The organism is Arthrobacter sp. 2RAF22 (assembly GCF_052115325.1).
In the GTDB taxonomy this organism is placed as follows: domain Bacteria; phylum Actinomycetota; class Actinomycetes; order Actinomycetales; family Micrococcaceae; genus Arthrobacter.
This window is the reverse complement of sequence record NZ_JBFRGL010000004.1, coordinates 1-57,671: the sequence shown is the minus strand read 5'-3', so window position 1 is coordinate 57,671 and position 57,671 is coordinate 1. Positions and strand designations below refer to the sequence as shown.

Below are 57,671 nucleotides of genomic sequence, written 5' to 3'. Positions count from 1 at the left end.
CGAGGCGATGGTTCCTGCCTCGCCGACTCCCTTGGCCCCCAACTGGTTGGTGGTGGACGGCGTCTCCGTGCGCGCCGTTGTGAAGTGCGGCAGGTCGGGCGCGCCGGGCACGAGGTAGTCCACGAACGAGCCCGTGACCAGGGTCCCGGCGTCGTCGTGCACGGCCTCCTCATAAAGGGCCTGAGCGATTCCCTGCGCCAGGCCGCCGTGGACCTGGCCCTCCACAATCAGCGGATTGACCACCACCCCGACGTCGTCCACGCAAACGTACTTGCGGATGCTGACCTGCCCGGTCTCGGTGTCCACTTCCATGGCGGCCAGATGGGTGCCGTGCGGGAAGGAGAAGCTCTGCGGGTCGAAGGTGGCATCCGAATCCAGATTGGGCTCAAACCCTTCCGGCAGGTTGTGCGCCGAGAAGGCGGCGAAGGCGACTTCACCGAAGGCAGTGGACTGATCAGTGCCCTTGACGCTGAACTTGCCGTCCGTGAACTCGATGTCCTCCTCGCTGGCCTCCATCATGTGCGCTGCCAGGACCTTAGCCTTCTCGATCACCTTGTCCGCAGCGGCCAGCACCGCCATACCACCGACGGTCAGCGAGCGGGAGCCGTAGGTGTCCAGGCCCCGCTGGGAGACCTGTGTATCACCATGCAGCACTTCGACATTTTCGAACGGCACGCCGAGCCTGTCCGCCACGAGCTGGCTCCACGCGGTTTCGTGACCCTGGCCGTGGGGGGAAGTGCCCGTGACTACCTCGACGTTGCCGGTGGGCAGCACCCGCACCTGGGCGTGCTCCCAGCCGCCGGCCGCGTAACTGAGCGCGCCAAGCACCCGGGATGGAGCCAGGCCGCACATTTCGGTGAACGTGGAGATGCCGATGCCGAGTTGGACGGGATCGTTGGCTTCGCGGCGCCTGGCCTGCTCTGCCCGGAGTTCGTCGTAGCCAAAGAGTTCCAGGGCCTTCGCCGTGGCCGCCTCGTAGTTGCCGCTGTCGTATTCGAGTCCGGTGACAGTGGTGAAGGGGAATTCCTCGTGGGTGATCCAGTTCTTCTTCCGCAGTTCGAGGGGATCCATGCCCAGTTCGACGGCGAGCTCATCCATCAAGCGCTCGATCGCAAAAGTGGCTTCCGGCCGGCCTGCGCCCCGGTAAGCGCCCGTCCACGCCTTGTTGGTGAAGAGGTTGTTGCATTCCAGTCGGTACGCCGGGAATTTGTAGATGGCGTTGTACATGAACGCGCCCAGGATCGGGATGCCCGAGCCGATAATGCCGAGGTAGGCGCCCATGTCCGCCAGCAGCTGGATGTCCAGCCCGGTGACAATCCCGTCCTTCGTCGCCGCGAGCTTCACCTTCTGCACTTGGGCCCGGCCGTGATGCCCGGACTGAAGCGACTCGCTGCGGGTTTCGGTGTATTTGCACGGCTTGCCGACCCGCCGGGCTGCCATGAGGGTGATGAATTCTTCCGGGATCACCGTCAGTTTTCCGCCAAAACCGCCGCCCACGTCGGGGGCGATCACACGCAGCTTGCTTTCCGGGAGGCCGAGCGTCAATGCCAGGATCAGCCGCAGGATATGGGGTATCTGCGTGGACGACCACATGGTGATCTGCTCACTCGTCGGATCCACCACGATCGAGCGCGGTTCCATGAAGGCCGGGATGAGGCGTTGCTGGTAAAAGGTGCGTTCGATGAGGACTTCGGCGTTCTCCAACGCCTCGGCGATCGGCTTGCCTGTGCCTGCTTCGCCCGAGTCAAACACCCACGTCGCCGAGAGATTGGAATCCAAGCTGGAGTGGGCCAGCACCTTGTCGGTGAATGCTTCCTCCAGATCCAGGACCACCGGAAGTTGGTCGTAGCTGACGTCCACGAGTTCGACGGCGTCCCGCGCCGCTGCGGCGCTGCGGGCAACGATGCAGGCAACTACCTCGCCGGCAAAGGCCACCTCGTCGACGGCGATCGACGGGAACGCGGGCGCCTTCTGCTCGGCGGTGACGGGCCAGACGTTGGGCAGGCTGCCCTGTTCCGCGGCCAGATCGGCTCCGGTGAACACGGCGACGACGCCGGGTGAGGACTTCGCGGCTGAGGTGTCGATCGAGGTGATCCTGGCGTGGGCGAACGGACTGCGGACCATGGCCAAATGGAGCATGCCGGGCAACGTCATGTTGTCCGTGTACCTGGAGCGCCCCGTGATGAGGTGCGCGTCTTCTTTGCGGAGGCGGGGCCTGCCGATTTCGGCGATGGTCATGCCACACCTGCCGTTTCTGATTCGTCGCTGTCCGCGGAAACCGTACCGTCAGCGGCTGCCTGTACCGCGGCAACTATGTTCTGGTACCCGGTGCACCGGCAAAGGTTTCCTTCGAGGCCGTCCCGGATTTCCTGTTCGGTGGGGTGCGGATTTTCGGTGAGGAGGGATGCCGATTGCATGATCATGCCGGGCGTGCAGAAGCCGCATTGCAGCGCGTGGCATTGGTGGAAGGCTTGCTGCAGCGGGGCGAGCTTGCCGTCCCGGGCCAGGCCTTCGATGGTGGTGACGCTGTGGCCGTCTGCCTGAACCGCGAACATGGTGCAGGATTTGACGCTGACTCCGTTCAGATGGACGGTGCAGGCGCCGCAGTTGGTAGTGTCGCAGCCGATCAATGTGCCGGTCTTGCCAAGCCGTTCGCGCAGGTACTGGACCAGCAGCAATCGTGGCTCGACATCGTCTGTGTAGCTCACATCATCGACTTCGACGGTGATCGTCTTGGAACTCGCCATTGGGATCTCCTGTCGCGTTGGACGACGGGCACGACTGCCCGGCATCCAGTCCTGATGTGACACAGGTTACTCCTCGGAAGGGGCGAGCGCCCTAGCCCGGCTTGAGTTCGTACCCCGCATCCTCGTGGTCCGCTTCAACCGTGGGTTCGTGGTGGATCCGAGCCTCCATGGTGCTCAATCTTCCGCCGCCGCCACCCCAGTGCAAGGCAATGATTTCGGCGGCGATGGAGACGGCCGTTTCCTCCGGGGTGCGGGATCCCAGGTCCAGGCCGATCGGGCTGGAGAGCCTGGCCAATTCGGCCTCGCTCAGGCCGGCTTCGCGCAGCCGTTCCAATCGGTCGTGGTGCGTGCGCCGGGATCCCATCGCGCCCACGTAGGCCACGTTGTGGCGCAGTGCCAACTCAAGGAGCGGCACGTCGAATTTCGGATCATGTGTGAGCACACAGATCACGGTGCGCTCGTCCACTTGGCCGGCAGCGATCTGCGCCTGCAGGTAGCGGTGCGGCCATTCCACCACCACCTCGTCCGCCTGCGGGAACCGGGCAGCCGTCGCGAAAACCGCGCGTGCGTCGCAGACCGTGACCCGGTAGCCCAGGAAGGTGCCTTGCTTGGCGACGGCGGCGGCGAAGTCGATCGCGCCGAACACCAGCATCCGCGGCTGCGGGGCGAAACTGAGGGCGAACACGCGCATGCCCTCGCCGCGCCGCTGCCCGTCCGGTCCGTACATGAGCGTGGCGTTGCGGCCCGCGGCCAGCAGGCCCTGGACGTCATCGGATACCGCATGGTCGGCACGCTCGCTGCCGAGGGAACCCACGAACCCCTCCGGGCGGACCACCAGGTGGCGGCCCAGCCACGCCGGATCGGGGTGTTCGATCACGGTGACGATGGCAACCGGCCGGCCCGCACCGACGTCGTCCGCTACCTGGGCCAGTTCCGGGAAGTTCTCAGTGGAGACCGGCTCCACAAAAATGTCCAGGATCCCGCCGCAGGTGAGGCCGACCTCGAACGCGGCGTCGTCACTGATGCCGTAGCGCTGCAGCACCGGCTTGCCGGACTCGACCACCTTGGTGGCCAGTTCGTAAAGCGCTCCTTCGACGCACCCGCCGGACACCGAGCCCACCGCACTGCCGTCGGCGTCGACCATCATGGCGGCACCGGCCGGCCGCGGTGCGGAGCGGAAGGTGCGCACCACCGTTCCGAGTCCTACTGTGTGGCCAGCCGCCATGGCGGCGACCAGATCGTCCAAGACCTCACGCATTGGCAACCACGTCCAACAACTCCTCGAAACTCTGCATTGAGTGCCCCCCTATAAAGAAGTCAACGTGCGGCAGCACCGCCCTGATTCCCCGTTGCAGCGGCTCGTACCCCGCCTTGCCGCGGTGCGGATTGGACCAAATGATCCGCCTCGCCAGGTGGTGCAGCCGCTCGGCTTGGCGTCCCAGCAGTGCGGGGTCGCCGCGCTCCCAGCCGTCGCTGGCAATCACGACGACGGCGCCGCGCACCATCACGCGCTGCCCCCACCGGTCGTTGAACGCCCGCAGCACTTCTCCGAGCCGGGTACCGCCGGACCAGTCGGGGACTGTGCGGCCGGCGAGGGCCAAGGCATTGTCCGGGTCTGGCACCCTCAGTGCGGCAGTCACGCGGGTCAGGCGGGTGCCCAGCGTGAACACCTCCACTTGGCGCGGGGCGGCTTCCACTACCCGGTGGGCCAAGCGAAGCAGGCTGTCCGCGTACGGTGCCATGGAGCCCGAAACGTCGATCAGCCAGACCACCCGGCGGTTTTTGCGGGGAGCCCGGGCGCGGCGCAGCGGCCCCGGTTCCCCGCCGCGGCGCAGCTGGTCGCGCAGGGTCCGCACCCGGTCCACGTCGCCGTGCCGGTCGAGGTGCTTGCGCCGGGTCTGCCGGGTGGGCAGGCGCACCGGCAGCTCCTCGAACATCCGGTGCAGCAAGGCCCGTTCCTCGTCGTCCAATACGGCCACATCGCGGTGCCGAAGCAACTCCCGGCGGCTGGCGAGTGCCCGCAACTGTTCCCTCCTACCTTCCGGGCCGCCGTCGTCGTCATCCAAAGTGGCAGCGCTCACGGACGTCGCGGAGTTTTCCAGGCGTTGGGCGGCGGAGTGTTCCACGGCAAACCAGGCCTCAAACGTCCGCTGGTAGGCGGGCAAGTCCTCCGGCGAGGCGCATAGCGTCGCGCGGCCGGCCCAGAACACGTCCGAACGGCGGTCCAACTTGAGCCTGCCGACGGCGTCGACGAAGCTGAGCGAGCGGTCCGCGGTCACTTTCACGCCGGCCGCACGCACGGCTGCAGCGAAGGCAAGGAGGATCTCTTCGGCGCTGTGTTCGGGGCTTTGTCCTGCCGTTGGCATGGGCTCAGCCGAGCATCCGGGCCAGGGCAGCCGAGACGCGCTCGGTGTCCTCGCGGTACTTGCACAGCGCGCCGATGCTGGCCGCGGCCGAAGCCAGGTCAAGCTCGGCCCGGCCGAGCTGGTGCAGCGCGCGGGCCCAGTCCAGGGTCTCGGCGACGCCGGGAGGCTTCAGTACGTCGTCGGTGACCCGGATCTGCTGGACCGCGCGCACCACCTGCTCGGCCAGGAGCGCGGGTACCTGGGGGAGCCGGGTGCGCACAATCTCCACTTCTCGGGCCAGCCCGGGGTGGTCGATCCAGTGGTAGAGGCAGCGGCGTTTGAGCGCATCGTGCAGGTCGCGGGTCCGGTTGGAGGTGAGCACCACGATCGGCGGGGTTTCAGCTTTGACCGTGCCGAACTCGGGGATGGAGACCTGATAAGTGGAGAGCACCTCCAGCAGGAACGCCTCGAACTCGTCGTCGGCCCGGTCGATTTCGTCGATCAGGAGCACCGCCGGGCTTTGCTGCAGCGCTTTGAGGATGGGACGCGCCAGCAGGAACCGTTTGTCGTAAAGCGAACTTTCCAGTTCGGCCACGCTCAGCCGCGCGTCCATTCCCGCTCCGCCGCTGGCCTCCACGCTGCGCAGATGCAGGATCTGGGCGGTGAAGTCCCAGTCATACAACGCCTGCGAGGCATCGATTCCCTCATAGCACTGCAATCGGATCAGCGGCAGCCCGAACCCTTCCGCTAGGGCCTCCGCGAGGGAGGTCTTGCCCGTGCCCGGTTCGCCCTCCAGAAGCAGCGGCCGTTCCATGCTCAGGGCGAGGTAGCCAATGGTGGCCAGGCCCTCGTCGGCGAGGTAGCCGGTGGCGGCCAGCATTTCGGCCAGCGCTGTGGCGGAGCTGATCGACGTCTGCGTCATGGCACCAGCATAGGGTCACCGGCAGGGCTCCGGTCTGGTGGGCTACCCGCCGATGTACGACATCTCGATCTTGTGTGTCGCTGCGGGGTCTTGAGGCGTGTGCGAACTGCGCAGTTCCGAGTAGCGGTCCGCGCGGCCGCCCCACAAGGCGGACAACGCCGTCGAAAGCTCGACGTCGGACGCCCCGCCTCTCAGGAGTGCCCTCAAGTCCGTGCCCGCCGTGGCGAAGAGGCACGTGAACAGCTTCCCGTCGGCGGAGAGCCGGGCCCGCGTGCAGCCGCGGCAGAAGGCTTGGGTCACGCTGGAAATGACCCCGATTTCGCCGCTGCCGTCCGCGTAGCGCCAGCGACCCGAGGTCTCGCCGGGGTAGTTCGGCGCCACGCGCTCCAGCGGAAGCACCGCGCCGATGCGGGCCAGGATCTCGGCTGAGGGCACCACCTCATCCATTTTCCAGCCGTTGGACGCACCCACGTCCATGTACTCGATGAACCGCAGAATGAACCCGGACCCTTTGAAGTGGCGAGCCATGGGAAGAATGTCCTGATCGTTCGTCCCCCGCTTGACCACCATGTTGATCTTCACGGGCCCGAGACCCGCGGCCTGGGCAACGTCTGCGGCATGCAGGACCTTCGCCACGGGATAGCCGACGTCGTTCATGGCCTGGAAGGTCTCCTCCCGGAGGGAGTCCAGCGAGACCGTCACCCGGTTGAGCCCCGCATCCTTGAGGGCTTGCGCCTTCTGCGCCAGGACCGAGCCGTTCGTGGTCATCGCCAGGTCCGGTGCCAGCCCGTCGGGAGTGCGCAAGCGGGCCAGCATCCGGACCAGTTCCTCGATGTCCTTCCGCAACAGGGGTTCACCGCCGGTCAGCCGGATCTTCCGCACACCGTGTCCCACCGCGATCGACGCCAGCCTGGTGATTTCCTCAAACGTCAGCAGCTGGTCCCGGGGCATGAAAACGAAATCCCGCCCGAAGATTTCCTTGGGCATGCAGTAGACGCACCGGAAATTGCACCGGTCCGTGACGGAAATCCGCAGGTCCCGCAGGGGCCGGTGGAAGGTGTCGGTGATGGAATTGGCGTCCATGCAGCGCCCTCTCAACGCGGTAGTAGTGCCAACCGCTTGTGCCTCTCCCAGAGTATGCCCGGTCCCGGGCGCCCACAATGGAGGCGGGTGAGACGAAAGGGATACTTGGTTCCGTATCTAGCCGCTGCGGCCGCCGTCGGCGTCTTCTTTGGGGGCCAGCCAGTAGGCCGAGCCGTCGGGCGTGCGGCTCACGATGCCGGAGTCCACGAGATACCGCCTGAGCATTGGGACATCGTTGGTGAGCCCGGTCAGGCGTTCGTTGAGCTCTTGTTCCGCCACCCGCTCGCTGGCGTCGAGGACGCGCGTGGCTACCCAGGCCAGAACCTTGAGTCGGTCTGCCTCCCGCGCGGGATAGCGATCGATGCGGCCGTCCGCAGTCAAGAAGCGCTCGACGCCGGACGGGCTGGGTGCCGACGAGAGGCCCGCCAATGCGTCGCGGAAGGCATGCTCACGGATGCGGTAGCGGACGCTACCCTCGGTCTCGGCCGTCTCGACCAGCCCTGCCTGGTCAAGGAGCGTGAGCGCCCGTTCGAGTTTTGCCGGCGAGAGCGAGCTGCCCGGGGTTCCGCCAACGATGATCTCAGCGAAGACTCTCCGGGCTTGAGCGCTTGCCAGCGCCGCGAGGAGGCGCCGCGCATCCGGCGTCCTCGATGAGTCGCTGCCCATGAGCTCAGCATAGGCACAAATGGGCGCGCCGTCCTGACCTTCTTTCGTTTCGGAAAGCGCTTACGACACGGCGAGTCGCGTCATGTCGAGGCTTTTGCGCGGCAAAGAAGGTCAGGACGGACAGGCCACGTTCGACTTAGGCGGCCGGTATGTCTTCGAAGGCGACTTGGTCGAGCAGGATATGGCCCCAACTTCCCGTGCCGTTATCGACCACTTGGATCTGGGCGCTCTGGCCAACGAGGTCGGAGACGTTCCACGACGTCCAGGCGAGGCGTTCGCTGTTCTGGCCCGTCGCGGTGCGGACCACCTGTCCGTTGACCACAAGATTCACCGTGGTCTGATTGTCCGGCTCACCTCCAACCGCGTTCGGCACGCTGCTGAACACGATCTGGTCCACCATGATGTGGCCCCAGGATCCGCTTGCGTGGTCGATGACCTGGATTTGCGCCTTCTGCCCCACGAGCGTGTGGACGTCCCAGTTCACGTTCGACATCGTCGATGAATTCTGGCCTGTTGCCGTTCGCACTACCTGCCCGTTGACGAGGAGGTTCACCGCCGCGGCGCCGGACTGGCCCCAGGGGTGGTTTCCTCCACCGATGAGGAAGTCGATGTAGTCCCGCGTGATCGTGAACGTCGGTGACGTGATCGCGCCCGTGGAGGCATCACCTCCCCCGACGTACGTATCGAGGACCTTGGAGCCGAGCTGGTTGGGGAGGGATTCCGCCGTCGGGCCCTGGCCAATGTAACTGCCCGACGCCGTCCACCCGGCACCCCACGTCGCGCCCTCGAAGTCGGCGAAGACGTCCGACGGCCGCGGGTTGTTCCCGCCTCCTGCGAGGAAGTTGACGTACGAGTGGCCGATGGTGAACGACGGCGAGGTCAGCATTCCGGTCGCTGCGTCACCACCGTTGAAACTGTTGGCGAGCTTGTTCCCCAGGTAGCCCGTGACGGGCTGCTGATTGGTGAGAGCCCCGCTGGCGGGCCCTGAACCGAAGGCCGCTCCCGCCGTCGTCCATGAACCATAGGTGCTGCCCTCGAAGTCCGCGTACGGCGCCGCGGGGTTCGCCTGTTCGGTGATGTTGGCGAATTCCGTGATCGAGAGGTTGGCGAAGTTTGCGCTGCCGCCGATCGTGTAGAGGGAGATCCCCGTGTCCGACGACGTGAAGAAGGCCTGATTAGAGAGTACGACCCGGCCGTCGTCGGCGAAGACCTCCACGCTGCCATGGTCCACGAGGATCCGGAGGTGCACGGCCGTCGTGCCCGAGGCGAGCGGCGCCTGGGACTGCTGGTACGTGCCGAAGGAATACGGCACTTGGTCCTGCGCAGAGCGATCGACGTAGAGGTTGCCCCCGTAGGCACCGATGTTCGTGTGCCGGCTGCCGTCCTTGTTCTCGCCGACGGAGATGCCGACGTTGTTGAGTGTGGTCCAGCTGACGTCCGCATCGAGCTCGTAGGCCGAGCCGTGGTAGTCGAGGGTTGTCCGTCCATTGACCGTGGCGTTGGCGGGTTTCACGGTTTTGGTGGCGTAGTTGGCCAGATTCGGGGTCGGCTGGGATAGGAGGCTGTAGATGCCGCTGCCCTCGGACTTGAGGCTGAGCTGGCGCACCACGGACATCTGGCCGTTGTAGTTGTCGGTGGAGTCCGTCGGCACGGTGTGCGGCGCGTAGTGCCAGTTGTTCATCCAGCCGATCGCGTAACGGGAAGCGTCGGGATTCGCGGCGTCCGGCCAGGTCACCGAGGCATACCAGTCCGAGCCCCAGTCGAGCCACTGCGGGTCCGTCTGGTCCGCGACGAACGCCGAGCCGTTCCACGTTCCGGTCCAGTACGCGTAGGTGTCCGGCTTGCCGCTGTAGTCGCCCTGCATGCTCCCGGCCATGACCCAATGCCACGAACCGTCGTTGGCCTTCATCTGGAAGATGTCCGGGCACTCAACGCCGCCGATGTTCGGGGTGGTGTAGCTGAAGTCGGTTTGGTGCGTCCACGTCTTAAGATCCGGCGAGGTGTAGAAGGTGATCTTTTGCTGGCGGCCGATCGCGGCTACCCAGCTCGAGTGTGCCGCGTCCCAAACGATCTTCGGGTCGCGGAACCAGTCCGAGGCGTCCGGGTTGGCAATGACCGGTGCGCCGTACTGCGTGAAGGTTGTCCCGCCGTCGGTCGAGTACCAGAGGTATTGCGATTGCTGGAACGGGTCGCCGTCGGTGGGCTGCGTGGCGAGCGCGACGACGGCGCCGGCCCCGAAGCCCGCGGTGTTGTTGGTATCGATCACCGAGGAGCCGGTCCAGACAGGGAAATTGCTTTGGAGGGGGAGGGCGTCGCCTTGGTCGTTGAACACCACAGTGTCCGACGACGTCGCATGTCGCCATCCGCCGGGGCCGTTGTCCTGGTTGCTGTGGAGGTAATACAGGTTGTACTTGCCGTTGAGATAGATGGGCCGCTGAGGGTCGCTCAGCCATCCTGACGGGGGAGTCATGTGGTAGACGGCCCGCATTGGCGGTGGGGTCGCGCTGCCGACGGCTCCTGCGCCGGGGATGTCCCCGGTAACTATGGTTGTGGTGAAAAACATCGTGAGCGCTGCCAAGAGGGCGAGTATGCTCGCCCTCTTCGACAGCCTCCTTGCTGAGTGGGCCATAAGATCTCCGGGTCTCGGTCAGGACTACTCGACCGCCGATGGCTCTGCGTCGAGCCTCTGCACACGGCGTTGTTGAGCAGGCGGGGGAGCTTGGGTGGAGCTAAGGATTTTTGATTAAACGCTTAATCACGGCAACAATAGCTGGCACTTGACTCGTGATCAAGCGTTTAAGTGGATTATTTTAGCTGGTTGCCCGGAGGGCGAGGCGGCGCATGAGGGCGCGCCGGATCCGCTGGGCTGGCTGTTCAATGGCCACGCAGCTCAAGAAACCAAGCGGCCAGACCGCCACGAGAGCGAACGCAGCAAACCCGAGCGCGGGAACGTGGGATGGAATGTGGGCGGCTGCGAGGAGCTGCTGGACGGGCCATCCGTAGATGTAGATCCCGTAGGAGATGTCGTAGCGGGACCCGATGGGGGACGCGCTGACGATTGAACCGATCGACAGGACGAGATAGGCAAACGGTAGCGGGGCGAGGGCTGTGCCGTAGCCCGTGGCGAGGGCGCCCCACACGGCCAGTGCGGCGAGGAGGCTCGGCGCCGCACCGACGCGGACCTTGTGTCTCTGGGTGGCAAGGAGGGATCCGGCCATGAAGACCGCGAGCAGCGGGAGGACGAATTCGGTGCGATTCGGCCCGAAGCTGCCTGCGAGCAGCTTTCCGAAGACTGCTCCCGTGGATGCGGCAAATAGCAGGAATATTGCAGTGGCCGCGCCTCGCCTGCTCTCCGGAATCCTGCGGAGCAGGAATACAATCGCGGCGATGATAACGTAGCAGAGCCCCTCCCAGGTGAGGGTCCATAGGGGGCCGTTCCAGTCAAAGCGGTCGTTGTTGCCCCAGAGGGACGTCCCGATGGCGGGCGTGTCCATGACGCCGATGCTGAGTGCCAGCGCCGCGCCGAGGAAGGCCAAGGCTCCGCGCGGGTCGTAGGTCCCGTGTGTCAGGAGGGCGCCAAGCGGTGCTGCCAGGAAGGCAACAGTAAGCGCCGCGACCACGAGGGCCGGATAGATGCGGGCGAGCCGTGCTGCGGCATACTCCAGCACGGTGTCCGAGCGTTCGGCGCTGACGGTGATGAGATAGCCGGAGATGGCGAAGAAGCCCATGACGCCAGCGGTCCCGAGCTTGATCCCGTAAAGCGAGGGTTCGGGGCCGTAGCCACCCAGCCACCAGGAATGGGAGACGATCACGGCTGCCGCGAAGACCAAGCGCAGGGCGTTCAGCGAGTTTCGCCCGGAGCCCAGGGCATTACCCAGGGTGCGGGCGCCGAGTATGGCCCGGCCCGGACGGTCCACGGCTGTCGTTGGGGTCTTCATGGGCTGGTCATCTCTTTTGGGCTCAGAGGCTGTTCGGGTGACCTTCTTTGGGTGTGACCCGGATAACAACCCTGACTGAATCTACACGAGTAGATCCGAGGAGGGCAAGCGACTTCTTTCTCAACCAACCAGCCGCACCTCGCCTTGGCCGAGCTGACCAGCTGGAAAGAGACGGCCACGGCCGTAGCCGGACACGGCAGCGCCGACCTCGAGCGGCTTGACGATGACGAGACCGTGGAGCGGCCGTAACACCGTACCCATCTGGTTCTGCCTTCACGAGCGCACGGTCTTTCAGCCGAAGCTCACCCGCGACGGACAGCCACCCTCAGTCAGCCCGTCGATAGTGCAATGCGACCGCGCCGTTGCTGAGCGGCTCCGCCGAGATCAGGTCGAGGCGTCGCGTGCTAGGCAGTCCGCCCTGGTACAGGGTGGGACCGTGGCCGGCAATCCTGGGATGGACAAGGAACTTGTACTCGTCGATCAGATCCAGTTGGTCCAGCGCTGTTGCAAGTTTGCCGCTGCCGACGAGCACCCCGCCGGGAGTCGCATCCTTGAGATCCTGCACCGCCGTTTGGAGGTCGCCTACGAGGTGGTGGCTGTTGGTCCACGGGAAGTCGCTTCGCGTCGACGACACAACGTACTTCGGCTTGGCCTCCAGCTTGAGCGCCCACTCGCGCATCGCAGGCGGCGCGTCCTCCTCGCCGCGGGCGACCGCTGGCCAGTAGCTCTCCATCATCTCGTAGGTGGTGCGACCCCAGAGCATTGCGCCGCCGTCGTCCATGAGGCGGGTGAAGTAGGCGTGCGTCTCGTCGTCGGCGATCCCTTCCCGATGGTCGACGCAACCATCCAGGGTGACGTTGATGCTGAAGGTAAGGAGACCCATGCGACGATTCTAGGCCGCCCACTTGCCGATGTCTCAACTATCACTGCGTTGCCAGGGAGGCTGCTTTCGTCGGAATCGCTGTCGGAATCGCTAGGGTTCGCTCGGGTAGTCATCGTCTTCCTGGCGCCGTGGGATTCACGAAGGCGATCAGTTCCCTGCTCGACGAGTTGCGGCGGCTCAGTCGGCGAAATCTGGACCACCACGCCCCGTGAAAGCAGAAAACCCCTGGCTGACCAGGGGTTTTCTTTGGCGGCCCTTGTGACGCTAGGTTGAAATTATGAACTATGGACACGAATCGCGAAGTTAGTAGATAGCAGCACTCAGCCCTGAACCAAATCCGGTCCATTAGTCGGGTCCTATCTGATGGTTTACCTAGATGCGTTGGGCGGTCCATCAGATGCGTCAGGCCATCTCGACGTTATAGTGATACAAATTCGTCTTCGAGCGCAGCCGGTTCCCACGACTCGCAAATAAACTGTTGCCGTCCGTGGAGTTCTATGCCTCTAAGGACGACGAAAGAGAGCCCATTCAACTTAGCGAGTCCGATCATGACCTTTAGGGTGGGTTGCTCCAAGCCTCGGACGCACGAAGCTTCACCGTCCTTGAACCAGAGAGCCTGGTATCGCTCTGCTTCAGGTCGAGACCAAAACAAGGGGACAGTCTTGCCCTCGCCATCTGGAAATTGGTTTGCCAATTCTGGTGTCCAGGGCAGAAGCAACCACGACCCAGTCACTTTTCCGTTTTTGGCTTCCATGACCGTCCAGAACGGCTGACCAGATGCAGATTCGTCCGGGAGCATCGGCGCGAGGAATCGGTTGGCGACGGCCTGGCCAAAATGGGGGAGTTCGTCAAGCGTCATATGTCGAACTCCGTGGTCGTCAAGGTACTTGAGAGCGCCAGACTGGAAACCGCTTGCAGAGATGAAAAGACCAATCGTGCTGGGCATGTCCCTGACCTTTCCGCAGAAGGCGATCACGTCGTCCCGGCCGACCGGTCGTTTGTGGTCCTTACACTCAATGGCAACTCGGTGCTTGTTTCCTGCGATCTCATACTCGAAGAAGACATCAATGTTGTACAAGTTGCCGAAATTATCAGGAACCTGAGCCTGCTTCGTAACGGTAATATTCCTAGCGTGTCTGCTCAAGAGTGAGTCGTACACGTAACTCACGTAAGACTCCAGGAAGTCACCTGGACCCGCAGACTTACCATTCTCACGCCTGTACCACTCGTAAAAGTCACGCTTCAGCTTCGCCACGTTCCACATGCCTCTAGCCTATAAAGGACGCGCCGCATGGGGGACCAGCAGGTCCTCATCGCGGTGCTGAGAGGCCTCCACGATAGCGAGGAGGGCACGGAAGGCCGCCGTGGCGAGGGTCCGCTTGTCGTAGATGCCTTCGTGCTCGTCTGCGTAGTCCAGGGCGGCGGCCCACGCGGGACACTCCATGTCCATCGACGGTCACCTATACGAACTTCTAGCCAGTTCTAGGAAAGATACCTAGAACCCCCTATTACTCCGTATAGGTTCTCATAAGTCCATTTCCGGGTGGCCCGCCCCGTCGGTCGGCTCAGCTACGGCCGCGGCGCCCGGCACGTTCGGCGAATGCATCCAAGGCCGCCAGCATTTCAGGCGCCCGCCAGAACCGGCCTTTCTTGTATTTATCGACGCCGACGACGATCCCCGCTTCCTCCAGGGCATCCAGGGCGCGCTTCTGACGCATGTAGTCGAGGCCGAGCTTGGACCCCAGAACCGCGGCGTTGACAACTGGCTGGCTGGCCAGAAGATCCAGGACCGGCCATACGGCTGAGTCACGGCGTGCTGTGATCCTGTCAGCCCAACCCTCGGTAATGGCGACGACGTCGTTGGCGAGCGTCGTGCCGTTCTCAATGGCCCGGAACGCCGCTTCGGAGGTCACGGTGATGATGAGCTCCGGGTCTCCGGCCCGGAAAGCAGTGAGGGCAGCGTGATAGGCGCCGACGTTGGCGAGCAGCCCGGCGGAGACGGGGACAGTGACATGCGAGGCCACACCCCGGTGCTTGAGCATGGCGTGCAGCAAGGCTCTTCCGGTACGTCCGTTGCCGTCGGTGAACGGGTGGATGGTCTCGAACTGTGCGTGCGCGATGGCGGCCTGGATGATCACCGGGATGTCCCAGCGCCGGGTGTAGTCCATGACGTCGGTCATCAGCGCCGGGACACGGCTGTGGTGCGGCGGGACGAATTCCGCGCCGATCGGACTGTACTGGCTGGTGCCGATCCAAACCTGTTGGTCGCGCCAGTGTCCGGCGACGTCGGCGTCGCGGGTGCCGTCCATCAGGGCTCTGTGCATGTCCAGGACGCTCTCGGGCGTCAGGTGGTCGGCGGCGGCCAGCGCCGTCTCCATTGCCCGGACATTGCGGACGACCAAGGTGGCGTTGGCCTTGTCTTCTACACCGAGCTCGGCCTCACCCAGGCTGCGGGCGCTGGCGGTCAGGTTCTCGATCTGCGAGGAGGCGACTGACTCACTGCGCAGCATCAGGGACACGAACGGGCGCAGGTGCTTGCCGTAGCGTTCGTCGAACCGGCTGATCTCCTGGGCGGCTTCCTCGGCCAGCGCCGCGACCCTTGGAGAGGGGAGGTAGGTCGATTTTGCGATAGTCGAAGGGATCAACGCCTCATAGGGCTGCCCGGCCATCCCGGACAGATAGTTGCTGGTGCGGAAGGCGTCCTGGGTTCCGGTCCACTCGTAGCGTTCATACTCGGCCGCCGGCCAACCAGATGTACCGCCCAGGGTGACATGCCCGTAGATGCCTGTACCGTCCGCTTGCCCCGGCTGCTTCATGATCGCCTAACTGTAAGAATATCCCTTGGATTCTTACATTTATACTCCTAAGCGTAAGAACATGCCATGGCTTATCTCATTTAGCCAGCAAGGGCCACAGCACCATGTCAGCCTCTGGCCACCTCGATACGCGGAAGCCATTGCTCCGCGAGATCCCGTCTGTGGTAGCGGAAGAGAGATTGAACGGTGGAACCCACGTCATGGCGAGTTCATCGGTTAGCGCCGACGGGAGCGCTTTCCGGGGGACGGGGCCGACGCCCTGGCTTCCTTGGAACCGAGCTGGTAAAAGATCTGCCTCGGCAGCGACGCAAACATTCCTAACACGGACAGGTGAGTTGTGCTCGTCAACTGGCGCGGTTGGCCATCTTCTGTATCCACTCGGGGACTCTGCACGTTGCGTAACAGCCAAGGGCATCGCGTAGCCGAGGTGGGAGGTGACTCTTCCTCGAAACATGCACCAAAAATGCACCACGAAGGCCCCGGGAATGCAGAAAACCCCCGGAATTCCGGGGGTTTTCATTGGCGGTGACGGTGGGATTTGAAACCTTTTCAGCCCCAATGAGGGCATGAAAAATCCCTAGAATTCAAGGATTTTGGTTACCTCAAATCACCCGTTTTTACATCGGATGTGCCCAAAATGTGCCCAAAAAGTGCCCACGGCCCTCCTGCGGACTTCCTGCGGGCTAGCCGCTACCTGAAAGGGTCGGGCTCTGGTTCCATCCACCATTCGCCCGTCTTTTGGTTCCGTGCCTGTAACCATTCCACGAGGGCCCCTATGTCGTCCTCGTGCAGCATGATTCGCATCCGGCCACGCCGCCGCACCGCTTCATCGTGCCTGCTCGTCTTCGCCCCACTCCTCATACCCCAGCGGTGCCTCGTTCAGCTCGTCTCGACGTGCTCGCCAGTCCGGCAGGAATCGGTCCATAAGAGCCACGAACTTCTCGCCGTGGCCACGCTCCAGCAGGTGCATCAACTCGTGGACGACAACGTACTCCAGACACCGCGGAGCCTTCTTCACCAACTCGGGGTTGAGCCAGATCGTCCGTGACGTGGTGATGCAGGTGCCCCACTTGGTCTTCATCCGGCGCACGACGAACTTGACAGCCTCGACCCCGAGGATTGGCTGCCACTTCTCCAGCAGCGCGGGCACGACGGCCTTCAATTCACGCCGGTACCAACGATCCAGTGCTCCGAACCGCCCGGCGGCGTCAGTTCCGGGTGGAGTGATCACCCAGAGCGTGTTGCCCTTGATCTCGACACCGTACGCACCGCTCGACTTGGAGACGTCCAGGAGATACCGCTGCCCCCATACGAAGTGCGTCTCCCCCGAGACCATCCTGCGTTCAGTCTGCCTGTCCGCGTTCTGGAGCTGCTCCCGCTTACGCTTGATCCACGACAGCCGCTGCACGACCGCGAGCCGGATAGCGTCTTCAGTGGTCCGCTGCGGTGCGGCGACCCGCACCCTGCCCACCGGCGGGTAAACCGAGATGTGCAGGTTCTTGATGTTTTTGTACACGACGTCGACGCCAAGGCCCGCAACGGTGAGGTAGGCGTTAACGGTACTCATCGTTGTTCTTCAACAGTTCGATGAACTCCGCAAGTGAATCCTCTTCGACGCCTGGGAGTTCGTTGCGCAGCTCACGAGCGAGCGCGCGTTCCTTCATCCTGCCGGCACCGGCGTCGGCCCATCCGTGTTCCTTGCTCGCTTGGATTCGGTGATGCAGTGCTTCGTGGTCGACGGCCAGATCTGCTGGATGCCAGACAAAGTCCAGGATCGCCCGACGCGCTGGTGTGTTCGCCCATTCCGGGTAGGTCCTGCCGTCTGCTGCCTCCCGGGTGCCGACCTTCTTCGTCAGCTCGACAAGTTTGCGGAGGTAGTCCGCGTAGTCCTCGGCGTCTTCCTTCTGCTTCTCGATGAGTGCGTCGAGGAGTTCTGACATGTGCTCGTAGTAGCGCGGGTTCATTGCGTGCTCGTCGACGATGGTCTTGCGGACGTTGTTGATGATCGTCTCAGCCGTGGCTGCGCTGCTGCCCTTAATTCCAGGTGGCAGTGTGTCGATTGCGTCGGGCCCGCGCTCGACGATCAGCTGGACGAGGGTCTTCTCCAGGTCGGCGACCTGTTCGACGGGTTTGGCGTTGATGTAGGTATCGAGCAGTTGGCGCATCCCGGCCTCGTACTGCTTCATGTCGATGTTCTCGCCGGCTCCGGCCTCGACCTCGCTCTTGACGGCGGCGTAGTGGGCGACCTCGTCCTTGATCGACGCGATCTCAGCGGCTGTGTAGCCGGCGGCTTCCATGTCGCAGGCGACGGCTCCGAAGGCGCGAACGAGGGTGGCAACGGACTTGTAGAGCAGGACCCGTCTGGGTTCGTTGTCCTTGATCTGGTCGGCATCGCCGGGCGTGGACGCAACGAAGTAGTGCTGGTATTCGAGCGTGCCTTTGGGCGGGGCGACCGGCTCGCACAGGGCACGGACGGCGTCGAGAGCTTCCTCGAGATCTTTGCGGTCCTGCTCGTTGCGGTCGCTGATCAGTCCGTCGACGTCATCGGCCTCGTATTCGCCGAAGGCTTCGGCGGTGTAGTCGGTCACGGTCTTGTCGAGCGATTTGAACAGGTCACGGTAGTCGACGATGTACCCGTAGGTCTTGTCGTCGCCGTCGAGACGGTTGACGCGGCAGATTGCTTGGAAGAGGCCGTGGTCGCGCATTCTCTTGTCGATGTACAGGTACGTCGCACTCGGCGCGTCGAAACCGGTCAGGAGTTTGTCGACCACGATGAGCAGCCGCATCTGGCCGGGCTCGTTGACGAACTTCTTCTTGGCATCGGTCTCGAACTCTTCGACCCGGCTGATGGCCTTGTCAGGGTGCTCGCCGAAGTAGTCGCCGAGCATCTGCCGGTAAATCTCGTACTTGCGGAGCTCTTCCGTGTCGCCCTCGCCCGCGTCTTCCTTGGAGATCGCGGTCGGGTTGGGCTTGTAGCTGGTGACGATCGCGACCTTGCCCCTGAAGCCGCTCTTCACGAAGGCCTCGTAGAAGGTGCAGGCCTGATAGACCGAGTCGCTCACCAACATGGCGTTGCCCCGGCCGCTGATCAACCGCGGCTGGGTCTCCATGTCCATGAGGATGTCCTGGACGATCTGCGCCGAGCGGGGTGCAGAGGAGAAGACCTTCTGGATCGTGCCCCACTTCTGCTTCAGCCGCGCCTTCGACAGGTCGGTGAGGTTGCGGGTCTTGGCGTCGAACCACTTGTCGACCGCCGTGGATCCCTGGAGCTCCTGCTCGACCTTGCGCGCCTCGTACTTCAGGTCGAGTACGACACCGTCACGGACGGCCTCGTCGAACTTGTAAGTGTGGATGAACGACCCAAACGTCTCGATGCTGGTCTTCTTGTCGCTCTTCAGCAACGGCGTGCCGGTGAATCCGATGAACATCGCCCCCGGCAGCAGGTCTTTCATGATGCGGTGCATCTTGCCACTCTGCGTGCGGTGGGCCTCGTCGACGAACACGAAGATGTTGCCCTTGGCCCTGAAACTCTCAGGGATCTTCGTCTTGAGTTCCTTCGCGAAGTCCTCGGCGTCCTTGTCCCGGGCCTCTTCGTCGGTGCCGCGGAACTTGTGCACCAGAGAGCACATGAGCCGCGGGTTCGAGGTGTTGAGCATCGCGAGCATGTCCGCGCCCGACTGGGTGCGGACGATCTTCTCCCCGACCCCGGAGAAGCCGCCCTCGATCTGCTCGTCCAGCTCAGTGCGGTCGGTGATCACAAGGACGCGGGCATCATGCTGGGTCTCCAGGATCCACTTGGCCAGCCACACCATCGTCAGGCTCTTGCCCGACCCCTGGGTGTGCCAGATGATGCCGCCCTCACGCTTCGCGACGCGAGCCTGAGAGGCCTTGACGCCGAAGTACTGGTTGTGGCGCGGGGACTTCTTCACGCCGACGTCGTAGACGATGAAGTCGTGGATGATCTCGAGGAAGCGCTCTTTGGAGCACATCTGGGTGATCGCGAGGTCAAGGTCAGCGTTCTCGCCTTCCTCCTTCCACCGCAGCCAGTACTTCTCCGCGGTCTCGATCACTCCGTAGTGCAGACCCTCCACATCGTTGCCCGCGAACAGCAGCTGGACGGTCGTGAAGAACGGACGGACGAAGTCGTGGCGCTGGTTGCCGATGTTCTGGCGGATGCCGCTGGCGACGCTCACCGTCGAGCGCTTCAACTCCACCACACCGAGGGCGATCCCGTTCACGTAGAGGACGAGGTCGGGTCGCTTCGTGTGCTGGCCCTTGACCGTGACTTCTTCGGCCACGACGAAATCGTTCTTTGCCGGATTGGTCCAGTCGATCAGGTGGACTGACTGGGTGGCCTGGTCGACGTCGGTCTTGACCTTCGCGCCGTATCTGAGCAGCTCATAGACCTTGCGGTTCTGGTCGTACAACGAAGAGCTGCCGCCGAACGCTGCAGCGGTCAGGAGCTCATGTACCGCTCGAGAGACCAGAGCCTCGTCGTACCCACGACCGAGCAGGTAAGCGCGGAGCTTGGCTTCATCGACGTTGCGGTTGTCCCGATCCTTCAGGTTCCCGCCATAGGTGTAGTCCAGCTTGTCTTGGAAGAGCTTGACCACCCGCTCCTGGGTCTCGCGCTCCTTCTGCCCGACCGTGCTCATGCTTCCTCCTTCACAGGCAGGCGGGTCCGGCCAGTCAACAGCTCCTGCATAATCCCAACCTTCACCCCACGAGCAGACTCCAGACGACGTTCCAAGGCAACGATTTCAACGTCAGCATCCGTCAAGATTCGGGAAATCGCTGCTTGCTCTTCGAGGGTGGGCGGAACCAAAAGTTCAAGGGTAACCAGATCTCGCTGATAGAGGTGGGTGATCGTCGAGCCCGCGCTGAGACCAGCAACGAACTCTTCGAATACGCGAGACCGCAGCATCCAGTAAATAAAACCTGAATCGTAGGCATCACGCTTCGGGCGCAGAACGAATACGCCGCTGTTCAGCGTTGACGGGCCCGGCATCGAATCAACAATTGCCACTTTCCCAATGGTGCCATCCTTGGTTATGAGGACATCACCATTAACGAGTTGAATGTTTTTGTCCTGATCGAAGCGCCACTTGTCCACGAACGCGGTGGATCCCCAATTGACGTGGCCGTTCTTGAAGTCAGTGCCACCGACGAGTCGATACTCACCAGAAGTCAAGTACTCGCCGGTGGTGAGCCCCTGCCAGCCGATACGAGCTTTAAGATGCGAGTTGTCCGCCACCGGGAGTAGCTCCCATTTCCCGGTAAAGCCGGGGAGACGGGAGTTGCCGGTGAGGAGTTCCTGCATCATGCCCTGCTTGACATCACGCTTCTTCGCGATCAGCCCCTCCAAGGCATCGATGAGACCTGAGGCATCTTCCAGTGCTGACGCAATTCGGTCTTGTTCGCGGCGCTCTGGGATCCAAACAGGAACACTTTCGAGGAGATCCTGATTCAGCGTTGCCATTGTTGTCCCGGTCGCGTTGCGGAGAAGCCACCGTCGAACGTCCGCTGCGCGCAATGCATACCCAAGATAAATGGGGTTTACCTGGCTGCCGCGCCCAAGGCGGACCCGGATTCCATCGGATCCAAGGAACCACCCTTCCTGAGCGTCACGAACCGTAGCACAACGATCGACAGAACCCTTGCGCGCGAACACGATGTCGCCGACGTTCAAGCGATACACGGGAAGGCGCTTAAGAACCTCCGGCCCAACGCGACGCGTTTCTTTGTGAATCCGAAAGGTGCCGTAGCCAACCTCCCCTACTGAGACGACCGGCACTCCAACCGGTGCGTATTCCGAAGCCTTGAGCGTCGTTCCAAAGGGGCCCGTTCGTATGGACCCCCGTTCACGGCGAACAATGTCACCCAGCAAAAGAAGATCAGATCCCGAAGTCACCGATTCACCTTCATCTCGATTAGATGTTGGTCGACCTTCGCGGACAGCCGCTCAATGTTCCGTTCCAACCTGGGCATGTCGAACTCGTAGCGAAGCGCCAGCACACCAAGTCGGGCTATCAAGAGCTGCCCGAGCGCCGTCACCTCACCGTTGACCTGTCGCTGGAGCTTGGCCCCCCACTTATCATTGATGACGAGAGCCTGTACATCAGTCTCGGTGAGCAGCTTGTACTTCGCGACTACCTTTTCGTTGAGGGCGATCGTGGCGTCTCTCACAGCACCCTTTGCCTTGGTCTCTGCCGTGTAGAGGGCGATGACCTTGGTCAGCGCCGCAATTTCGTCGGTGTCGCCCTTCGCTGCTTTAAGTTCCTTCAGGGCCTTCGTCGCTGCTGCGTTGGTGAGCTTGCCCTCGTCATCTGCTACATCGAAGAGGAAGCCTCCCTCGATTGCGTGCTGTTCAATGTATTCAGCGATGGTGAGCGTCGCAGTGTCCCGCGCCTCAATCAATCGGTCGAGCGAGTCCTGCTCAGCGGCGAAGTAGCGGGCAATGACGTACTCGGGTGGGATGAGGTCCATGACCCAACGCTGTGCCCTCGCTCCAGTGCCGAAGGCGACGTGGGCGTCTTCGTTTTTGGGCTTATTATTCTTGTCCTGCCACATGCGTGCTGGGCGCGGCTGCACCGCCTGAGTCCAGCCTTCATTCGCGATCAGGAAGACGTCGTCGTGCATGACATCGTTCCAGTAGCTCATGAGCTGCTCGTAGACACCGTATTCGTCGATCAAGGGTCGCGACCGGAACGCCTCCAGTAGTGCCTCGGAGATGTTGTGGATGAGTTCGTTCGGCGTGGTGTTCGGTTCGATCTTCTCGAGCAGCCCGCGCTTGCTCGCCCACCACTGCTTCACCGTGTTCGTAGTGTCGCGATTGAAAGCTTCGTACTCCCCGGAGCCGGTAACAGTCGACCGGATCTCGCTCGACTCGACCTTCAACTCCGAGTAGCCGTCACGCATTGGCGCGAAGAGTTCGCTGCGGAGGCTCGGGAACGCGTCCCAGTAGGGCTGGAGTGCGTCGAGGTCGCGGTTCGGGATGCCGCCGAGCATGTGGGCATGGAGGTCTTGGATGTCCTCGGGCTCGGAAGAGTCAATGTAGCGCGGGATGTTGAGGTTGTAGTCGTTTTTCGGATCCGCGATCTCGCTGACCGGCACCATCCGGGAGTAACGCGCGATCTCCTTACCACCGGTGAAGGCGTCGACAATCTTGTGCATGTCGCGGGGGCGCAACCGGTTTTTGGGGCCGTCCTTTGCGAAACCCTTGCTCGCGTCGATCATGAAGATGCCGGTGCGTGCCTGTGCGTCCTCCTTGTCGAGCACGATCAGGCAGGCGGGGATTCCGGTGCCGTAGAAGAGGTTCGTCGGCAGACCGATGATCGCCTTGATGTAGCCGCGCTTGATCAGCTCTGTGCGGATCCTTGCCTCGGAGTTTCCGCGGAAGAGCACACCATGCGGGAGGACAACGACGCCCTTCCCTCGCGGCCGCAATGACTTGACCATGTGCAGGAGGAACGCGTAGTCACCGTTCTTGTCCGGTGGGGTGTCGAAGCCGTCGAAACGTCCGAAGGAATCGTCGAAGCCGTTGTGCCACGTCTTGACCGAGAACGGCGGGTTGGCCACGAGGTAGTCGAATGTCTGGAGGTTGCCGTTGTAGGTGAACTTCGGGTTCGCCAGCGTGTTGCCCTGGCGCAGGTCGTGGGTCTCGTTGCCGTGCAGAATCATGTTCATCCGCGCGAGCGCCCAGGTGGCGTTGTCGTTCTCCTGGCCGTAGATCGTCAGGCCATTCGGGGCTGCGTCGGCGACTTTGATCAGCAGCGATCCGGAGCCGCAAGTCGGATCGTACACAGTAGTGGACTTCGGGGTGTCGGCAGGGATTTGGAGCAGCTGCGCCATCACGCGGGACACCTCGGCTGGGGTGTAGAACTGGCCCTTACTCTTACCCGACTGGGTGGCGAAGTGCCGCATGAGGTACTCGTAGGCGTCACCCAGGAGGTCGTCCCCTTCGGCTTTGGAGCCGGTGAAGTCCATGTCCTGAAAGATGCCGATTAGGTTCGAGACCTTGTCCTGCAGCTCCTTGCCGGAGCCCAGCTTGGCGGGGTCGTCGAAGTTGGCGTTGTTGATGACGCCCAGCAGGTCGTTCTCTTCGGCGAGACGCCGGATCGCGACGTTAACCTTCTCGCCAACGTCGGGCTTCCCTTTGAGCGAGATCAGGTAGTCGAAGGAGCCGTCGTCAGGGACGTAGATGAGCGCCGACTTATCAGCCTTCGCCTTGTCGGAGACGTACTTCACGAACAGCAGCGTGAGGACGTAGTCCTTGTACTGGCTGGCGTCCATCGATCCGCGCAGCTCGTCGGCGCTGCTCCACAGTGAGGAGTACAGGTCAGATTTTTTCAGCGCCACAGTTCAATCTTTCTACGTTCATGCATGTATTCCGGGCCGAGAGGGCTTCCCGGGCCGCCAGCACTGCTTAGGGTCTTCCACTGCCATCGCCCTCGTCCGAGATTGCGGCCCCGCCGCTGCGGACCCAGGCGTCGACCTCGCTCGTCTGGAACTTCCAGAGCCTGCCGACCTTGTGGGCGGGCATGGAACGTTCGGCGATCCAGGTATAGACGGTCTCCTTGGTCACGCCGAGGTGGGCTGCAATCGCGTCGGCAGCAAGCCACGGTTCACTCACAACTGCGCTCCTCGGGATAGGCAGCGGCCGCCTGGTCGCTGTCTGTCCCGATCTTACTGGAGAACACACGATCTGACTGGGTTTAGACCGGATTCGCCCCCAAGGCGCTCCCTGTCTCAGGGACACGAGTGACGCGCCCTGGCTGCACCACCTGCCTGTCGCCGGCGGCTCTGGGAGGGTTCACACCGCTGATCATGTATGAGGAGCCGGAGTTCGATGGCGATTGCAAATCTGGGACCAGGAGAAGTAATTGCGCCATCTGACCGATGAGCTCCAAAGCATCGACTCTGAGCACGGTCATTTCCGCTGACGTGAGATTCCTTCGCTTCTCCTTATCGAAAGGATTCCACTTTCTGAGCGGTCGGCATGTCGGCCCGCGATGGGAAGTGCGAGGTCTAACTCTAGATCCGCAGTCCTATGTCCCGTGTCGAAGAGGACGGCTGGTAGGGGTCCACTGCTGCCGTGGCGGGGCTGGTGCGGGCCTGGGCAACACGGGAGAGCTTCGTCTGAAGCCGTTGGCGTTGGTTATGCATGTCCGGTTCCTCCCAGCTTGCAGGGGTTCCGAGCGGGTTGGTGTTGTCGGTGATGGCCCAGCGGTCCCGGTAGATGAGGATTTCCTGCAGCGCACGGCGTCGCCGGTCCGGGTCCGGGATGTTCCGGAGTTGCGAGGCCAGGTCCTGCACCCATGGTTCCTGGCCGGTAGGGATGCGCGTGGCCACGAGTTTGGCGCGGTTGCGGATGCGCTGTTCGACCTGGGTAATGAGGTTGCTCAGGTCGGAACGGTTGCCGGGGTACCGGAGAAGACCGTCGGGTGCTTCGTGTCGTTTTGCGGCGGTGCGTAGCCGGTTGTGGATGATGGCCGTCAGGTCGCGGACGTCGCCGCGGGGCGTCATTGCGTTGAGCACTTCGTGCTCGGCCAGGTTCCGGTCATGTGCTGCCAGCCGCTTCCAGGCGGCGACGGCTGGCCCCCATGCCGGGGAGCGCCGCAGATCCCCGGCCGAACCTGGGAAGTTCGTGGTGAGGAAATCCGTGAGGTCGTCGTCGGCGGCGAGTTGGGTGAGGTAGTCGTGCTCGGCGGCGAGCTGGTGGAGGGTATCGGTGCTGTCCTGGAGTTCCTGCCGGGTTTCATGTGCGGTGCGTTCGGAGCCTTCCGCGGCCAGGATCTGGCCGAGGATCTCCGGCCAGCCAGGCAGACCTGTCGGATCAATCCTTCCGTCCGCGTCGGTGTCGGGTTCCACGATGTAGGCGGTGTTCGTGGTGCGGCCGCGGGTCATGCCGACGTAGAACAGCTCGCGTGTGAGCCTGCCTTCGGTGACGACGGTGTGGCCCGTATCGGCGGTGATTCCCTGTGAACGGTGCGCTGTGGTCGCGTACCCCAATTCCGCAAATCCGGACAGGTAGCTTCGGTCAAGGTTCACGATGGCGCCGGTGTCTTTTCTGATGCAGGGCACGCTGCCGGCTTTGCTGGGGTGTGCGGTGATGGTCAGGAGGGTGCCGTTACGGATGAACCCGCCCAGACTATCCTTGATCCGTCGGTCGTTGCGCCGGGCCAGGATGACATCCCCACAACCGGCTCTGAGGCCGTCGGACAGGGGCACGGTGTGCCGGGCGTCAACAGCTCCGGCGGCGGCCCGGTCGTCCTGGGCGCGCCGGTTGAGGACGGTCACGGTGTCATTGTCCGGGCCGATGAGAATGGAAGCCAGCCCTGCTTTCACGTCCGCGGCCCACCCCTTGTAGGCCGATTCGATCATCCGGTGCTCGTTTCCGGCCATGATCCGGCCGTGTCGCTGGTATTCGAGGACCCCGTCCCAGTTCCCTGCCCGCAGCTGGAGCGAGGCGGCGCTTTCCCAGGCGTGGGTGAAGCGGTGCAGCGAGGTCAGCCGCACTGCCCGGCCGGCGCGGTCGAGCCAGCCGAGCATCCCGCCGGCGTCGATGGAGTCCAGCTGGGCCGGGTCACCGACCAGCACCAGTTTCGCCCCTTCCGCGGCCGCCATTCCGGTGAGGGCGGCGAGCTGGTAGGTGGAGACCATGGAGGCTTCGTCGATGATGACCAGCTGGCCCGGGCGGAGCTGCCAACGGAACTGCTCGGCAGTGACGGTGGCGAGGACCTGCGCCGCCTGCCGCCGCCATTTTTGAGTCGGGCCAGTGGCCAGGGAGCGTTCCAGGGCGTGTTCGGCGAGGAGGTAACGGCGGGCGCGGTTGGCTGCTCCGGGGCCGTTGGATTCGTAGAGCCACTTCGTCACGTTCTCCGCTCCGAGTCCCAACGCGTCACCGAGGACGTCGGCGGACACGGCGGCCGGGGCGAGGGCGACCACGCTGCCGGGGCCGTGGACCTGTTGCCAGCCGTAGCTGACGGCTTTCATGGTGGCGGTCTTCCCTGCCCCGGCCGGGCCGGTGAGGGCGTCCAGACGGCGCCGGCTGCTCAGGACCTGGACGGCGGCGTCCTGCTGGTCCGCGAACAAGACAGGCCCCGCACTGCCGGGCGTGGCGGTGACGGCGTCGACCGCGTCCCAGGGTTCCAAGCTGGGCGCGTCGGTGGCGTGGCTTGCGGCCATGATGGCTTCCTCGTCGGCAAGGGTGCGGGCGTTGGTGAAGACCCGGCCGGTGACCGGGTCGAAGACCGTGTGCCCCTCGGTGGCGAGATCGGTCAAGGCGTTGTCCGGGGCGGTGTACCGGTGGTCGTTGAGCGGGATAGAGGACGTCTGGGCGGTGTCGGCAAGGGCCTCGATCATCGCTGCGCGTTCGGCCGGGCTGGCCATCCGGATGCCGGCGCAGACGCGTTCGGCCTCGGCGAGCAGATTCCACCGGTTCCAGGTGGCGCGTTTTTGGGCGACCAGGTCCATTACCAGCTGCCCGGTGACCTGCCGCCATTCCGGGGACAGGTCCGCACTCGTGAGGGGCCGGGTGCGGGACTGGTCGACAGTGCCAGAAGTCAAGCGCTCCGGCCTGCAGCCAAGGCCTTCGGCCCGGCGGCGCCAGGACGTAAGCCGCTCGGCCAGCGGTACGGGTTGGGTGTCCTTGGCCGTCCGGGTGGAGAGGGTGGCCTGTTGCCGCAGCTTCAGGACAGTGGCGTCGGAAGGGTCGGTCCCGTGTTCGAGGTTCCAGAGCCGGACCAGCCTGTCCTTCTCCAGTTCGATGTTCCGTGCCCGGGCGGAGAACTCCGTGATCAGAGCGGCATCGATCCCGGATAGCTCGCGGCTGGGGTTGCGTTCGACCGAGGCGGGTGCCCGCAGTTCGGTCTCGGTTCCCAGGCTGCGCCGCAGCTGGTCGAAGAGCAGGCCGTTGTAGTGCTCGCTGGCCGCGACCACCGCCTTGTACAGGGTCCGGGAATCGAGAGTGGTCCACGCCCCGTCGCTGGTTCGTTGGACGCGGTTGGCGATGACGAGGTGGGTGTGTAGTTGCGGGTCACCGGCCCGGGATTCCCAATGATCAAACGCGGCGGCGATGGCTCCGCGGACCGGGACGTGGGCCACGCCGTTGCGGCCGGTCCGGGTGCGTATGGCGCGGCGCTCGAGCCAGACCAGGGTGTCCTGCATGGCACGGTGATGCGCGGCGAACACCTGATCCCGGACGTCTTGCGGGCTGAGCGCCCACAGGACCGAGACTGACTTAGGAACGCTGAACGTCAAGTCGAACCCTGCGACGGGGTGGCGCGTTGATGTTCCGGTTTTCCGGCCGGGTCCTGTCGGGACGGTGGTCCGCTGTCCGTGTCGGTGGCCCAGCGGCTCACCGGTGATCGGATGCAGTGCTCCTTCGAAGACTGCCTTCGCTGAATCATCCGTCAGGACGGTGCCGGGGGCGAGGCCGATGCCGTCGATGCCGCTGCCCAGCCAGGTCCCGGGCGGGTTACCGGTTTTCGTGTAGTAGCCCGTCAGATCGCGCACGGTCACATCACCATGGGCCGTGGTTTTCAGAAGGTACTTCACCCCGGCATCCGCAGACAGCCGGGCAATGGACATCGTCACCGCAACGCCCCGGGAACACCCACGGAATGCGGACAGGCACCGGACTCCGGACACGGGGTGGTGATGCTGTTTCGCCGTTGCTTCACGTCCCTTCATCGTCCGCAACGGGTTCGGGCACATGACTACCGCCGACTAGAGGCGGCAGTCACCTTTCCGTCGATACGCGTGAGTCCCCGCTTGGATGCCAGACGTGTGTGAATGATGGGGAATGCTTTCCGCGCGGAGGTGATGGTATTTGCACAACGTCGTTGGCCGAGACATATCGGGGGACTCGTCGGCGTGACGAGGAGCGGAAATCTGTGCGTAAGGTGTAGAAGGGCAGGACCGGGACCGGAGGGTCGAAATGCCGGCCGTGGTGCTCAGTCGTGATGAAGCTCCGCAAATGGCCGAAAGAGCGGTTCAAAAGTTCGATTACGGCCGCGTCGAGGTGAAATGGAGAAAGTAAAAGCGCACAGAATCGCCTTAGAAGCCATCAGTGCGATTCTGAGCGCCCGATTCGGAGACACGAGATATTCGCTCTACCAAATTAGCTCAAGGCGCGTCAGATCGACAGTGACGACTAGGACTCTACTTGTATGTCTTCACACCAACATGCTGAACGACGAGTCGGCCTTTCTGCGGTTCGAGGGCGAAATGGATTCGACCACACTCGTTAAACTTCACGGCATCCTTTACCTTGACGTGAGGAGTCGCGTCCAAATCTTGGACCTCCTCGAACTCGAATGAGTTCAGCCAACGCATGTCCTTGCGTTTCCACTTGCTTATGGTCTGATCGGTCAGCGCAACCGTGAGGTTGTGTTGGCTTTTGAACCATTCGTCCAGACGAGGCATGTTTTCCTCATCCCCGGAATACAACGCGACGGCAGCGTGTGCTAGAAGCACGAGCTTTTCGGTCATGTCGTACGGCTCCGGATATTCGATGTCCTCCCACGACTTGCGCGCCCGGTCGGTGAACACGATGTGATCCATGGCCGCATCGGTAAGTGCCGTGAATGTCTTCTCGGGGTTTTGGTGCGGAACAAGCGTTGGAATTTCTGCCCATGGATCTACAGGAATGGCCTCAGAGCTGCTTGAGACCGCCCCCTCGTAGGATTCCCGCCACGATTTTGCTTCGAGGAGCGCCTTTTCCAGTTCAGCTTCGCGTGCTGCTAGCGTGGCGCTTACCGAATCGACATCACGCATCGCATCCTCGCCGATCTCCGAGAGCTCTGCGTTGGACGCCTTGAGCACCGCCACTTGTCGGTTCAGTGCGTCAATCTCACCCGTGTAGTCCCTTCGGTCACGGGCTGTCTCCGCCTGCAGGAGCAGTTCCTGCATCCGAGCTTCCGAATCTGCCGTCTTGGCGACCGCCCAGATCCTGTCCCGCCCGTGTCCCAAAGCCGCAATAGAGCCCAACCGGCGGGTCAGGGAGCGAAGAATCTGTTCCGTACCTCGCTCACGAATCTCGTCGGCACTAATGGTGACCGGATTGGCGGCGATGGCTGGCCAAACGAGGATTAGGCCGCCGAACGGCACAGTCACCGTGGGATGAACCGCTGTAATCGCCTGCGACGTGGCGAAGTTGAGAGTGAGTGTCTGTGCAAGGCCGAGCAACTTCTTGGAGAGCGCACGGGCGATATCCCAAGTTTCGGGAGAACGCACATGGACCAACACCGTCGGCAGTCGGTTTGGAAGCGGGAGCACGCCTGCAACCGCGTCGGCTTCTGGCACCGTTTTGATCTGGAGGTATCGGCCCTCGACCGGCTGGCCAGCCGAGTATAGAGATAGTGTTGGATCTTGGTCTAACCGACGCAGGATGCCTGGTTGGTAGACATCTGTTGGAGATACCGGAACCAACGCGTTGTGCGTGGTCGCACGGCCGATCCCGATCCGGAATTGAGTTGTGCCTCCGGTCGTCCCGACGGTCACACGGGTAGTCAGGTTTAGCCCGGTGACGGCTGCCTGCCTTACGACCAGTTTGAGGGCACGCACGTGATCGTTGTCGACAACTTGCCATTCTCCGCGTCGGGGGACCGTCCCTCCAGTGTTCCAACCAGGTGCAAGATCCTGTTCACCCGACTCCTGCAGAGCCTCAGCATCAAGCGCCTTTGCGGGGTTAGATAGCCACGCTGCTACGTGACTTAGCACCTTGTTGTAGCTGTCGTCCCCGGCAACTTCAAGATCGACAACATAGAGCAGCTCCATACGAGTTACCCTCCCCAAATAATATATCGCCGACCGCGGCGCGCTTCCGGCGTGGCTCCAATGGTAGCTGGGCGGGGCGCGAATCCCTTGAGTTTTCGGTGCCCGCTCAACGGCCTGCTGAGGCTCATAGCGACATGCAGCCTGCCTATGGTGTCATGTTGCGCCCTTCTGTATGCCATTCCTCGCTGGCGAGCGGGGCTTCGTTTAGTTCATCGCGGCGGCCCCGCCAATCGGGYAAGAACAGGTTCATGAGAACGACAAAGCGTTCGCCGTGCCCGCGCTCAATCAGGTGAATCAATTCATGAACAACGATGTACTCCAGGCAGCGACGGTTCTTCTTGGCAAGCTCAGGGTTGAGCCAAATGGTTCGCGACTCCGTGACGCAAGTCGCCCACTTCGTCTTCATGCGCCGGACGACGACCTTGTCCGTCGTGACACCGATGATCGGCTGCCAGCTCTCGGTTAGCGGAGCGGCTGCCGCCTTGAGCTCACGGCGGTACCAGCGGTCCAACGTGGAGAGGCGACCATCGGCGTCGGTACCTTCCGGCGTTGTAATCCAGAGAGTTTTGCCCTTTGTCTGGACGCTGTAGTTGCCGCTAGTGCGTGAGACACCGAGCTGGTAACGCTCCCCCCAAACGTAGGGGGTTTCGTCTGAGAGCATCTCCCGCCGTGATTGGCGCTGGGCCCTTTGGAGCCGATCGCGCTGGCGCTTGATCCAGGGCAATCGCTGCACTATGGCAAGCCGGATTGTGTCCTCGTGGGTACGCTGCGGCGCAGCGACCCGTACCCGACCCACGGGCGGGTACACAGAGATGTGCAGGTTCTTGATGTCCTTGTAGGCAACGTCGACTCCGATGCCCGCGATGGTGAGGTGGGCGTTAGCGGTACTCATCGTGCTCCTTGAGCCTGTCGATGAGTTCCATCATGCTCGCACTGTCGAAGCCGTCAGACAGGACCTTGCGCAATTCCCGAAGGAGGGCGCGCTCCTTGATCGGGTTGCCCGCCCACCCGTGTTTTGTACAGGTCCGACTTCTTGAGAGCCACCCTTACGCCACCGTCCGCAGGGCAGGGTTGCTCTTCCGGGATGTCGTCGATCGACTCATGCTGTGGTGGTCTCATCCGCGTACTTGCGCTGATTAAGTTGTCTTTATCCGCGTGTTCCACGATATCGGTGTATAACACAACGCCGGTTTGCCGCGCCCACATTAGACGTGGGAGCATGCCATCGCACCACCACCAGGGGATATACCCTAAACAGATCTTTAGCGTATATCGAGAGGAAATCTCATTAGGAACGTCGTGGCATACCTGCGACAACAGCACGGCTCCGCCAGGTCCCGCAGAACGGCCACCCGCCCGCGGCGGGGCTTCGCCCCGAACCCTGCTGGGTGTTCTGAGGCTGGCGGACGACTACGCTGCTTCGCGATGACCGCTGAGCGCCCCGGGCTCCCTTCACTATCGATAGTCGATTCGACTCTACGTCCTAGTCGACCCCGACCGTGATTGACATGAGCTCTGTGATTTCGGGGCCTCCGTTTGCCTCGATCCGAAGCCCCAGCTCCGCAATGAACTCTGATTCGAACGTCACTTCCGCCATGTGACGGTTGTGGTCGCTGTTGCTCACATGGATTTCCGGGCTGGCGTCAGCCAAAGCAAGGTCGCTCTTGAACATATAGCCCTCGAACTCGATCTGACCTTCGACTGTTGCGGTACCGATGATGGTCGTTCCGTCAAAGTCCTCATCACGCTGCCACGTAACGGTGGCAGGGTCTCCTTCTATGTAGGAGATGGTTGCGTTCTGGAATTCGCGGGGGTACTTGTTTCCGACGACCTCAATACCCGAACTGCGGTCGTAACTGGTATCAGCGACTTCCTGATACATGACATCCGTATCGAGGTAATCGAGGCAAGCTTTTGCCACCAAGGCGTCCAGCGCGCTGGTGTCGGACTCATCGTATTCCCACTGTGGTGATGATTCCACTTGGGCTGGTGCAGATTCACCCAGGGTTTTCTCTGTAGCGTCCGGGGATGGTCGAGAAGCATCACGCCGATTATTCAAGAGAGTGTTTAGCATCCCGAGAGTTCCGAGAATGCTGAACTGGCACTCCCCTGGCAGATCCTTTGCGAGGTCGGCGTTCGGCTTGTCCCTTACCTTCGCACTCACCGAGAAGTCCTTATAATTATTGCTCACAAAGTAGATTTCGCGGTTTGGGTGAGACTGTGCAATGCCGACCACCGTTCGCCAAATGAGATAGTCCCCTACGCCCTCACCATTAGTCTTGAATGGCTTCTGTCGACAAATCGCTGCTGACGCCAAATGTTCGGCATCCACGTTCGGTGCAGGGAGGATGGTGCCGCCCACTTCTGCCACGGCTTCTCTGAGTCGACCCATTACGTACTCGGCGTTCATGTGGACATCTACCAAACCGTCGAGCGCGTCAAAATCAACGGGATCAAAGGTTGCTTTTGATCTCTTGAGCTCATCCAACGCTTTTTTGAACTTATTGATGTTCTGCTTTGTAACTTCCCGGATAGCATCGCTTCTGTGCCGGGTCAGCTCCTTCAAGACCACTTCTGGAAAGTACAACTCAACACGGCCGGCACTTTGATGATCGCTAATCTGTTCCCAAGGTTTGCCTTCGAACGCAATTCGACCGTGAATGATGTTGGAATCAATAATGGCAAGAATGGGCCGAGTTGCCGATGAAAGTTCGTCCGTCATGCTCTTATCATGCTCCATCAGCCCTGGATCTCGGCTTTGGGAAGGCTGTGTCAAGGAACTGACGGATCATCTATTCAGCGGAACCGCCCAATTCAGCTGACCCACTGGCGTAGGAAGGCTCACCGTCTCTTTCACAGTCCAGCCCTGGTCGGGAGCTTTGGTAGTCCCGCCGACCCTCTGCCACACCGCGATCTGGTTGTCCCCCCGGAGCGTGAACCGGTACTGAGTATCCGCGCCTGACTTGTCGATGCCGCCTGGACCCTCGATACCCTCCGCGCTAACCCTGATCGGCAACCGGGTCGATGGGGTATTTGTCCGCGTCCGGGACGGCTACGTTTCAATCCAGCAAAGAAGAAGCCAAGACATCCGCTGAGGCCTCGGTCCCTGCCTGCGCTCGAGACGGGACGCCGTTGACGTTTTTGGGGCTACAGGGCTGCAAAGAATGACCGCAGGGATGCTGGGATGGATGAGTTACGTACGGAACGAACTGCTACACCAGAAACTGCCCGTCCAGTTGGCAAGTGAAACGCTCGAATCGTGACTTCGCGCTCGCCTAGGGGTTCCGAGCACACACCGAGTGCGCCACGCCCGCGAATCGCTGTGCTTTCCGCGCAGTACACGTGGCCTTCGTGTCGAACACGAAACCAGTCTCGCCGGTGGCCGAGCGACGTTGCTAATGCATTACCGAAGTCTGCCGCAGTAGCGTGTCGAGTGGCCGGATTGAGGCCCAGTCCACGACGGATAACTGTGGCTACAGACCGTGGCACGTGCGGAGCGAGGTCTGAGATGTCCCGCACTTGCCCTACCGCGATCTTGGTCTGCTGTTCCGCCCGCGGAAGACGGTGATTTACGGGATACTCGCCCGACAGGAGAAAAAAGACTGTAGCCGCTAAGGAGTACACGTCTGTGGCGATGCTGCACCAGCCATTTTCGAGGGCGGCCTCTGGCGCGAGCGTACACCAACTGCCGTTCCGGGGAGCGCGGCCGTCCTCATCGAGGATGTTGCAAAACGCAAGATCAGAAACGAGAACGTTATCGCCGTCTAAGAGTGCGTTTGCTGGCTTGATATCTCGGTGCACCATGCCTGAAGCATGAACCGTGTCAATGCCGGCGGCAATTTGGTGCCCGAAACGGACGGCGAGACTAACAGGTAGTCCCTCGGAATGGGCGAGCGTTTCAAGGTCGCCGTGCACCATCAGTGGCGTGATGATGTACCGAAGGTCGCTGTTCAGCACGATGTCAGCGTTCAAAACCGGCACTATGAAGGTGCTGCGAAGCTGTTCGAGTCGCCTCGCTTCGTCCCACGGCTGCGGCTCTCCGCCGGAAGTGGGATCGAGTAGCTTGATTGCGACGGTGCGGTCGAGGTATTTGTCGTGTGCCTTGTATACTTGGCCGTCACTGCCGAGTTTCTTCTCCAGCAAATACCGGTCATTCACGGTCGTGCCGCTTGGATATACAGTAGCTTCCACGACGATCAGGATACTGTCTGGTATGCGCGTTCTTGGAGTCGTAGTCGTCCCTAATGGAAGAAAGCCTCGCGTCCATGCAGCGATTCTCGAGGGATCGGTCGACGACCCGGTCACGGTGAGCTGTTTCGAGGTTCGTACATCAGCCCTCGAACCGTCTGAGCAAGCGGTTGATCTTGCCCGAATGCTTAGCGCCAAACTTAGTAACGAGGACATCGACGCTGCCGGCATCCGAATGGCGGGCACTACGCCTGTGGGACGCAGGTCTAGGGCGGCGTTTTCGCGGGCCCACTGCGAGGGTGCGCTGCTGTTCGTGCTCCGCGAAGGACTTGGTAAGTCCATCAGCGTGGTTGACGCAAATGGTGCTGCTCGTGCGACCGGTATGAAGCGGGCTGCCCTGGACGAGCTCGCTGCGAGGCTCGTCTCGCCTTTAGACGGAGCGAATGGGGATGCGGTGATCGCTGCTTTGGCCGCTCTGGCTGCAGGCGACAGCGACTGACGAGGCGTTGCATACGAACAGGGTGTCGACTCCGTCGATCGTCCACCGCATGTCCCAGTCTGTTAGTGAGTTGATGGCAACGGCGATCAACCATTCCGTCTCGACTGTGTCCCGAACTCGCCGGGCTGCGTTGGCCAGAAGACTTCCGCTGGCGATATTGACATCAAGTACTACGGTGCGGGCAGAACGGCCGCCGCGTAGTGTTGGGTCCAGCATCATTGCTGCGCCCAGCACTCGTTCCGCTGCAGGGCTTGCAGGCTCGACGGTGAACTGCTTCCATCCCGCGACGCAGGCTAGGAATGAGCGCGCCGAGGCGGCCAGGTCGCTAAATGCATCGTGGGCATGGATGGTTTCGTCCCCGCGCCGCATGAGTTCAACAAGATCCATGTGAGTCTCCCTTACGTGAGACTAATTACACCGCATTCTGGCGTCGGCAGTAACGACCGCAATAGTCTGCCCGCCAAACCGCCGGGTGGCAGTTGGCCTGGGACCCGCCAGTTCGCCAACCATACGATGCCCGCCGGATCTTTTGGAAGGAGGGACTTGAAGGTCCTCATGCTCATGCACGACGCTGATCCGAGTCATAGCAGTCACTAGGTCGGAATCCATCCGATTGATTAGTGCCATCTCACCTCGCCCGCATCCCGATAATGGCCGTCGTGTCCGTCCTTGGCGCGCCGTCAAGGGTGGGCCGGAGGCCCATCACGCAGTGACGCGCATGCGCCCTTGATGGTGCGTCGGGGACGGCTACAGTTTGAGGCCGGGATGCCATGCCAGCCCAGCTCAGAAGTACCCCGTCTCTGGACGGTCCTTGGCCTTCATATCTCCAGTCGGGGGAGGCCAACCAGGCGTTGAAGTCGCTCCGGTTGATCCGGAGACGTCGACCGGTTCGGTAAGCCCAGGGGTCTGACGTGACAAGCAGCGCCGCAGGTTCAGGCGTGAGTTCGGCACTGGATAGCTGTGTACAAGCCCGCACGCGTAGGCGGAGAACATGGAGAAGCCGCGAAGGGGTCCGCTGGAACGAGGACGCGGTCCGAGCGGCTGCTGACATTGTCATCACTTTCCTCTTCCGGGACGGTTTGAAGCCCGAATTTTTGGCTAAGGATCGTTCTGGGCCGGGAAACAGTGTGGATGGGCTCACGAACGACATCAGGGCTTCGCGTTCTATCGATATGTTTCTCCGGCGGCTTGGAGCGGGAACGGACTGTCTCTTCATCTTGCGGAACGGGAATAGGCGCAGGAGAGGGCTGGCGGTCGCGGCCGGGGCGTCGTTCTCTCGTAGCGGGTGTCTCCCGTTCTTGTTGGATGGCTGGAGGAGTTCGTCGTCGTGGACGATCGCCGGTTCTTTGACGTCCAAGCCAAGGTATCAGGGCAGGTTTGCCGTGAACTCGAGGAAGGTTTCGTTCCGCGTGACGCCATTCCTTGGGGCCACGCGGAAGACAAGATAGGTCGCGCGGCTTCCGTCACAGGGCGGATCCGGGCAAAAGGCGCAAGGCGATGGAGGGGCGCCGGCTTCCGCGAGTCAAAGGGAGACTGCGGAACGGTCGTGGCCAGCGGGTGTCAAAGCGTCGGGTCGTTTGCGGTGGTCCACCGGGAACCACCGAAGAGAGATACTCGTGGCCTCGGGGTCAGCCACTCGTACGATTCTCGTTCGCCTTTGCGATCCGAGTAGGTTGCCAGCGTGGCGACCTCCACTTGATGGTGGCGCGGTTCACACGGGCTCCCTCGTCTCGGACCAAGGGATTGCAGTCTGAGGGTCCGGCTCTCGCAGAGTCCGTCAGGAATCCCGGCTCTAGACGCTAGGGAGTACCTGGCCTGTCTGAGAGCGTGTCTGTGCGTCGAGCCATGCCTCTACATCGCTGGCGCGATAGCGGACGCCGCTGCCTAGCTTCACGAACTTAGGGCCCATCCCTCTATAGCGCCATTGCGCCAATGCGGGCGCCGTCTTGTGAAGCTTGGCTGCCAGCTCTGCCGGGGTCAGCAGTTCCGATTCCATGAGGCCTATTCCCTTCCGCGAAAGCCGCGTCATATTAGATACACAGTTCCCGTTAGAAATGTTGTCTATATAGCGTGTATCGTTTCTTATATGGTACATAGCGGAGAGCGGCTGCGAGGACATGACATAGGCCCAACCGGCAAGACGGTCGCTCGGAACCTGAAGCGTTTGCGGGGGAACGTCACCCTGCGGGAGCTTCAGCAAAGGCTTAGGGGCGTCGGGCACGAAATTTCCGCGAGCGGAATACAGAAGATCGAGGCCGGCGTTAGGCGGGTTGATGTTGATGATCTCGTGGCCCTGGCGCTAGTCCTGGGCGTGAACCCAAATGCACTGTTATTTCCCAAGTCGCTCGACGAGCCGGTGGCCCTCACCGGAGCTGATCCGGCTGACCTAGTACGGGTTTGGGAATGGGCGGATGGCATAACACCGATCGACGGCGACGTGGGCAGTGATGACTACGTACGGGGGCTGCGCCCCGACTTCATCCCGGCAGGGAATACGAAAATTGGTCCCGTGACATTCGAAGACCTCAATTTACGAGTGGACGAGCTCAGCGCGATTATCAAGACTCTGGTTGATCAGAACGCAGCGAAAGAACAATCCGGCGATGGCAACGATTGAACCCTATGAGACACGGGCCGGGCGCCGGTATCAGGTTCGCTACCGGAAACCTGACCGGGTACAGACCAAGAAACGTGGATTCAGGACAAAGAGAGATGCCGAGCTTTTTCTCGCCAGCGTTGAGGTATCCAAGGCCCGCGGGGAATTCATAGATGCGGCAGCCGCAAAGGCCCTGATCGGTCCGCTTGGGGACGCGTGGTTGTCGCGGCAGACCCATTTGAAGCCATCTTCATTGCGCCCCGTGGAGTCGGCTTGGCGTAATCATGTGCTGCCGGTGTGGGGCGGTGCGGCAGTCTCAGATATCCGAAAGACAGATGTGCAGCAGTGGGTCTCAGGTTTGACGAAGGGAGATCAGAGCGCTGTCCCGCCCCGGAAACCGAAGGGGGCAACGCTTGTAATCCGCGCTTACGGAGTCTTGGCGGCCATTCTGGATGACGCCGTGAGCGACCGTCGAACATTGAGTAATCCAGCACGAGGCGTAACCTTGCCGCGCAAGATCAAGAAGCCGCACGTCTACCTGAGTCACGAGCAAGTGCATGCACTCGCGGCAGCCAGTAAATATCCGACACTGGTTCTCGTGCTTGCCTACTGCGGGTTGCGGTGGGGAGAGGCGACTGGACTGCGAGTCAAGCATCTGGACATGTTGCGGCGGCGACTCGTGATTGAGGAAAACGCGGTTCAGGTCGGTTCGGTGATCGAAGTAGGTACGCCAAAGAACCACAAGAAACGAACCGTGCCGTTCCCGCGATTCCTCGCTGAGCCCCTGGCACAGCAGTGTGAGAACAAGGATAGAAATGATCTCGTGTTTCCCGGCGAGAATGGCCATCACCTCCGCCTCGCACGCGTGCACGATGACAACATGAGCTGGTTTGCCGGTGCGGTGAAGCGCTCCGGGGTGCCACGAATCACACCCCACGATCTCCGGCATTCAGCCGCGAGCTTTGCTGTATCGGCCGGCGCGAACGTCAAAGCGGTGCAAAGAATGCTCGGTCACAGCTCGGCGGCCATGACCCTGGATATCTATGCGGACCTGTTTGACGGGGACTTGGACAGCGTTTCGGACGCCCTGGACCATGCAGTGTCCCTGGCGAATGTGCCCAAAATGTGCCCAAAACCCTAATCCCGGCAAAGCAAAAGGCCCCCGATCCCTTGTAAACAAAGGGAAGCAGGGGCCTCGCTAGCTGGCGGGGGTTTTACGAATTCACTGGATGCCTTGTGGGGTAAGGGCTCTGTGATCACGTGGAATGAGCTAGGCACAGGCTAAGCACCTGATTTAGCACACCGATCAACCTGCCTTGGTTGGGCGTTTCCTCTAGCGATCCTTCATGAGACACGATGAAGGGCAGCCGCGATCGGATGTCCAACGTCGACCGAGGCCTTTGATGACCGGATGGAGCTCAGGTGGGGCTCACCGGGCGTTAGGCTTGCAAGGTGGACGAGCAGAACGATCCCGGCAACGGCTATTTGGTCGGAACTCAAGGTACTTCGAAGCTTCTGGTGGATACCGCCATCGATGGAACCGCAGCGATCTTGAGCGCACTCATGCCTTCCGGCGGTCCCTTCATTGCGGCAGGAGCCACGGCCCTCAAAGGCGTAGGGCCAATGCTTCAACAACATCAGGAAAGAAATATGAACCTGATGATTACTGAAGGACGGAGGGAAGCCGTCACGACTGCAGATGACTTTGTCAGAGCTGTCACCTCAGACCCAGAGCGGCTGCTTGCCTTCGTTGCCGCCTGTGATGCCGCAAGACGGACTGCGCTCGACGACAAGGTGAAAGCCCTTGGCCGGGCCGTGGCGGGCCTCGCGCATGATGACGCCCTTGTCGACGATTCCATCATTTGGATCAATATCTTCGCCCAGGTAGACGCCCCGTATGTCCGAATGGTGGAAGCGCTTTGTGAGACGGACCCGGAGCACCGCGGATACTCGCGACTTTGGAAAAGACACGAGCTGCGCGAAAAGTGCGGGCTGACTGCCACCGCAGCCGTTCTTATCAACACGCTCACGGCACTAGGCCTTATGCGTCAGATCCCGTACGAGGAGCTTTCCCAGCATGACCGCGCAAGGTGGGGCGTTAGCGCCCCGGGGCCGAGCTATTCGCCCGTCTACGGGAAAGGTCCACTTACGGACGACTTCCTTCACCGGCTGAGATCCACGAACGCGAATCCTGCGTAACCCGCTCGCCAAAAGCGGCTGTCGTGGCGTCCCAATTCCGAAGAATTCAGTTGTGCTCAGCTCACGGGGGCGTGAACCAGTCTGTCGGGCCAGAGCGCTCGACGGCAGCGCCCTGGGCGCAAGGTCCTACTGGTCCGGTGAGCCAGCTATCGGCGTCCGGGCTTCATGGTGATAGCTCTCCGAGGAGGAACGGATGATGGCTGCCAGCGCAAGTTCCGGTACCGCCCTTAGCGCTTCGCCCAGGATGTGCTCGATCGCAACCGCGTGGGCTGACTGGGAAACTGACGTCAATTCGAGCCATTCGTTCGGCTGGTATCTCGCGAGACGCGAAAGGACGAAGAGCGCCGCCCACCAAATCAGGAAGGGGTGTGCGGGAAGGCCGGACGAATCGAGACATGGATATACATAGTGCACGCCGTGGTAGTCGACGCTGCGGGAGTCGAAATCGGAAGATTCTGTTTCGCCTGCAGGTTTCGGCAGGATCAGGGGAAGCACGAGGTATTGATCTTCGCCGCTGAAGCCGTGCTGATATGGGATCGGTTGACCGGGCGTGTTTGTTGTCTGCCATCCTGCAAGTGTCGGATAGTCCTGAAGGAACCGCTGGAGGGCGGTGTATTCTTCGGCGATTCGTCCGCCGTCGATTGTGTCTCTACCGGCCGTCGGATCACCGGCAGTTGTCTGCAGGCTGACGGGCAGCGGGTAAAGGCGCGCACGTGCCGCCTCCGGCCCTCGGACGATGTGGGCCGACTCGGCGTCAAGGATGAGGCGCTGTGATACTCCCTGGCTCGGCAGGGGGAACCGGTCGGTGTATGGCAGTAGATCCCACAGGTCACCGAGCTTGACGTTGTCCTTCATCGCTGAGCAGCCCAATGCCTGAGCGACGGTCGGAAACGCCCCAGAATCCAAACCTCGGACTTCAAGCTGCGCTAAACCGTGATTGGCGGCGTCCTGCAGTTTATTGTCCTTAATCCCATGACCCGTCAGCCGGTATTCGGAATTTGCTACTTGTGTGGAAGCGGCTGCGATCGCCCGCCCCAACTGGTTGAGCCCATAGAAAAGCAGGATCGGCTGAGTGGCCGTTCCCACCGTCGCCGCGGCAGTGAACAATTGCTCAGCCTGTTCAAGCGCGGCGTTGAATGTCGACCGTCGTGCGCCACCGGCCGCTTTGCCGATCTCCTGGGATCGGAGGGCACGCACGCGCTGCCAGGTTTCCTTCACCGGGGTTGCCTGAAGCTCCGCATAGATCACCATGAGCACAGTCTAGGGCGCGTGCATGCGCCCTAGTCGAGACGTGGGCGACGGAGGGGATGGAACGGGCCAGCAATCCCAGTTGTCCAAGCCGTCCAGCCCTGACCGAAGTACCCGGAGTGCTCGAGTGAATTGAGCCCCATTAGGTCGGTTCGAAGGGCGTGGACCTATGCCTTGGCGTCAATGAAAGTGGGGCACCCTTTTTCGTCTGAGGGATAGGCCAGAATGCGCGATCCGTTGTCCCGTGACCAATCGAAGCCGGGATGGGCTTTCGCCCGGCCCTCCGCTCTCATGTCCTCCAGCATCTTCAATTCTTGCTGTAGGAGCGTCACCGTTGACGAGAACAACACGAAAACCTGTCCATTCCGGAGCTTGAAACCACCCAAAAACGAGAAGGCGCCCGTTTCTCGGACTAGGTCACCTAGGTCCATCTCGCCTTTCCCCGGAGTGACGAAGTAGCCGCGTACCGCTATCGCGCGTCCGGCCGAGGGAGCCGGAATCCAGTCAACATCTCCGAGATCTTTCAGGCTAGCGGGACCCGGCATTAGATCATCAGCGGGAATGACCAATCTGAAGCCATCGATCCATCCTTGTGACGAAGGCTCGGGGCGCGTCCACTGGTGCAGAATCCGCGTATCGTTGCCCTCGTCTTTCCCGTTGAGGGACACGATGGCGAGGTCCACCCGGTCCACTTCGTCCTGGGTCATGCCGATCAACTGGTACCTGAAGTCGCCTGATTCGTGAAGACTGATCTTGTGCAAGTCTGCACTGCTCCGTATCGCAATGTAGACGTCACTGGCGTTAGGGCCTGCGAATACTCTCCAAACGGAAGATCTGGCCGTCGGGTCCCCAACGCAGAAACGGAGCGTTGTCTTCTTGCTGGCCGATCTAAGTAGGTGGGCGTGCAAGAATCTGCCGTTTTCTTTGAGCTGAAGGCTAGCTTGCTTTTGGTCCGTGCCGGAGTTGACCACGGCTGTCACTTTAGGGATGGACGACACGAGGTCCTGGAGGTTCAGAGGCTGGCGAGATGGCGATGACACCTCAACAGCCTAAGAGACGCAACTGGGGATGAAAAACCTGAGTGCTTTCTTCGATGGTCCGCTCGGGTTCGTGCCAACTTTGAGTAGGGCATCGAGTTCCCGAGTTTATTCGAGGCGGTTTACTTCTTCTGCTCTTTCTTCAAGGCTGCAAGCTTCTCGATGTACTTCGCCTTTTCGATGAGACGCTTCGCCTCTGCTCTGAGTTCCCTTGGCGTCTTGTTGGTCGAGCCGGGCGGTCGTCCCATTACTGTCTCCATTCCGAGTAAATACCATATCTTTATCATATCGCCCGAAAAAAGTACCAAGTCAAGGATTCGGTCTCCGGCGACGCTTCCGGAGGAGTTCGTGAATAGGTGGTCAGAGTTAAGGGTGGGGCCGACGAGATGCGTTTTGGCCGGGTTGTATGCGCCGGCAGCGTCATATCTCCAATCGCAACTCATTCAGTATCGTGGAACGTTCGGAAGGACTCGCCTCGCGCCAGTGTCCAATGCCATGCAACAAGCCTTCGAGCCTGCACGACTCCTGGCTCAATCGTGCCCCCCGGTCAGCTGGTGAATCCCGTTTCGGCTCCAGCTCGCCTTCCTTGGCAGCCACGATAGCCACGGAAGCGACTACCTCCAGCATTTCCAGTTCGTCGCCTCCGTGGGCATCCAACCTTGCGGCCGCAATCAGAGCGACAAGTGAGGAAATCGGAGGCCTGCTGGGAAGGGTCATCTCCGGGCTGCCGGACCGGGTGAGGTTGAAGGCTACCGTCCTGGCCAGTGCATCGTGTTTCCTGAGAGCTTCAATGCGTCCCGCAATCCCCAAGTAGAGGCTCTTTAGCGCGGCGTCAAACCTTAGTTTGCGCTCGAAGAACTCCCTATGTTTCTCGGCTTCAAGTCGAGCCTCCTCAGAGTTCTCGGCTATTTCTTTCGCTCTGGAAGCGATGCGAACAGAAATCGCGGCAACCAGAAGTGAGGCCACCGCTGCGGCGGAGGGAATGATGATGCCGGTCCATGCGAGAAAGACGTCATCGTCCGAAAGTCTCATCGGGATACTGATGGCACGTTCGAGAACGGGAGGAATAACAAGCGGATGCATGCAGTAAACACTACCCAGACCCTACAATCCACCAAGATAACCTGTCACCACAGATGAAAATACGGCTCCGCCTCCGAGGAGAATCCGAAGAATGATGTTTCGTCCGCGCGCCGGGATCGTCGGCCCGAAGAGCACACTTCGACCGAGCCCCTTGGCGAGTTGGACCGAAGGACGGCTGCGCTCAACGACAACGAAACTCCCGAGGTCTAGACCACGGTCAATCTGCTCGCTTTCAGAGACCCGCGGAGTCTGACACCAGACGCCGCCGGCGTCATGCTGGTTGTTTCAGATGTCGGCGAAGGAGTGCTCCCGAGAGGCGGAGGGCGATGAGGGCGCGCTGTCGCTCGTTTCGAACGACAATGTCTGGACACGACTTGTCGTCAGCCGTACACTCCGATCACGGCCTGGGGGAAGCGCCAAGGAGATGTCATGCCCTCAGCGTCAGACATTCTTGAGCTCCGCATACACGGGGTCCGTAATACACCACCAGCCGAGATGCTCGGTGTCGCGGTCGACGAGGTGGTCCCCGCCCACGCCGATGGCATCAAGCTCGTCGACAACCTCGCTGGTTTCTATCAGGTCAAAGACCCTGCCCACGATTCCACGACGACGCTCGAAGCCTACAGTTGGGGCAAACTGGACAGATTCGGGCTGCCCGGATTCCTCGGGAAAATCGGTCGGACCTTCTACAACCTCGGATGGTTCCTCATCGCCCCGTTTGGTTTCGCAAACGTCGCCTACTGGAGCCGGGTCCTCAAAGCCGACAACCACAGGGAAGACGGTGTGGATCCTGGGACGGGAGCTTCGCTGGTGCGCCTTTTCGGTCTGCTGCTGACTCTTCTCTTGGCCGCCGGGGTCGCCACGGCCGTCATGGACCTGGTCGCGGTCCAGTGCTTCCGGAATCAGGGTACGACGGAGCAGGTGTGCAACAACCTGCCTCACTGGTTCGACGGTCTCCGCACACTCCGTCGGGGACAACGGCTAGCGGCGGTGTCCCCGTTCCCGATCCTCGCGGTGGTTCTGTTGGCGGTCGTTGGGCTGTTGGGGGATGTTCTCTTCCGCACACGGGTCAAAAACCAGCGGCGGGCCTCCTTCCCGCGGCGTGCTCAAGGACATGCGAGGCTGGGGGCCGGAGGAAACCCGCTGATGGATTCGGTCGTCCTCGCGGCGCCTCGGTTGTGGATTCGCAGGGTCAATTCTCCGACTGGTGTGCTGCATGTCGCCGCGACCGTGCAGTTCACGGCACTCCTGCTCGCCGCCGATGTCTCTTCCCGTTCAACTGGTGAGAACGCGGCCGCGGCCTCGACCGTGTTTGCCTCGTCCTGCGTCCTGATGACGGTCACAGCAGTGGCGGTCATGATCTGGGCACGCAGTATCCGGGCCCCTCACAGGGACACAAGTCCGCGGATGAGGTTCGCCGTCTTCACGCTCTTCCTCAGCGTCCTCGAATATGCGTGGGCCATCGCTGCGGGCGTCAGCGACCCAACCGCGGACGAGACTGTTCCGTTCACGGCTGCCCAGTTCGCCCCGACTGTACTGGCGGCCCTTTTGACGATACTTGCCGCCTCAGGATGCCTCATGCGGCTCGGCCAACGGTCCGCAGTAATTTGGGGCATTGTGCTCCTGGTCGCCGGAACGGGCGGGCTGATAATCACCGGCACGCGCTGGAACGCGGCTCCGGCGCCTGTGCTCGCGGCATTCGAGCTGTGCGAAGCGGCTGTCCTGCTTGTCGCCGGAACCCTGCTGACCCAGGGCCAGCGCGCCCCAATACGGCCGTTCGGACGGAAAGCTGAAGCTTGGCACGGAATGACTCCGGCGGTAACCATGTTCATCAGCATCCTGTTCCAGGCGTTCTATACCAGCGCCATCGTTGTCGGGACCGGGAACTGGCTGCGCGGGGGCAGCCTCCTCTGGACTCAGGACGCCGACCAACCACTGTTCCGCGGCCTAACCCCGCGTGACGCCTCGGATATCTCAATACCTTTCATCTATCGGGCCTTCGGGGGTGTGACGGTCCTTACCGTCCTCGCAGCTGAACTGTGCCTGATCGTTCTATTGCTGCCCAAACTCCGCGGAGGCCTGAAAATAGAAAACCCGCCGGTTGCCAACGCCGAAAGGCGCTATGAGTCGGAAATCATGGCCGTCCGCCGCAGAAGCGCCATGTTCCAGCGAGGTGAGCCCGTCCTCGGGCTCGCTGCCGCAGCCACTGCCGCTGGTGTCGCAGTGACGCTCGCATTGACGATCCTTTATGGGAGCGGCGAGGGCCACCAATGGTTGCAGGGCCTCCCGGGGTGGAATAACGCCTCTTCCGTTGGCGCTTGGGTGACGACAAGCGCTCTGACAGCCGGAGGACTCGTCATCGTCGGTATTGCTGTGTCCAACGCGGCACGCGGAACCAGCAGGCCGATCGGACTGCTCTGGGACCTAGTGGCATGGCTGCCGAGAGCAGCCCACCCCTTCGGTCCCGCCTGCTACTTCGAACGAGCCGTACCCGAACTGGCCGACCGGATGATCCAATGGCTCACCGACGAGTCAAACAAAGATGACCCAGCAGAACACAAGCCCGTGCTGCCCGACCGTCGCGTCCTCCTGGCAACGCACAGCCTCGGGGCGGTCCTGGGAATAGCAGCCCTTTATCACATTGCCGCCATCGGCAGAGACGACCTGCTGCCCAACATCCGCCTGCTCACCTTCGGCGTACAGCTGCGCCCCTACTTCGGGAGGTTCTTCCCCGAACTATGCGGACCAAACGTCCTTGGAACACATGGACTGAGACACCCAAGGACCTTTGCCACCGACCCGTGGTTGGGCCGAGACCTGCCGGAGCCGCCCGGACCGGGACCCATCGCCCAACCGGCCAATCCAAACAGACCGCAGGTGCGCGCCCCACTCGTTGACCTCCTCGACCGAGGGGCCGGGAACGCCACGGCCTGGCAGAATATCTGGCGCCGCACGGACTACCTTGGCTTCCCCGTCGATCACTACCCCGGACAGAACTCACTGGACCAGACCGCGCTCGAGATAGAGCCAGACTCCTACCAGGCAGAAGTAGCGACCCACGGAAACTACTTCCGGACAGCCCAGTACGCCGACGCCCGGACGAAACTCCTCCAAAACTGGGAAAACTCCGCGGTACCGGATGCCGGCGGACATATCGCCGGCATGCTCGCAGCTCTCCTGGGTCTACTGGCGCACAGGTTCCGATTGACGCGGTAAAGCCCGCGTCGGTTTCCGAGTTTCCTCCTCGCCGGGTCGCTCAACGCGGCAGTATCCTCGCTGGCCTGTGCCGACGGGGCGTCAAGGTGCGCGCAAGAGCAGTCGTCGTGCCGATGCTTTCCTCGATACCGCTTCCTGAAACAGGGAGAGCCACCAAACTTACGGAGGATTACACGGTCTAAGAAGGACCTATTTCCTTATAGAACTTGCTATGTTTGGTTCCGCTCCACCTCTCGAACCGCCGAATGAGCCTCCCGCCGCGCGGTTCACCACACAACGGCACTGCCATAAGCCCACCACTGACAAGCCTCGCGGCTCCGGGCCCCGCGGGCCCGCATTCACGAGAGCTCCTAGGTCAAAGACCGGGGGACAAAACAGATTGGACATTCTGTGCGAGCCACTCACACGGTCGCCAACCGACGCGAACACCCCAGAATTCTGATCCTGGACGACAACTGGGGGTTTGGCACCCGCTTACAGGGGGACGTGAACCTGCCAGGTACGGTGAAGGTCATCAGTGATCTGCGAAGTGTTGACCAAACTGAGTGGGACGCCCTCATCACCAACACTGAGTATCAGACAGCGAACTTCTCGGGCACCTCAATGAGTTATCGGAGGGTTGCCGACCACCTGTATATCTTCAAAGTGCTACCTGAGGCCCAGCACAACAACCGCGGAACTCTGGACAGGGTCAAGGGTCTAAACCAGGCCGTCGGACCAGTTACCTTGCAGCTCCAGTGGGAAGTGCCGGGGCACGAGGTCGCGGTCCGGCAAGGGCTCGAGCGCGAGCTGCATGACTCCCTTGTCCTCGCAGTGGAAGCCCGGGGGACCCAGTCCGGGCTGGTCAACCCCGGAGACGTGCCCGCCGGAGTGGAACTGGACGCTTTCGCCCTCGGACCGAAGGGCATCGTCCTAGCGGGACGCCTTGAGGCTCCCAACCGGGGTGAAGTGTGGTTCGTCCCGAGCGAGATAAGCGATCTGCGGCCATGGCTTACTGCTGCCTTCGCCAGCTGGCGTCGGAGGGATCCCAAAAAGTTCCCCGGAGTCCCTGACTGGTGGGCGTCTTCTGAGTGGTATTCGGCCGGCGAAGCGGCCATCGCACGCCGAATTGCTGAAGAAACCGCGAAGTTTGACGAAACCAGAGCAACGTTTGACGCAACCCGTAAACAGCTGGAATCCGAACTCACGGAGGCCCAGGAAAAGGCCAGCGCAGGAAGCAGGAAACTTCTCCGTGGACAAGATGATGCCCTGCAGGACGCTGTCCGCGATGCCTTGGAAGAATTGGGGTTCGGCGTCCGCGACATGGATCTCGAATGGGACGACAAGGAACGCCGGGAGGACTTCAGAATCACAGATCCAGATGATCCTCAATGGCTTGTCCTCGGTGACGCTACTGGTGTCACCGGGAATGCCAAGGGCGGAAAGATGGCCGTGCTGCAGGGTTACGTCACCAAATACATTTTTGAGGAACGTCCGTCCAGCATCCCGGGCATGTGGTACCTGCTGAACAGGGAGATCGAGAAAGACCCCAATATCCGCAGCACCATTCTCCGTGCGGACGAGATTGACCCGTTCGCGGCTCAGCAAGGCCTTGTTCTCGACACGACAGCCCTCTACGTGCTTCTTCGGCACGTACATGATGAGCCGTCCGACAAGCCTGCCGCCCGGAATTACCTCAGAACGTCCGTTGGCCTTCTCGGTTTGTCAGATGCTCTGACGTGGATGCAGAAACGCTCCCACGGCAAGACCACCGGTGCAACGGTCGAGTAGCCACAGCCTAGGTCCTTGTCTGTAACCCACTGATCACGCAAAGGACGCACGTTTCCGTGCGGTGATAGCCAAGGAGCCACGTGGCGGAGACAGCTTCGTTCCACCGTGCGGTGCCCTGGACGAGCTATTCGCGTTTCATTTTGCTACATGGCGCCGCGGCAATGTAGCCCGTGCATGAGTTCAAAGGCCCCCGCGGTAACTAAGTGGGTTGTCGCCGTGCCGGCCCGGCCCCCTCATCTGGAAGAATCGCCTGGGTGAGCGATCAAGAACCCCCTGAGTGAAATGAGACTGAGACGTATCCTGGCTTCTCGTGGCCGATCGACGGAGGGGAAACAGGATTCCGCGGAGTCTTGGAATTCGACGACCGGCGCCCTCGGCTGACCCTCTATTCTCCTCTGCTGGACAGAAGGTCCTCGACATTGACAGCGCCGACGTGGTGCACGGCGAACTCGACTCCCGGGAAAGGTGAGCCTGGCTTACTTGCCACTCATGCCGCTGACACCAGCCGATCCACACGGATGGGCGTTCGCTCAACGTCGCGGCTATGTCAGCTTCTGGGTGGCCCGTCCTCGAAGAGGCGACTCTAAAGAATCTCAGAATCCTGCCCCGGGTCCGTTTCCTCCAGCGTGTAGTCAGGCAGGCGTCTCCCCCCAGCGCGTGAAACGAAATACGTTCGCTCTGTCGGTTCGGTGCCCACGCCGGGAAAGTCGTCGGACGTGCCTGGTGTCAGTAAAAGCCTCCAAGCGCCAGTCTTCTCCGGTACCGGTTCGATGAGAGTGCCGCCGAAACCCACCCGGGTTAGGTCAACTGCCCCGGTGTCCATCGGATGAACTGAAGTTACTTCGAATGAGAAGCCCGAATTTTCGGCGCCTTGCCGGCGCTCCTGGTAGATCTTCGCCCATTCATCAACGGAACATTGAACGGAGTAGGTGTACTCCTCGAGCCCTTGGCCCTCTGGTAGGTCGGCCGTGGTGAGTGTTTCATTGCCGTTCGTGATGGGGTGATTGAATCGAAGATGCGCCATGCCCGGTCCTTCATTCCAGATTGAGACGCTGACCTGTATCAAAATCTGTTGCTTTCCGTCTGCGGGAAGATTGAATTCCGACCCGGCGGGCACGTTCCAGTTCGGGCTATCGAGGAATTCGCCGGGAAACTGCGGTTCCCAGATGATCGACTCATCGGCAATGACTCTGACGCTCGGCATCGTGGCGTCAATGCGAGTCTTCAAAGCTTCGGCAGCGATGAATAGAGTTTGACGTTGTTGGGCTCTTGTAAGTGTGAGAGCCTCGTTCGCAGCTTCGGCTGAGTGTTGACCGGCCGATGCGGCTTTCGCCGTTTCTTTGGTTTGAAAGTATATGAAAACGGCCGTAATAGCCGTCACTATCGCGGCTAATCCGGTAGCGAGAGACCCTATCGCTGTCCAGCCCCATTCCCACGGCGAGGCGACAGCTGTCGGGTCCAAGGGGATATGGGCAAACAAACCTGCCGGAGAGATCACGGCGCAAGTCTACGCAGAAGTCGGACAAATCGTTCAAAACTGATGCTGAGGCTGTGCGCCAAGGTGCTTGTCCAAGAGATCGGGCTCTTGTCCTCCGCCGCTTGGTGGAGGCCGGCCTCGTTAACTTGGATGGCCCGGAATCTGCCCTGGAGGCGTGAATGCTCGCGAAGGTGCGGATGCTCAGTGCTAAGTTCAAAGGTAATGTCGCCGTCTTACATCCGGGGGATCAATGTCGTTGAGACTAGTGGACTCGAGATTTTGGTTCCCGAGTCAATCCGTCACTCGGAACCTGGACGGCTTTCTCCCCGACCCTGAGGGATTATCGATACTCGCAAGCCCTCCGCAGGTCCTGACTTCGGCTGAAGCAACTGCCAATCGGATCTTGGTGTTGCTGGGCCCACCGGGCTCGGGCAAATCGACCTTTGCCAAGGAAGACTCTCGAGTGTTGCCTTCAACTGTGGATGTGGGCATTTTGCGGGTGACTCTTGATTCGATAGGCACAGAAGATCGCTTTGTGAGAGCACTGACCGTTTCGCCTCGGGTTGCTGAATGGCTCTCTGGAAGCGGGGAATTGTGCGTGGTCTTGGATGGTTTCGACGAGGCGCAACAGCGAATTCCACACCTTGCGTCGATCCTCATGGAGATACTGGACGAATGGCCGCTTGAGCGGTTGTGGCTGAGGATAACGTGTCGCACGGCGGAATGGCCGGCCCACTTAGGGAAATGGGTGAAAGACCTTCCTGACTCGGAAGTCGTGGAGATCGCTCCTCTCCGTCGCGTGGATGCGGTTCAGGCGGCAGGAGATCTTCAAGACCCCGAAGGCTTCATTGCCGCAGTGACTGCCAGGGGTCTGGCCCCGTTGGCGGCGATGCCCTTGTCACTGGAGCTACTGGTCCTTGGATATCAATCCCAGGGGCGGATCCCGGAAAACCGAGCGGATGCCTACGCGGCCGGTCTGCGTGCGCTGTGCGACGAACAAAGCCCGCAGCGGCGGACGTCAAGCGCGAATTTGGTTCTCCCAACTGACGTACTGTCAGCTGCGGAGTCTACCGCAGCTTGCATGCTGTTCTCTGCGCGCGAAGCCCTGTGGGCGGGCGCTGTAGGGAGCAGAATGAGTATCGATCTGGCCTTCGATGACATTTCGCATTTTCTGCCTGAAACGATGGTGGACAAGATGGCCGTATTGACGAAGATGTCCCGCTCAGCCCTGTTCCAGGGATCAGGACCCGACCGGCTGACGTGGGCACATGCAACTTTTCCCGAATTCCTGGCAGCCAGGTGGTGCATCGGCCGGCAGCTTGATAGGTCCCAGATCCGGTCTCTCCTATGTGCGGAAGATGGGAAGCTCTTTCCACGCGTTCGGCGGATTGCGGCCTGGCTGGTCTCGATGCGCCCCGATCGATTTCGCTGGATTTGTGAGGCAGATCCTCAAGCCGTCGCGGACGAAATAGACGTACCCGACGATTCATTGCGGGCGGCCGTTTTGGAAGCACTACTTGAAGAGGTTGCGCGCGGGAACTATATACGCGATTGGGGGACCAAATACGAGAACCTTCGCCACGCATCAGTGGCGGATCAACTCCGACCGTGGCTCCGATCCGAAAACGAAACCGTTCGATCCATGGCGGTAGAGCTCGCCGGGGAGACTAAGGCGACAGAACTCGCAAGAGACCTTCTGTCGATTGCCCTGGATCCTTCTGAATCCCATTTGCTGCGCTACAGGAGCATCCTGGCGCTGCAGGATGTGGGATGGACGGGGGCGGATCTCCTCGCCCTTCTTGAGAGTCCTGATCTACTCGGAGAGGACGACAACAGTGAACTTCGCGGGGCGATAATCGACCTGTCTCACCCACAGTCACTGACTACTTCAGAAGCACTCAGATACGTGGCGGTGGAACCATCCGCGATGTTCTTTGGCCATTATTCGATGGCGGTGCATCGGCTTACCAGATCGCTCTCATCCGTAGACCTTGCCGCCGCTGCCAACTGGCTACGTTTGCCAATCGCGGACGCAGAAGGTCTGCAGGAGCTGCGTGATGCAGCCCTGGGTATTTGCGCCGATCATCTGGATGATCCAATGGCTCGGAGTGCAGCTTTGGACTCCGTTCGCGCCCGTCTGCACACGTATCAGCCAGTCATTGGCCAGCATGGAGTGGTGGCGGCTGAATGGCAGGATCAGCGGCGCCACAGCCTGTTGTTGATGCTTGCCTCCGAATGCTCCGATGATGAGCTCCTAGCCTTGGTCACCAATTCCCAGCAGGATCGTGTGTTGCAGGGCACTGACTTCGGGTGGTTGGTGGACCAGCTCCAGAATGTGGACGAGACGACGTCGAAAGGCCTGATCATTCTCATCGGGCACATCTTCAACCCTCACAATTTCGACCACGCCAATTGTTTGGCGTCCTTGCCCACGGACCACGTTCTGGTGACCGGGGCGCTCTCCTATTGGTGCGGAAGCGTGGTGCTTGACTCGCAGCAGGCACGGGAGCAGCGTGCGACGTGGGTTTCATACCGTCGGCCCGCGAAGCCTTCCAACGACCAGACCGTCGAACTTCTGGAAGAGGTGAACGGTTGGATAAGGAGTAATCTGGACCTCTTTGACGACGGAGACCTCAATGCGTTCGGTCATGCGCTATACCTCGTGACGGTATTGCCTGGAACCCGGACTCCCGGGTCCCAGTTCCAGCCCGACCTCACCCAACACCAACGCTGGCCAACCCTTGACTCAAGAACTCGGCAGAGGCTCATCTCAGGAGCAGCTGACTATCTAACGATGGCGAAGTGTCAACCGGAAATATGGAGATCTGCAGGACGACTGAATTCTGTAGCGGTTGCCGGCTACCGCGCGCTCGTTCTGTTACTACACACATCCATCGATCAGTTAAGCGAATTGTCGTCAGGGGCCTGGGAAGACTGGGCTCCGGTGGTAGTACTGCAACAACCGACAATCAACGGGGTTTCAACCGAAGATCATGCGTCACTGCTGTTGATGGCGCTACCTCACGCCAGGAATGCGCTCGTGCGATCCCTCTTGTGGCTCATCCGGGAAGACGACAAAACCGGACACCCACCACTGGTGGAGCGGGATTGTGAACTTCTCTGGGGGGCCGACCTTGAGACCGAGCTCGTAGGGCTCCTCGAGAGCGTCTCTGACCCCACGGCCGGGGAACTGGCTGAAACTCTCCTCAAGAATGATTCAAGCCAGGGACGCACGACTCTCGAAACGTGGCTTCAACCGGCCTCCACCGAAAGGACTCTCTCCCAGCGAAGAATCGCTCTCACCGCACTGATGCGACACAGCGCCGAGTCTTCATGGAGTGCCATCCGCGGAACACTGGACAACCAACCCGACGTCGCAGTCGCCTCGGTCATCGAAATTGCAGATAGAAACCAGGGGGACCTAGGCCTAAGCGATGAGTACCTAGGCTATTTCCTAATGTGGATGGAACGGCGCTTTCCGAGGAAAGAAGACCCGGAGTTTACGAGGAGCCAAGGCATCACCCCTCGGGACCAAGCAGCCCGCTGGAGGGATCGCATCCTGCAAATACTGACCGATCGAGGAACCCCAGGGGCTATCGAGGCACTCCAAAGCTTCGCTAACTCCGAACCCAGCGAAAGCTGGCGCCGCGAAATAGTAGCGCGAGCAAAGAGATCTCATCGCCAGAACGAGTGGAAACCAATAGAACTCGACCTCCTGGCGAGACTCGGATCCAACGACCACACGAGGATTGTGCGCAACCTCGAAGAATTGCGCGAATCCGTTCTGGAAACCTTGGCAGAAATCCAAGAAAGACTAATCGGAGATACACCGGAGTCGCATCTTCTTTGGGACACGCGGGTTATGCAACCGAAGTCCGAAGACGAAGTCTGTGACTACCTACTGCAGAAATTCCGCGACCGGCTGACAAATCGAAGAGTAGTTATCAACCGGGAAGTCCAAGTCCGACGCAACGCGCCCAGCGGCATACCCGAACGGACGGACATCCTGATCGAAGCCCCTGGTGGTGGACGTGCACCTTTGCGGGTAGTCATCGAGACCAAAGGAGCCTGGAACGAAGGGCTTGACACGGCGATTCCCGACCAGCTCATCGGACGCTACCTGCACGACTTCCCGCTCGCGCACGGCATTTACGTCGTCCTGTGGCCAGACGTAGGATCCTGGTCAACTCACAATGGAACCCGGGACCGAAGCCGGGTAGCAGCCCTCAACCGACCAACAATCGAACGCAACCTGTCCTGCCAAGCGCAAGAAGGACACCGGACCGGTCACCCCGTGGATGTCATCCACCTGGATCTCCCTTACCGCAGACCTAGCTCTGCAGCGGGTGAGCATATCAGCTGAAGTCAGGACCAGAACTGCCATCCGCTGTCGGGCCGCCGCATTCGGGCGCCCCCCGGCGACGGCTACGTGCCTACTCCAGATGCGTCCCGTTTGGGCTGTGAGGGCGGCTCAGAGCAGGGTGCGCTTGAAGTATTTCTTCATCGCTTCCAGGTCAATGACAGTACTGGCTCTCTGCCTGTCAATGACGCCGGCTTGCTGTCGACTCTCAGCCCAAGGAGTGCCGGGCAGGTGAGTGAGTTCGCTCAGTTCACGACCTGACGGGGCCCCGTAGTTTCTCAAGGCGGCGTCAACGACGATTTTTTGTCTTTTTGTGAGCTTGTTCGCGTCTAGCCCGCGGTTTTCATGGCAGGTCTGCCGGGGTGGTGTGTTAAACCGGTGAAAGGGTGCTCTGACAAGGGAAAATAGTGGTATTCGACGCCATATTTTCCTGATCGTGAGGAGCACCCTTTCGATGCAAGATTCTACCCGGCTTTTCCCGGCCGTCGCGGTTGGTTTCACGGGCCAGTCGCTGGTTTCGCACGCGGGCACGACGGTCCTGACGGAGTTCCTTGATGCCCTGGGCTTCGGCGGGCTCTGCGAGGAGCGGTTGGGCCAGTTCGTTCCCTCTGGCGCCAGGCACCGGCCCGGCCGGCTGATCGGTTCACTGTCGGTGATGCTGGCCGCCGGCGGCGAGCATTCCAGCGACCTGGACATGCTGCGCACCTCACCGGGGCTGTTCGGGGCGTTGCCTTCGAACGCGACACTCAACTGGCATGGGCACAGGTTCGTTGGCGGAATCTTCCCTCTGGCCCCGGCATATAGAGTCATTCGTCGTGTCGCGATGCTCAAGGTAGCACCTTGCTCGATAAGGTGGCACCTTCAGTTACATGCCCGGAAGAAGGTGTGCGTGGTCAGTGACGGGTTGCGTCTTGTTCACGGCGGTGCCGCGCCCACTCCTGCCATCGACCCGCCGGTGGACCCTGTGGCATTCCAGGACTCGTGTGTGGAGGCGTTCAGGACCTCCCAGGCCGTGCGAGGGTTCGCTCAAACTTCGATGGAGAACAACGCCGGCGTGCTCGATCGGTTCCTGACCGCTTGCGGTCGACCGGCATGGGAAGTTACGGCCGAGGACGTCGACCGGGTCGTTGCCGGGCTTGTCGAGCTTGGCCTGTCGGCTGCGACTCGGCGTGGGTATGTTCAGGCGTTCAAGGGATTCCACGCGTTTTTGTCAGTGCGCAAGGCCAACGAGATCGAGTCTGTGTTTGGCGTCCGGCTGGTTGACCCGATCGATGATTTCAACGCTGCACGCCATGTCGACTCCTCCTCGCCTTCCGCGATCGCACCACCCAGTGATGAACGGATGGAGGAGTTCTTCGACTTCCTCAAGGAGCGCATCGCCGGGGCGCGCAAGTATGCGGTCGCCGGACGTGACTATGCCATGTTCCGCACGCTCTACCTCGCGGGGCTGCGGGCGGAGGAGACGGCGTCGCTGGATCGGGCAGACGTGCACTTCGGTCGCGGCCCCTTCGGGAAGGTCCACGTCCGCTTTGGCAAGGGAGCCAAGACCTCCGGACCCCGGCCGCGGTGGGTGCCGATGCTCGATGGCCTCGACCTGATCCTGGGGTGGTACCTGGAGGAGATCGCGCCCCGTCTCGGCGATGGACCGTCACTGTTTTCGGACGAGGGTGGAGGACGGATCAGCCGGGGCACTATCCGTAACCGGTTGGCTCATTTGCTTGAGCTTGAGCAGGCGGCCCGCGGCGAAGACCACACAGACTCGGCTACGCTGGTCAGGTTTAGCCCGCACACGCTGCGTCATGCCTGCGCGACCCGCAATTACGAACGTGGCGTTGACCTCGTGGCCATCCAGCAGATGCTCGGGCACTGGCACGTTGGGACGACGATGCGGTATGTGACGCCGTCGGCCACGTTCATCGAAGATGCTTACCGCCGGGCGGTCTCAGGGACTCTGGCCGAGCTGGGAGGAGAGGGAAATGGAGATTAGGTGGCGGCTGCGGATGGCCGCAGCACAGCGGGAGATCTGGACCGGGGCACAGTTGCGCCGGCTCCTGGCCGAACGCGCAGGCCTTGAGCTGTCCTCGGCGTCTGTATCGGCCCTGTTCGCCAAGCAGCCCAGCCAAGTCAAGCTCGACACCCTCGCCGCGCTCTGCACGGCGCTGGAGTGCACTCCCAATGACCTGATTGAGGTCGACATCACCCCGGTGACGCAGCCGGTAAAGCCGGCCCGGGCCAAGGCCGAGCCCAAGGCAGCAGCCCTCGGCCGCTCGATGCCGCCGCTTTGAGCGGCTATCGCCGGTGCCTGGGCTGCCCGGCGCCGGTGAAATTCCTGGATCGGGACTACTGCCACGTCTGCCACCGCCGCGCGGGGCGCGCTGCCCTGAAGCGGGCCTGCGTCGAGTGCGGACAGTCACGTCACCTGCAAAAGGGAAGATGCGCCGGATGCGTCCGCGCCGCCGCGCCGCGCACTCCGGCCAAGACCATCACCTGCAGTCACTGCGGCCAGCAGCGACGTAACGCCGGGCGTGGGCTGTGTAACCGGTGCCTGATCGCCGACCCGGACCGGCCGTTTCGATACGCCGCGTCACTGGCTCAACGGATGCGGCCGCCACCGCCGTGGTGGAATCTGCTAGTGGATTTCGCTGCGGCCCGCTATTACCCTGGCGGGACGGTGGCGATCCTACGCGAAACCGGACGCATTCTCCTCGTCAACCCGACCGTAACGCCGCACCAGCTCCGCCGCGCGGCCGGCGCAGTGATCAGCGCAACGACCGAACGCGTCCTGGCCACGTTCTTCACCAGCCAGAGCCTGACCCTGGCGCAGTCGGACACCCGGGAGCGCGCGGCCGCGACGCGCCAGCGGTATCTGGACGCCATCCGTACCCCGCTACGCCAGGCCGTCGCTCAGTACAACGACGCCCAGGTCAGCGAGCAGGACCGCCGGACGCGCACCGGACGGCGGACCCTCAGCGACATCACGCTCGCGACCAGGCTCCGCATCCTCCGTGACCTCGCCGTGCACATCTGCGCCGGCCGCCTGGTCACTGGATGGGCCGAAGTGACCACCGCTGACCTTGAAGGATTCCTGGCACGCAGACCCGCCGCCTTGCACCAGCAGACTTACGCCCTTCGGCGGTTCTTCGCCTGGGCCAAGGGCCGCCGGCTGGTCCTGGCCAACCCCGCCCGCACACTTGCCCTCGGCGCCCAACCTGCCTTTACCGGCATCGTGCTGGATCTGGCGACCCAGCGTTCCCTGTTCCGCCGATGGATAACCGAAACCATCAGCTCGCAAGAGCGGCTTGTCGGTCTGCTGGCAATCCTGCATGCCGCCACCAACGCCGAGATCCGCGCGCTCACCGTGGCTGACATCGACCTTGTCCGCCAGGCACTGATCTTGCACGGTCGCCCTTCACCGGTCCCAATGGACCCCGCGACCTGGGCCGCGGTCCAAGCGTGCCGCCGTGATCGGGAGGCAACCGGCACAATGAATCCTCACCTCATCGTCAGCCGGATCACCAGGAGCAGAGACGCCCCGGTGCACTCGAGCTACATCACACGACTCCTTGCACCAGCCGGAACCAACCCCGCCGTTTGCCGCCAGACCCGCCTGACCCAGCTGGTCACCGACCTCGACCCCAAGCTCACAGCCACCGTTCTGGGCATGCGCGACACCGGGCTGGTGCGATACCTCGCCGACAACGTCGACCGCGACCGGCTACACCGAAGCCGGACCAACACACGCTGAGCCAACCCGGGCGCTGCAGGCACCACCTTGCACAACTTGCCACGAACCTGTGCGAGTTGGACAAGGAAAACG

At 61.7% G+C, this 57,671-nt stretch carries 39 protein-coding genes and 1 pseudogene (1 of these 40 running past the window's edge); 9 read left to right on the top strand and 31 right to left on the bottom strand.

The window, feature by feature from the left end; genetic code table 11:
- The 26 genes from AB4068_RS05680 to AB4068_RS05555 form a co-directional block, all read right to left on the bottom strand.
- Positions 1-2,238, bottom strand: the 5' portion of a protein-coding gene (locus AB4068_RS05680; RefSeq protein ID WP_306963350.1) for a xanthine dehydrogenase family protein molybdopterin-binding subunit. The gene continues 132 nt to the left of window position 1, outside the view; 2,238 of the gene's 2,370 nt are visible here — the first part of the coding sequence; it begins with the start codon at positions 2,236-2,238; its stop codon lies off the left edge, out of view.
- Positions 2,235-2,747: a (2Fe-2S)-binding protein gene (locus AB4068_RS05675; protein ID WP_284988716.1), complete on the bottom strand. Its 513-nt coding sequence runs from the start codon at positions 2,745-2,747 to the stop codon at positions 2,235-2,237. The genes AB4068_RS05680 and AB4068_RS05675 overlap by 4 nt, the downstream gene beginning before the upstream one ends.
- Before the next feature lie 91 nt (positions 2,748-2,838).
- Positions 2,839-4,005 (bottom strand): XdhC family protein, encoded by a 1,167-nt coding sequence (locus tag AB4068_RS05670; RefSeq protein WP_306963352.1) that lies wholly within the window; start codon positions 4,003-4,005, stop codon positions 2,839-2,841.
- Entirely contained in the window at positions 3,998-5,113 is a 1,116-nt protein-coding gene (locus AB4068_RS05665; RefSeq protein WP_332602410.1) for a vWA domain-containing protein, read from the bottom strand. The genes AB4068_RS05670 and AB4068_RS05665 overlap by 8 nt, the downstream gene beginning before the upstream one ends.
- A 4-nt stretch (positions 5,114-5,117) precedes the next feature.
- Positions 5,118-6,014: an AAA family ATPase gene (locus AB4068_RS05660; protein WP_441432890.1), complete on the bottom strand. Its 897-nt coding sequence runs from the start codon at positions 6,012-6,014 to the stop codon at positions 5,118-5,120.
- Between the two features lie 42 nt (positions 6,015-6,056).
- Entirely contained in the window at positions 6,057-7,097 is a 1,041-nt protein-coding gene (gene moaA / locus AB4068_RS05655) for a GTP 3',8-cyclase MoaA (protein ID WP_441432889.1), read from the bottom strand.
- A gap of 117 nt (positions 7,098-7,214) precedes the next feature.
- Positions 7,215-7,763, bottom strand: a complete 549-nt coding sequence (locus AB4068_RS05650) for a DUF2087 domain-containing protein (protein ID WP_441432888.1) — start codon at positions 7,761-7,763, stop codon at positions 7,215-7,217.
- Between the two features lie 136 nt (positions 7,764-7,899).
- Positions 7,900-10,341, bottom strand: a complete 2,442-nt coding sequence (locus AB4068_RS05645) for a glycoside hydrolase family 32 protein (RefSeq protein WP_441432887.1) — start codon at positions 10,339-10,341, stop codon at positions 7,900-7,902.
- A gap of 232 nt (positions 10,342-10,573) precedes the next feature.
- Complete coding sequence (locus tag AB4068_RS05640) at positions 10,574-11,701, bottom strand: acyltransferase family protein (RefSeq protein WP_441432886.1); 1,128 nt, start codon at positions 11,699-11,701, stop codon at positions 10,574-10,576.
- Positions 11,702-11,821: 120 nt separating this feature from the next.
- Positions 11,822-11,962: a hypothetical protein gene (locus AB4068_RS05635; RefSeq protein ID WP_441432885.1), complete on the bottom strand. Its 141-nt coding sequence runs from the start codon at positions 11,960-11,962 to the stop codon at positions 11,822-11,824.
- Positions 11,963-12,026: 64 nt separating this feature from the next.
- Positions 12,027-12,584 carry a dihydrofolate reductase family protein gene (locus AB4068_RS05630; protein ID WP_059388600.1) on the bottom strand — a complete coding sequence of 186 codons (558 nt, stop codon included), beginning with the start codon at positions 12,582-12,584 and terminating at the stop codon, positions 12,027-12,029.
- 418 nt (positions 12,585-13,002) lie between these two features.
- Positions 13,003-13,848: a restriction endonuclease gene (locus AB4068_RS05625; RefSeq protein ID WP_441432884.1), complete on the bottom strand. Its 846-nt coding sequence runs from the start codon at positions 13,846-13,848 to the stop codon at positions 13,003-13,005.
- A gap of 9 nt (positions 13,849-13,857) precedes the next feature.
- Complete coding sequence (locus tag AB4068_RS05620; RefSeq protein WP_441432883.1) at positions 13,858-14,034, bottom strand: hypothetical protein; 177 nt, start codon at positions 14,032-14,034, stop codon at positions 13,858-13,860.
- Between the two features lie 115 nt (positions 14,035-14,149).
- Positions 14,150-15,400 (bottom strand): Fic family protein, encoded by a 1,251-nt coding sequence (locus AB4068_RS05615; protein ID WP_441432882.1) that lies wholly within the window; start codon positions 15,398-15,400, stop codon positions 14,150-14,152.
- Between the two features lie 826 nt (positions 15,401-16,226).
- Positions 16,227-16,967: a M48 family metallopeptidase gene (locus AB4068_RS05610; protein ID WP_441432881.1), complete on the bottom strand. Its 741-nt coding sequence runs from the start codon at positions 16,965-16,967 to the stop codon at positions 16,227-16,229.
- Entirely contained in the window at positions 16,954-20,055 is a 3,102-nt protein-coding gene (locus tag AB4068_RS05605) for a type I restriction endonuclease subunit R (protein ID WP_441432880.1), read from the bottom strand. The genes AB4068_RS05610 and AB4068_RS05605 overlap by 14 nt, the downstream gene beginning before the upstream one ends.
- Entirely contained in the window at positions 20,052-21,311 is a 1,260-nt protein-coding gene (locus AB4068_RS05600; RefSeq protein WP_441432879.1) for a restriction endonuclease subunit S, read from the bottom strand. Before AB4068_RS05600 ends, AB4068_RS05605 begins: the two co-directional genes overlap by 4 nt.
- Entirely contained in the window at positions 21,308-23,758 is a 2,451-nt protein-coding gene (locus AB4068_RS05595; protein WP_441432878.1) for an N-6 DNA methylase, read from the bottom strand. The genes AB4068_RS05600 and AB4068_RS05595 overlap by 4 nt, the downstream gene beginning before the upstream one ends.
- A 67-nt stretch (positions 23,759-23,825) precedes the next feature.
- Positions 23,826-24,032 carry a helix-turn-helix domain-containing protein gene (locus AB4068_RS05590; protein ID WP_377953475.1) on the bottom strand — a complete coding sequence of 69 codons (207 nt, stop codon included), beginning with the start codon at positions 24,030-24,032 and terminating at the stop codon, positions 23,826-23,828.
- Positions 24,033-24,433: 401 nt separating this feature from the next.
- Positions 24,434-27,991, bottom strand: a complete 3,558-nt coding sequence (gene mobF / locus AB4068_RS05585) for a MobF family relaxase (protein ID WP_441432931.1) — start codon at positions 27,989-27,991, stop codon at positions 24,434-24,436.
- Positions 27,992-28,564: 573 nt separating this feature from the next.
- A complete protein-coding gene (locus AB4068_RS05580) occupies positions 28,565-30,181 on the bottom strand; it encodes a hypothetical protein (protein WP_441432877.1) in 1,617 nt (538 codons plus the stop codon).
- A 145-nt stretch (positions 30,182-30,326) separates the two neighbouring features.
- Complete coding sequence (locus tag AB4068_RS05575) at positions 30,327-31,073, bottom strand: M48 family metallopeptidase (RefSeq protein ID WP_441432876.1); 747 nt, start codon at positions 31,071-31,073, stop codon at positions 30,327-30,329.
- 591 nt (positions 31,074-31,664) lie between these two features.
- Entirely contained in the window at positions 31,665-32,903 is a 1,239-nt protein-coding gene (locus AB4068_RS05570; protein WP_441432875.1) for a PIN domain-containing protein, read from the bottom strand.
- A gap of 425 nt (positions 32,904-33,328) precedes the next feature.
- Positions 33,329-34,372 (bottom strand): serine/threonine-protein kinase, encoded by a 1,044-nt coding sequence (locus tag AB4068_RS05565; RefSeq protein ID WP_441432874.1) that lies wholly within the window; start codon positions 34,370-34,372, stop codon positions 33,329-33,331.
- A 427-nt stretch (positions 34,373-34,799) separates the two neighbouring features.
- The gene (locus tag AB4068_RS05560; protein WP_441432873.1) at positions 34,800-35,255 is read right to left on the bottom strand and encodes a hypothetical protein; all 456 of its coding nucleotides are present in this window, start codon (positions 35,253-35,255) and stop codon (positions 34,800-34,802) included.
- A gap of 1,405 nt (positions 35,256-36,660) precedes the next feature.
- Positions 36,661-36,864, bottom strand: a complete 204-nt coding sequence (locus AB4068_RS05555; protein WP_306962584.1) for a helix-turn-helix transcriptional regulator — start codon at positions 36,862-36,864, stop codon at positions 36,661-36,663.
- A gap of 90 nt (positions 36,865-36,954) precedes the next feature.
- Here AB4068_RS05555 and AB4068_RS05550 point away from each other — a divergent pair, with 90 nt between their 5' ends.
- From AB4068_RS05550 to AB4068_RS05540, 3 genes are all read left to right on the top strand, one after another.
- Positions 36,955-37,485 carry a helix-turn-helix domain-containing protein gene (locus AB4068_RS05550; RefSeq protein WP_441432872.1) on the top strand — a complete coding sequence of 177 codons (531 nt, stop codon included), beginning with the start codon at positions 36,955-36,957 and terminating at the stop codon, positions 37,483-37,485.
- Complete coding sequence (locus AB4068_RS05545) at positions 37,472-38,605, top strand: tyrosine-type recombinase/integrase (protein ID WP_441432871.1); 1,134 nt, start codon at positions 37,472-37,474, stop codon at positions 38,603-38,605. Before AB4068_RS05550 ends, AB4068_RS05545 begins: the two co-directional genes overlap by 14 nt.
- Positions 38,606-38,916: 311 nt before the next feature.
- A complete protein-coding gene (locus AB4068_RS05540) occupies positions 38,917-39,663 on the top strand; it encodes a hypothetical protein (RefSeq protein WP_441432870.1) in 747 nt (248 codons plus the stop codon).
- Between the two features lie 126 nt (positions 39,664-39,789).
- Here the strand turns inward: AB4068_RS05540 and AB4068_RS05535 are convergent, their stop codons facing one another.
- From AB4068_RS05535 to AB4068_RS05520, 4 genes are all read right to left on the bottom strand, one after another.
- On the bottom strand, positions 39,790-40,914 hold the full coding sequence (locus AB4068_RS05535) for a YaaC family protein (protein WP_441432869.1): 1,125 nt from the start codon (positions 40,912-40,914) through the stop codon (positions 39,790-39,792).
- A 164-nt stretch (positions 40,915-41,078) separates the two neighbouring features.
- Entirely contained in the window at positions 41,079-41,618 is a 540-nt protein-coding gene (locus AB4068_RS05530) for a hypothetical protein (RefSeq protein WP_441432868.1), read from the bottom strand.
- Positions 41,619-42,070: 452 nt separating this feature from the next.
- Entirely contained in the window at positions 42,071-42,196 is a 126-nt protein-coding gene (locus tag AB4068_RS05525) for a hypothetical protein (protein ID WP_441432867.1), read from the bottom strand.
- 172 nt (positions 42,197-42,368) lie between these two features.
- Positions 42,369-43,031, bottom strand: coding sequence for a hypothetical protein (locus AB4068_RS05520; protein WP_441432866.1), 663 nt, complete (start codon positions 43,029-43,031; stop codon positions 42,369-42,371).
- A gap of 429 nt (positions 43,032-43,460) precedes the next feature.
- Here AB4068_RS05520 and AB4068_RS05515 point away from each other — a divergent pair, with 429 nt between their 5' ends.
- Together AB4068_RS05515 and AB4068_RS05510 are read left to right on the top strand one after the other, a co-directional pair.
- Positions 43,461-46,247, top strand: coding sequence for a hypothetical protein (locus tag AB4068_RS05515; RefSeq protein ID WP_441432865.1), 2,787 nt, complete (start codon positions 43,461-43,463; stop codon positions 46,245-46,247).
- A gap of 390 nt (positions 46,248-46,637) precedes the next feature.
- Positions 46,638-48,017: a hypothetical protein gene (locus AB4068_RS05510; protein WP_441432864.1), complete on the top strand. Its 1,380-nt coding sequence runs from the start codon at positions 46,638-46,640 to the stop codon at positions 48,015-48,017.
- 583 nt (positions 48,018-48,600) lie between these two features.
- On the opposite strand, the gene AB4068_RS05505 is transcribed toward AB4068_RS05510, so the two are convergent.
- The gene (locus AB4068_RS05505) at positions 48,601-49,515 is read right to left on the bottom strand and encodes a hypothetical protein (protein WP_441432863.1); all 915 of its coding nucleotides are present in this window, start codon (positions 49,513-49,515) and stop codon (positions 48,601-48,603) included.
- A gap of 382 nt (positions 49,516-49,897) precedes the next feature.
- Here AB4068_RS05505 and AB4068_RS05500 point away from each other — a divergent pair, with 382 nt between their 5' ends.
- The 4 genes and pseudogenes from AB4068_RS05500 to AB4068_RS05485 all read left to right on the top strand — a co-directional run bounded on the left by AB4068_RS05500 (position 49,898) and on the right by AB4068_RS05485 (position 57,599).
- Entirely contained in the window at positions 49,898-53,857 is a 3,960-nt protein-coding gene (locus AB4068_RS05500; protein ID WP_441432862.1) for an NACHT domain-containing protein, read from the top strand.
- Between the two features lie 451 nt (positions 53,858-54,308).
- Positions 54,309-55,745: pseudogene (locus tag AB4068_RS05495) on the top strand (tyrosine-type recombinase/integrase); the annotation flags it as partial.
- Between the two features lie 85 nt (positions 55,746-55,830).
- Positions 55,831-56,139, top strand: coding sequence for a helix-turn-helix domain-containing protein (locus AB4068_RS05490; RefSeq protein WP_441432861.1), 309 nt, complete (start codon positions 55,831-55,833; stop codon positions 56,137-56,139).
- A 347-nt stretch (positions 56,140-56,486) separates the two neighbouring features.
- On the top strand, positions 56,487-57,599 hold the full coding sequence (locus AB4068_RS05485) for a hypothetical protein (RefSeq protein WP_441432860.1): 1,113 nt from the start codon (positions 56,487-56,489) through the stop codon (positions 57,597-57,599).
- Positions 57,600-57,671 lie beyond the last annotated feature (72 nt).

Excerpts from the sequence above, each read along its gene's own strand:
- AB4068_RS05630 (WP_059388600.1), bottom strand. The coding sequence starts at position 12,584 with ATGGGTCTCCTTACCTTCAGCATCAACGTCACCCTGGATGGTTGCGTC.
- AB4068_RS05530 (WP_441432868.1), bottom strand. The coding sequence starts at position 41,618 with ATGACCCAGGACGAAGTGGACCGGGTGGACCTCGCCATCGTGTCCCTC.
- AB4068_RS05560 (WP_441432873.1), bottom strand. The coding sequence starts at position 35,255 with ATGGATCTTGTTGAACTCATGCGGCGCGGGGACGAAACCATCCATGCC.
- AB4068_RS05635 (WP_441432885.1), bottom strand. The coding sequence starts at position 11,962 with ATGGGTACGGTGTTACGGCCGCTCCACGGTCTCGTCATCGTCAAGCCG.
- AB4068_RS05515 (WP_441432865.1), top strand. The coding sequence starts at position 43,461 with ATGCCCTCAGCGTCAGACATTCTTGAGCTCCGCATACACGGGGTCCGT.
- AB4068_RS05570 (WP_441432875.1), bottom strand. The coding sequence starts at position 32,903 with ATGACGGACGAACTTTCATCGGCAACTCGGCCCATTCTTGCCATTATT.
- AB4068_RS05605 (WP_441432880.1), bottom strand. The coding sequence starts at position 20,055 with ATGAGCACGGTCGGGCAGAAGGAGCGCGAGACCCAGGAGCGGGTGGTC.
- AB4068_RS05490 (WP_441432861.1), top strand. The coding sequence starts at position 55,831 with ATGGAGATTAGGTGGCGGCTGCGGATGGCCGCAGCACAGCGGGAGATC.
- AB4068_RS05650 (WP_441432888.1), bottom strand. The coding sequence starts at position 7,763 with ATGGGCAGCGACTCATCGAGGACGCCGGATGCGCGGCGCCTCCTCGCG.
- AB4068_RS05625 (WP_441432884.1), bottom strand. The coding sequence starts at position 13,848 with ATGTGGAACGTGGCGAAGCTGAAGCGTGACTTTTACGAGTGGTACAGG.
- AB4068_RS05665 (WP_332602410.1), bottom strand. The coding sequence starts at position 5,113 with ATGCCAACGGCAGGACAAAGCCCCGAACACAGCGCCGAAGAGATCCTC.
- AB4068_RS05520 (WP_441432866.1), bottom strand. The coding sequence starts at position 43,031 with ATGCATCCGCTTGTTATTCCTCCCGTTCTCGAACGTGCCATCAGTATC.
- AB4068_RS05640 (WP_441432886.1), bottom strand. The coding sequence starts at position 11,701 with ATGAAGACCCCAACGACAGCCGTGGACCGTCCGGGCCGGGCCATACTC.
- AB4068_RS05550 (WP_441432872.1), top strand. The coding sequence starts at position 36,955 with ATGGTACATAGCGGAGAGCGGCTGCGAGGACATGACATAGGCCCAACC.
- AB4068_RS05555 (WP_306962584.1), bottom strand. The coding sequence starts at position 36,864 with ATGGAATCGGAACTGCTGACCCCGGCAGAGCTGGCAGCCAAGCTTCAC.
- AB4068_RS05525 (WP_441432867.1), bottom strand. The coding sequence starts at position 42,196 with ATGGGACGACCGCCCGGCTCGACCAACAAGACGCCAAGGGAACTCAGA.
- AB4068_RS05675 (WP_284988716.1), bottom strand. The coding sequence starts at position 2,747 with ATGGCGAGTTCCAAGACGATCACCGTCGAAGTCGATGATGTGAGCTAC.
- AB4068_RS05660 (WP_441432890.1), bottom strand. The coding sequence starts at position 6,014 with ATGACGCAGACGTCGATCAGCTCCGCCACAGCGCTGGCCGAAATGCTG.
- mobF (WP_441432931.1), bottom strand. The coding sequence starts at position 27,991 with ATGTCCATTGCCCGGCTGTCTGCGGATGCCGGGGTGAAGTACCTTCTG.
- AB4068_RS05545 (WP_441432871.1), top strand. The coding sequence starts at position 37,472 with ATGGCAACGATTGAACCCTATGAGACACGGGCCGGGCGCCGGTATCAG.
- AB4068_RS05580 (WP_441432877.1), bottom strand. The coding sequence starts at position 30,181 with ATGGAGCTGCTCTATGTTGTCGATCTTGAAGTTGCCGGGGACGACAGC.
- AB4068_RS05620 (WP_441432883.1), bottom strand. The coding sequence starts at position 14,034 with ATGGACATGGAGTGTCCCGCGTGGGCCGCCGCCCTGGACTACGCAGAC.
- moaA (WP_441432889.1), bottom strand. The coding sequence starts at position 7,097 with ATGGACGCCAATTCCATCACCGACACCTTCCACCGGCCCCTGCGGGAC.
- AB4068_RS05535 (WP_441432869.1), bottom strand. The coding sequence starts at position 40,914 with ATGGTGATCTATGCGGAGCTTCAGGCAACCCCGGTGAAGGAAACCTGG.
- AB4068_RS05670 (WP_306963352.1), bottom strand. The coding sequence starts at position 4,005 with ATGCGTGAGGTCTTGGACGATCTGGTCGCCGCCATGGCGGCTGGCCAC.
- AB4068_RS05610 (WP_441432881.1), bottom strand. The coding sequence starts at position 16,967 with ATGAGTACCGTTAACGCCTACCTCACCGTTGCGGGCCTTGGCGTCGAC.
- AB4068_RS05615 (WP_441432882.1), bottom strand. The coding sequence starts at position 15,400 with ATGAAGCAGCCGGGGCAAGCGGACGGTACAGGCATCTACGGGCATGTC.